At 68.6% G+C, this 56400-nt stretch carries 53 protein-coding genes (2 of these 53 cut by a window edge); 39 read left to right on the forward strand and 14 right to left on the reverse strand.

What is annotated here, in order from left to right:
• The 5 genes from cls to AC5YGJ_RS14035 form a co-directional block, all read left to right on the forward strand.
• Positions 1 to 609 carry the end of a cardiolipin synthase gene (gene cls, locus AC5YGJ_RS14015; protein WP_309338155.1) on the forward strand. 810 nt of this gene lie to the left of the window's left edge, so 609 of the gene's 1419 nt are visible here — the last part of the coding sequence; the start codon falls outside the window, past its left edge; it ends in the stop codon at positions 607 to 609.
• Between the two features lie 45 nt (positions 610 to 654).
• Positions 655 to 2076 (forward strand): FAD/NAD(P)-binding protein, encoded by a 1422-nt coding sequence (locus AC5YGJ_RS14020; protein ID WP_496186875.1) that lies wholly within the window; start codon positions 655 to 657, stop codon positions 2074 to 2076.
• A 9-nt stretch (positions 2077 to 2085) separates the two neighbouring features.
• Positions 2086 to 4278 carry a DNA helicase II gene (gene uvrD, locus AC5YGJ_RS14025; protein WP_309338055.1) on the forward strand — a complete coding sequence of 731 codons (2193 nt, stop codon included), beginning with the start codon at positions 2086 to 2088 and terminating at the stop codon, positions 4276 to 4278.
• A 117-nt stretch (positions 4279 to 4395) separates the two neighbouring features.
• Positions 4396 to 4722 carry a low molecular weight protein tyrosine phosphatase family protein gene (locus AC5YGJ_RS14030; protein WP_496186876.1) on the forward strand — a complete coding sequence of 109 codons (327 nt, stop codon included), beginning with the start codon at positions 4396 to 4398 and terminating at the stop codon, positions 4720 to 4722.
• Positions 4723 to 4829: 107 nt separating this feature from the next.
• Positions 4830 to 5384, forward strand: coding sequence for a hypothetical protein (locus tag AC5YGJ_RS14035; protein WP_496186877.1), 555 nt, complete (start codon positions 4830 to 4832; stop codon positions 5382 to 5384).
• A 50-nt stretch (positions 5385 to 5434) separates the two neighbouring features.
• Here AC5YGJ_RS14035 and AC5YGJ_RS14040 read toward each other — a convergent pair whose 3' ends face one another.
• Entirely contained in the window at positions 5435 to 5767 is a 333-nt protein-coding gene (locus tag AC5YGJ_RS14040; protein WP_496186878.1) for a hypothetical protein, read from the reverse strand.
• On the opposite strand from AC5YGJ_RS14040, the gene AC5YGJ_RS14045 reads away from it, so the two are divergent.
• Positions 5766 to 6212 carry a universal stress protein gene (locus tag AC5YGJ_RS14045; RefSeq protein ID WP_005411629.1) on the forward strand — a complete coding sequence of 149 codons (447 nt, stop codon included), beginning with the start codon at positions 5766 to 5768 and terminating at the stop codon, positions 6210 to 6212. The two genes, AC5YGJ_RS14040 and AC5YGJ_RS14045, sit on opposite strands and share 2 nt — an antisense overlap.
• Before the next feature lie 150 nt (positions 6213 to 6362).
• Here the strand turns inward: AC5YGJ_RS14045 and AC5YGJ_RS14050 are convergent, their stop codons facing one another.
• Positions 6363 to 6647 (reverse strand): DUF2782 domain-containing protein, encoded by a 285-nt coding sequence (locus tag AC5YGJ_RS14050; protein ID WP_025878043.1) that lies wholly within the window; start codon positions 6645 to 6647, stop codon positions 6363 to 6365.
• A 99-nt stretch (positions 6648 to 6746) separates the two neighbouring features.
• On the opposite strand from AC5YGJ_RS14050, the gene polA reads away from it, so the two are divergent.
• Positions 6747 to 9521, forward strand: coding sequence for a DNA polymerase I (gene polA, locus AC5YGJ_RS14055; protein WP_496186879.1), 2775 nt, complete (start codon positions 6747 to 6749; stop codon positions 9519 to 9521).
• A 370-nt stretch (positions 9522 to 9891) separates the two neighbouring features.
• Entirely contained in the window at positions 9892 to 10371 is a 480-nt protein-coding gene (locus tag AC5YGJ_RS14060) for a DUF421 domain-containing protein (RefSeq protein WP_107232630.1), read from the forward strand.
• A 44-nt stretch (positions 10372 to 10415) separates the two neighbouring features.
• On the opposite strand, the gene AC5YGJ_RS14065 is transcribed toward AC5YGJ_RS14060, so the two are convergent.
• The 7 genes from AC5YGJ_RS14065 to AC5YGJ_RS14095 all read right to left on the reverse strand — a co-directional run bounded on the left by AC5YGJ_RS14065 (position 10416) and on the right by AC5YGJ_RS14095 (position 19030).
• The gene (locus AC5YGJ_RS14065; RefSeq protein ID WP_496186880.1) at positions 10416 to 11936 is read right to left on the reverse strand and encodes a hypothetical protein; all 1521 of its coding nucleotides are present in this window, start codon (positions 11934 to 11936) and stop codon (positions 10416 to 10418) included.
• A gap of 97 nt (positions 11937 to 12033) precedes the next feature.
• Entirely contained in the window at positions 12034 to 12930 is an 897-nt protein-coding gene (gene hemF / locus AC5YGJ_RS14070) for an oxygen-dependent coproporphyrinogen oxidase (RefSeq protein WP_496186881.1), read from the reverse strand.
• Positions 12931 to 12984: 54 nt separating this feature from the next.
• A complete protein-coding gene (locus AC5YGJ_RS14075) occupies positions 12985 to 14598 on the reverse strand; it encodes a hypothetical protein (RefSeq protein WP_496186882.1) in 1614 nt (537 codons plus the stop codon).
• Positions 14599 to 14635: 37 nt separating this feature from the next.
• Positions 14636 to 15607: a hypothetical protein gene (locus tag AC5YGJ_RS14080; RefSeq protein WP_496186883.1), complete on the reverse strand. Its 972-nt coding sequence runs from the start codon at positions 15605 to 15607 to the stop codon at positions 14636 to 14638.
• Between the two features lie 32 nt (positions 15608 to 15639).
• Positions 15640 to 16137 carry a hypothetical protein gene (locus AC5YGJ_RS14085; protein WP_496186884.1) on the reverse strand — a complete coding sequence of 166 codons (498 nt, stop codon included), beginning with the start codon at positions 16135 to 16137 and terminating at the stop codon, positions 15640 to 15642.
• Between the two features lie 93 nt (positions 16138 to 16230).
• Positions 16231 to 16650 (reverse strand): NUDIX hydrolase, encoded by a 420-nt coding sequence (locus AC5YGJ_RS14090; RefSeq protein ID WP_409460674.1) that lies wholly within the window; start codon positions 16648 to 16650, stop codon positions 16231 to 16233.
• 10 nt (positions 16651 to 16660) lie between these two features.
• Positions 16661 to 19030 carry a S9 family peptidase gene (locus AC5YGJ_RS14095; RefSeq protein WP_496186885.1) on the reverse strand — a complete coding sequence of 790 codons (2370 nt, stop codon included), beginning with the start codon at positions 19028 to 19030 and terminating at the stop codon, positions 16661 to 16663.
• 166 nt (positions 19031 to 19196) lie between these two features.
• Between AC5YGJ_RS14095 and AC5YGJ_RS14100 the strand changes: the two genes are divergently transcribed.
• From AC5YGJ_RS14100 to AC5YGJ_RS14230, 27 genes are all read left to right on the forward strand, one after another.
• On the forward strand, positions 19197 to 19526 hold the full coding sequence (locus AC5YGJ_RS14100; protein WP_010482336.1) for a hypothetical protein: 330 nt from the start codon (positions 19197 to 19199) through the stop codon (positions 19524 to 19526).
• A gap of 36 nt (positions 19527 to 19562) precedes the next feature.
• A complete protein-coding gene (locus AC5YGJ_RS14105) occupies positions 19563 to 20207 on the forward strand; it encodes an RNA polymerase sigma factor (protein WP_496186886.1) in 645 nt (214 codons plus the stop codon).
• Entirely contained in the window at positions 20204 to 20419 is a 216-nt protein-coding gene (locus AC5YGJ_RS14110) for a hypothetical protein (protein ID WP_496186887.1), read from the forward strand. The genes AC5YGJ_RS14105 and AC5YGJ_RS14110 overlap by 4 nt, the downstream gene beginning before the upstream one ends.
• 141 nt (positions 20420 to 20560) lie before the next feature.
• A complete protein-coding gene (locus tag AC5YGJ_RS14115) occupies positions 20561 to 21958 on the forward strand; it encodes a cytochrome ubiquinol oxidase subunit I (protein ID WP_496186888.1) in 1398 nt (465 codons plus the stop codon).
• Positions 21958 to 22971 carry a cytochrome d ubiquinol oxidase subunit II gene (cydB, locus tag AC5YGJ_RS14120; RefSeq protein ID WP_309340101.1) on the forward strand — a complete coding sequence of 338 codons (1014 nt, stop codon included), beginning with the start codon at positions 21958 to 21960 and terminating at the stop codon, positions 22969 to 22971. The genes AC5YGJ_RS14115 and cydB overlap by 1 nt, the downstream gene beginning before the upstream one ends.
• A gap of 216 nt (positions 22972 to 23187) precedes the next feature.
• The gene (locus AC5YGJ_RS14125; protein WP_409460672.1) at positions 23188 to 23931 is read left to right on the forward strand and encodes a beta-ketoacyl synthase chain length factor; all 744 of its coding nucleotides are present in this window, start codon (positions 23188 to 23190) and stop codon (positions 23929 to 23931) included.
• The gene (locus AC5YGJ_RS14130; protein WP_496186889.1) at positions 23924 to 24721 is read left to right on the forward strand and encodes a lysophospholipid acyltransferase family protein; all 798 of its coding nucleotides are present in this window, start codon (positions 23924 to 23926) and stop codon (positions 24719 to 24721) included. The genes AC5YGJ_RS14125 and AC5YGJ_RS14130 overlap by 8 nt, the downstream gene beginning before the upstream one ends.
• Positions 24708 to 24965: a phosphopantetheine-binding protein gene (locus tag AC5YGJ_RS14135; RefSeq protein WP_005411610.1), complete on the forward strand. Its 258-nt coding sequence runs from the start codon at positions 24708 to 24710 to the stop codon at positions 24963 to 24965. Before AC5YGJ_RS14130 ends, AC5YGJ_RS14135 begins: the two co-directional genes overlap by 14 nt.
• A gap of 17 nt (positions 24966 to 24982) precedes the next feature.
• Positions 24983 to 25240: an acyl carrier protein gene (locus tag AC5YGJ_RS14140; protein ID WP_057497823.1), complete on the forward strand. Its 258-nt coding sequence runs from the start codon at positions 24983 to 24985 to the stop codon at positions 25238 to 25240.
• A 22-nt stretch (positions 25241 to 25262) separates the two neighbouring features.
• On the forward strand, positions 25263 to 25814 hold the full coding sequence (locus tag AC5YGJ_RS14145) for a COG4648 family protein (protein WP_249842469.1): 552 nt from the start codon (positions 25263 to 25265) through the stop codon (positions 25812 to 25814).
• Positions 25807 to 27492, forward strand: coding sequence for an ApeI family dehydratase (locus tag AC5YGJ_RS14150; protein WP_496186890.1), 1686 nt, complete (start codon positions 25807 to 25809; stop codon positions 27490 to 27492). Before AC5YGJ_RS14145 ends, AC5YGJ_RS14150 begins: the two co-directional genes overlap by 8 nt.
• Positions 27482 to 28252, forward strand: a complete 771-nt coding sequence (locus AC5YGJ_RS14155) for a glycosyltransferase family 2 protein (RefSeq protein WP_496186891.1) — start codon at positions 27482 to 27484, stop codon at positions 28250 to 28252. The genes AC5YGJ_RS14150 and AC5YGJ_RS14155 overlap by 11 nt, the downstream gene beginning before the upstream one ends.
• A 1-nt stretch (position 28253) precedes the next feature.
• The gene (locus AC5YGJ_RS14160) at positions 28254 to 29195 is read left to right on the forward strand and encodes a lysophospholipid acyltransferase family protein (protein WP_249842472.1); all 942 of its coding nucleotides are present in this window, start codon (positions 28254 to 28256) and stop codon (positions 29193 to 29195) included.
• Positions 29185 to 30735 (forward strand): HAL/PAL/TAL family ammonia-lyase, encoded by a 1551-nt coding sequence (locus tag AC5YGJ_RS14165; protein WP_309340108.1) that lies wholly within the window; start codon positions 29185 to 29187, stop codon positions 30733 to 30735. The genes AC5YGJ_RS14160 and AC5YGJ_RS14165 overlap by 11 nt, the downstream gene beginning before the upstream one ends.
• Positions 30722 to 31153, forward strand: coding sequence for an acyl-CoA thioesterase (locus AC5YGJ_RS14170; RefSeq protein ID WP_309340110.1), 432 nt, complete (start codon positions 30722 to 30724; stop codon positions 31151 to 31153). Before AC5YGJ_RS14165 ends, AC5YGJ_RS14170 begins: the two co-directional genes overlap by 14 nt.
• Positions 31154 to 31155: 2 nt before the next feature.
• Positions 31156 to 31779 carry an outer membrane lipoprotein carrier protein LolA gene (locus AC5YGJ_RS14175; RefSeq protein ID WP_496186964.1) on the forward strand — a complete coding sequence of 208 codons (624 nt, stop codon included), beginning with the start codon at positions 31156 to 31158 and terminating at the stop codon, positions 31777 to 31779.
• Positions 31772 to 34126 carry an MMPL family transporter gene (locus AC5YGJ_RS14180; protein ID WP_496186892.1) on the forward strand — a complete coding sequence of 785 codons (2355 nt, stop codon included), beginning with the start codon at positions 31772 to 31774 and terminating at the stop codon, positions 34124 to 34126. The genes AC5YGJ_RS14175 and AC5YGJ_RS14180 overlap by 8 nt, the downstream gene beginning before the upstream one ends.
• A 53-nt stretch (positions 34127 to 34179) precedes the next feature.
• Complete coding sequence (locus tag AC5YGJ_RS14185; RefSeq protein WP_249842476.1) at positions 34180 to 35430, forward strand: NAD(P)/FAD-dependent oxidoreductase; 1251 nt, start codon at positions 34180 to 34182, stop codon at positions 35428 to 35430.
• Positions 35418 to 35975 carry a DUF3261 domain-containing protein gene (locus AC5YGJ_RS14190; protein WP_279920145.1) on the forward strand — a complete coding sequence of 186 codons (558 nt, stop codon included), beginning with the start codon at positions 35418 to 35420 and terminating at the stop codon, positions 35973 to 35975. Before AC5YGJ_RS14185 ends, AC5YGJ_RS14190 begins: the two co-directional genes overlap by 13 nt.
• Positions 35972 to 37156, forward strand: a complete 1185-nt coding sequence (locus AC5YGJ_RS14195; RefSeq protein ID WP_496186893.1) for a beta-ketoacyl-[acyl-carrier-protein] synthase family protein — start codon at positions 35972 to 35974, stop codon at positions 37154 to 37156. Before AC5YGJ_RS14190 ends, AC5YGJ_RS14195 begins: the two co-directional genes overlap by 4 nt.
• Positions 37153 to 37608, forward strand: a complete 456-nt coding sequence (locus tag AC5YGJ_RS14200) for a hotdog family protein (RefSeq protein WP_496186894.1) — start codon at positions 37153 to 37155, stop codon at positions 37606 to 37608. The genes AC5YGJ_RS14195 and AC5YGJ_RS14200 overlap by 4 nt, the downstream gene beginning before the upstream one ends.
• A complete protein-coding gene (locus tag AC5YGJ_RS14205; protein WP_107232605.1) occupies positions 37605 to 38336 on the forward strand; it encodes a 3-ketoacyl-ACP reductase FabG2 in 732 nt (243 codons plus the stop codon). The genes AC5YGJ_RS14200 and AC5YGJ_RS14205 overlap by 4 nt, the downstream gene beginning before the upstream one ends.
• A complete protein-coding gene (locus AC5YGJ_RS14210; protein ID WP_309340118.1) occupies positions 38336 to 39574 on the forward strand; it encodes a beta-ketoacyl-ACP synthase in 1239 nt (412 codons plus the stop codon). The genes AC5YGJ_RS14205 and AC5YGJ_RS14210 overlap by 1 nt, the downstream gene beginning before the upstream one ends.
• 58 nt (positions 39575 to 39632) lie before the next feature.
• Positions 39633 to 40073: an excinuclease ATPase subunit gene (locus tag AC5YGJ_RS14215; RefSeq protein WP_496186895.1), complete on the forward strand. Its 441-nt coding sequence runs from the start codon at positions 39633 to 39635 to the stop codon at positions 40071 to 40073.
• 97 nt (positions 40074 to 40170) lie between these two features.
• Positions 40171 to 40629: a hypothetical protein gene (locus AC5YGJ_RS14220; protein ID WP_496186896.1), complete on the forward strand. Its 459-nt coding sequence runs from the start codon at positions 40171 to 40173 to the stop codon at positions 40627 to 40629.
• A 150-nt stretch (positions 40630 to 40779) separates the two neighbouring features.
• Positions 40780 to 41040: a YcgL domain-containing protein gene (locus AC5YGJ_RS14225; RefSeq protein WP_249844935.1), complete on the forward strand. Its 261-nt coding sequence runs from the start codon at positions 40780 to 40782 to the stop codon at positions 41038 to 41040.
• Positions 41033 to 44371: an ankyrin repeat domain-containing protein gene (locus tag AC5YGJ_RS14230; RefSeq protein ID WP_309340122.1), complete on the forward strand. Its 3339-nt coding sequence runs from the start codon at positions 41033 to 41035 to the stop codon at positions 44369 to 44371. Before AC5YGJ_RS14225 ends, AC5YGJ_RS14230 begins: the two co-directional genes overlap by 8 nt.
• 117 nt (positions 44372 to 44488) lie before the next feature.
• Here the strand turns inward: AC5YGJ_RS14230 and AC5YGJ_RS14235 are convergent, their stop codons facing one another.
• On the reverse strand, positions 44489 to 46276 hold the full coding sequence (locus AC5YGJ_RS14235) for a monovalent cation:proton antiporter-2 (CPA2) family protein (protein ID WP_496186897.1): 1788 nt from the start codon (positions 46274 to 46276) through the stop codon (positions 44489 to 44491).
• A 376-nt stretch (positions 46277 to 46652) separates the two neighbouring features.
• Between AC5YGJ_RS14235 and mgtE the strand changes: the two genes are divergently transcribed.
• The gene (mgtE, locus tag AC5YGJ_RS14240) at positions 46653 to 48023 is read left to right on the forward strand and encodes a magnesium transporter (protein ID WP_309338473.1); all 1371 of its coding nucleotides are present in this window, start codon (positions 46653 to 46655) and stop codon (positions 48021 to 48023) included.
• Positions 48024 to 48140: 117 nt separating this feature from the next.
• Entirely contained in the window at positions 48141 to 50867 is a 2727-nt protein-coding gene (locus tag AC5YGJ_RS14245) for a bifunctional acetate--CoA ligase family protein/GNAT family N-acetyltransferase (RefSeq protein WP_496186898.1), read from the forward strand.
• Between the two features lie 42 nt (positions 50868 to 50909).
• On the opposite strand, the gene AC5YGJ_RS14250 is transcribed toward AC5YGJ_RS14245, so the two are convergent.
• Positions 50910 to 51290 (reverse strand): YbjQ family protein, encoded by a 381-nt coding sequence (locus tag AC5YGJ_RS14250; protein WP_107232596.1) that lies wholly within the window; start codon positions 51288 to 51290, stop codon positions 50910 to 50912.
• A gap of 145 nt (positions 51291 to 51435) precedes the next feature.
• Here AC5YGJ_RS14250 and AC5YGJ_RS14255 point away from each other — a divergent pair, with 145 nt between their 5' ends.
• The gene (locus AC5YGJ_RS14255; protein ID WP_496186899.1) at positions 51436 to 52137 is read left to right on the forward strand and encodes an alpha/beta fold hydrolase; all 702 of its coding nucleotides are present in this window, start codon (positions 51436 to 51438) and stop codon (positions 52135 to 52137) included.
• 33 nt (positions 52138 to 52170) lie between these two features.
• Here AC5YGJ_RS14255 and dkgB read toward each other — a convergent pair whose 3' ends face one another.
• Entirely contained in the window at positions 52171 to 52980 is an 810-nt protein-coding gene (gene dkgB / locus AC5YGJ_RS14260) for a 2,5-didehydrogluconate reductase DkgB (protein ID WP_496186900.1), read from the reverse strand.
• 86 nt (positions 52981 to 53066) lie between these two features.
• Positions 53067 to 54281 (reverse strand): MFS transporter, encoded by a 1215-nt coding sequence (locus AC5YGJ_RS14265; protein ID WP_496186901.1) that lies wholly within the window; start codon positions 54279 to 54281, stop codon positions 53067 to 53069.
• Between the two features lie 105 nt (positions 54282 to 54386).
• Here AC5YGJ_RS14265 and AC5YGJ_RS14270 point away from each other — a divergent pair, with 105 nt between their 5' ends.
• Entirely contained in the window at positions 54387 to 55289 is a 903-nt protein-coding gene (locus tag AC5YGJ_RS14270) for a LysR substrate-binding domain-containing protein (RefSeq protein ID WP_496186902.1), read from the forward strand.
• A 160-nt stretch (positions 55290 to 55449) separates the two neighbouring features.
• On the opposite strand, the gene AC5YGJ_RS14275 is transcribed toward AC5YGJ_RS14270, so the two are convergent.
• On the reverse strand, positions 55450 to 56400 hold the end of the coding sequence (locus AC5YGJ_RS14275) for a methyl-accepting chemotaxis protein (RefSeq protein ID WP_496186903.1). Its footprint extends 1170 nt past the window's final position; only the last 951 of its 2121 coding nucleotides appear in the window; the start codon falls outside the window, past its right edge; the stop codon is at positions 55450 to 55452.

The following is a 56400-nucleotide window of genomic DNA, read 5'->3' on the forward strand; positions in this document are numbered from 1 at the left end:
TGGTACATGGAAACCGGCCAGCGCCTGGACGTGATCGCCGATGTGCCCGAGTGCAGCGACGACATCGCCACCCAGCTGCTGCCCAGCGGCCCGGCCTACCCGTACAGCAACGCGCGCGATGCGGTGGCGGCGCTGATCCACCTGGCACGGCGCCGGCTGGTGATGGTCACGCCGTATTTCGTGCCCGACGAAGCCACGCTCAGCGCGCTGCGCATTGCCGCGTTGTCCGGTGTGGAAGTGCAGCTGATCCTGTCGGCCAGCAACAACCAGCGGCTGACCTCGTGGGCACAGGAGGCCTACTACGACGAGCTGCTGCGCTGTGGCGTGCGCATCGCGCTGTACGAGCCGCAGTTCCTGCACGCCAAGCACATGAGCGTGGACGAGGACATCGCCGTGCTCGGCTCGATCAACATGGATATCCGCTCGTTTGCGCTGAATGCCGAAATCGGCCTGATCTGCTACGACCGCGCGCTGGTGCAGCAGCTGTGCGCGATAGAGGATGGCTACCTGCGCGAGTCGCGGCAGCTGGACCTGCAGCAGTGGCGCAGTCGCCCCACGTGGCGGCGCAGCCGCGAAGGCATCGCACGCCTGGCCGATGCGTTGATGTGAGGCGGCGGCAACCGCCCGCTTCGGCAACCCGGCCTGTCATCGCCGATGGCCTACAATCGGCGCATGACTGATTCACCGCGTAATGGCGAACTGGACCTGGCAATCATCGGTGGTGGTGCGGCCGGGGTGCTGGTGGCGATCCAGGTACTGCGCCAGGCCCGGGCGCCGCTGGCGCTGGCCATTTTCGAACCGGCCTCGCAGCTGGCCCAGGGCATTGCCTATGCCACGCCGTGGCCGGAGCACCTGCTGAACGTGCCGGCGGCGAAGATGAGCGCGTTTGCCGACCAGCCCGGCGATTTCCTCGATTACCTGATGGCCGCCAACGCCTACCCGGGGCAGGCGCGCGAGGTGCTGGGCGAGCGCTATGTGTGCCGCCACTTCTTTGCCGCCTACCTGCAGCAGCGCCTGCAGGACGCCGTGGCCGACAGCCCGGCGCAGCTGCAGGTGATCGCGCAGCCGGTGCTGGGCCTGCAACCGGATGACCACGGCTACCAGCTGACACTCGGCGATGGCGGCACGCTGCACGCCACGCAGGCGGTGCTGGCCACCGGCAACAGTATGCGGCCGCTGCCGGTGCCTGGCGCCGATGCGCTGCCCGCCGATGATGTGATCGAGGCCTGGGACTACGACGGCGTGCGGACCCTGGCCGGCGAACAGGCCGTGGCGATCGTCGGCTCCGGCCTGAGCATGGCGGACACGGTGCTGGCGCTGGTCGCCGCCGGTCATACCGGGCCGCTGCATGTGATCTCGCGCCATGGCCTGCTGCCGCTGCCACACGCGCACGGCGGCCTGCCCAGCTTCGATCCGGCGGTGCTGCTGCCAATGAACCTGCGCCAGCGCCTGCACGCGCTGCGTGGCTTCGCACGCCAGGCGCAGGCCGATGGCCTGCCGTGGCAGGGCGTGATGGACCGTATCCGTCCACACGGGCAGGCGCTGTGGTGCAGCCTCGACGCCGCTGATCAGCGCCGTTTCCTGCGCCATGTGGTGCGCTACTGGGATGTGCATCGTCATCGCATTGCCGAAGAGGTGGCTGTTCAGCTGCAGGCGCTGATCGACAGCGGCCAGCTGCGCGTCCACCGCGCCCGCCTGCAACGCGTCTGGCGCGAGGGCGATGCCGTGCAGCTGTCCGGCCGCGATGCCTCGGGCAATGAACAGCAGTGGACGATTGGCGGCGTGATCAACGCCACCGGCGTCGAAACCCGCGCCAGTGCGCTGCGCAATCCGTTGCTGCAGCAGCTGCAGGCCGATGGGCTTGCCCGCCCCGGCCCGCACGGGTTGGGCCTGGACAGCACGGTGCCGGGCGACCGCCTGCGCGCTGCCGGTGGCCAGCCGCAGGCGCGGCTGGGCGTGCTCGGCAGCCTGCGCATCGGCAGCCTGTGGGAAAGCCTGGCGGTGCCTGAACTGCGTCAGCAGGCGCAGGCGCTGGCCACCGAAGTGATCGCAGGAGCCGCGACGGCGATGCCGTAAAATGGGGGCATGGATGTCTCCCACCTGCTTGATGGCCTGAACCCGGCCCAGCGCGAAGCCGTCTCCGCTCCCCCCGGCCACCACCTGGTGCTGGCCGGTGCCGGTTCCGGCAAGACCCGCGTACTCACCCACCGCATCGCCTGGCTGCATGAAGTCGACGGCGTGCCGACCCACGGCATTTTCGCGGTGACCTTCACCAACAAGGCGGCCGGCGAAATGCGCCACCGCATCGACGCCCAGCTGCCCAATGGCAGCCGCGGCATGTGGATCGGCACCTTCCACGGCCTGGCCAACCGCCTGCTGCGCCTGCACTGGCAGGACGCCAAGCTGCCCGAAGGCTTCCAGGTGATGGATTCGGATGACCAGCTGCGGCTGGTCAAGCGCGTGGTGCAGGCGCTGGAACTGGACGACGGCAAGTACCCGGCCAAGCAGATCGCGTGGTGGATCAACGCGCAGAAGGATGAGGGCCGCCGCCCGCAGCACATCCAGCCCGAGCCGAACGATGCGTGGCTGGAAACCATGCGCCAGGCCTACATCGAGTACCAGGCGCGCTGCGACCGCGCCGGCCTGGTCGACTTCGCCGAGCTGCTGCTGCGCGCGCACGAACTGCTGCGCGACAACCCCGCGCTGCTGTCGCACTACCGCGCCCGCTTCCGCGAGATCCTGGTGGACGAGTTCCAGGATACCAATGCCATCCAGTACGCCTTCGTGCGCGTGCTGGCCGGTGATTCCGGCCACGTGTTCGTGGTCGGCGATGATGACCAGGCCATCTACGGCTGGCGCGGCGCCAAGGTCGAGAACGTGCAGGGCTTCCTGCGCGACTTCCCTGGCGCGCAGACCATCCGCCTGGAGCAGAACTACCGCTCCACCGCCAACATCCTCGGCGCCGCCAACGCGGTGATCGCGCACAACCCGGATCGCATCGGCAAGCAGCTGTGGACCGACAGCGGCGACGGCGAGCCGATCGACCTGTACGCGGCGTACAACGAAATGGACGAGGCGCGCTACATCGTCGAGCGTGCGCGCCAGTGGGTGCGTGATGGCGGCAGCTACACCGAAGTGGCCGTGCTCTACCGCAGCAACGCGCAGTCGCGCGCGCTGGAAGAAGCGCTGCTGAGCGAGCAGGTGCCGTACCGTGTGTACGGCGGCATGCGCTTCTTCGAGCGTGCCGAAATCAAGGATGCGCTGGCCTACCTGCGCCTGCTGTCCAACCGCAACGATGACGCCGCCTTCGAGCGCGCGGTCAACACGCCCACCCGTGGCATCGGCGACCGCACGCTGGACGAAGTGCGCCGCGAGGCGCGCGCGCAGGGCATCTCGCTGTGGGAAGCGACCATGCTGGTCACCCAGGGCAGCGCGCTGGCCGCACGTGCGCGCAATGCGCTGGCCGGCTTCCTGGTGCTGGTCAACGAGCTGCAGGCGCAGACCCTGCACATGACCCTGGCCGAGCGCGTGGACCACGTGCTGGCCCGCTCGCAGCTGCGCGAGCACTGGAGCAAGGAAAGCCGCAACGCGTTGGATTCGGAATCGCGCACCGACAACCTCGACGAACTGGTCTCGGTGGCCTCGCGCTTCGTGCGCCGTGCCGATGACATTGAGGAAGTGGGCGAGGACATGGATGAGCTGGTCGCGTTCCTGGCCTATGCCGCGCTGGAGGCCGGTGAAGGCCAGGCGCAGGCGGGCGAGGACGGCGTGCAGCTGATGACCCTGCACTCGGCCAAGGGCCTGGAATTCCCGCTGGTGTTCCTCGCCGGCCTGGAAGAAGGCCTGTTCCCCAGCGCACGTTCGCTGGAGGAAAGCGGGCGCCTGGAAGAAGAGCGCCGCTTGGCCTACGTGGGCATCACCCGCGCACGCCAGAAGCTGGTGCTGAGCTATGCCGAATCGCGCCGCATCCACGGCCAGGACAACTACAGCCTGCCGTCGCGCTTCCTGCGCGAGATCCCGCGCGAGCTGCTGCACGAAGTGCGGCCGAAGGTGCAGGTCTCGCGGCCGGCCTCGATGGGCGCCAGCCGGGTGATGGGCCATGCCTCGATCGAGGCACCGCCGGTCAAGCTGGGTGCGCTGGTCACCCATCCCAAGTTCGGCGAAGGCATGGTGACCGACTACGAAGGCAGCGGCGCGCACGCCCGCGTGCAGGTCGAATTCGCCGACGCCGGCAGCAAGTGGCTGGTGATGGCCTACGCCAACCTGACGGTGATCTGAAAGCCGTCGGGGTCGGATCCCTCCCGCGGGGAGGGCTCTGACCCCAACGCGGAAAACGTGTGGGGTCAGAGCCCCTTTCCGATGGAAAAGGGATCCGACCCCGATTAGGCTGCGGCCATGACCCGCAACGTGCTCTTCCTATGCAGCCAGAACCGCCTGCGCAGCCCCACCGCCGAGCAGATGTTCGCCGATTGGCCGGGCATCGAGACCGCCTCGGCCGGGCTGCTGGCCGACGCCGAGGAAGTACTCAGCCCCGAGCTGCTGCAGTGGGCCGATATCGTGTTCGTGATGGAGAAGGCTCACCGCAACCGGTTGTCCAGCCGCTACAAGGCCTGGTTGAACGGCAAGCGGGTGATCTGCCTGGATATCCCCGACGACTACGACTACATGGACCCGGTGCTGGTGGAACTGCTGAAGCGGAAAGTGCCACCGTTTCTGCGTTGACGGGCTGTTGTAGAGCCGAGCCCATGCTCGGCTGCTCTTGGCGGGAAAAGCAGCCGAGCATGGGCTCGGCTCTACAATAGGCGGCGACATCTTCCAGGAATGCCCCCATGACCGATCCCACGCTGCACGTCACCGTGAAATTGAACGCCCGGCTGCAGCCCGAGCATCGCCACGAGCTGTTCGAGGATCCGCTCGACGCGCTGCTGCAGGCGGCCCAGGTGGGCGAGCTGACTGGCGGCGGCACCGCGATGTCCGACCTCGGTGAGGTCGAATACGGTGATATCGAAGTTGCCCTGGTCGATGCGGCCGGCGTGCCGAAACTGATCGACCTGCTGGAGCAACTGGGTGCGCCGAAGGGCTCGCAGTTGCAGGGCGCGGGCGAGGCCGACCGCAGCTTCGGTGTGACCGAAGGCCTGGGCATCTACCTGGATGGCCTGAACCTGCCGGACGAAGTCTACGAGCAGTGCGATTCCAACCACGTATTCGAGCAGCTGTCGGAGAGCATCGACGGCCTGGGCGAGATCTGCAGCTGGTGGCAGGGCCCGACCGAGACTGCGCTGTACATGTACGGCGAATCGTTCGAGGCGATGCGTGATGCGATTGCCGAATTCGTCGGCAGCTATCCGCTGTGCCAGAACGCGCGCGTGGTGCAGATCGCCTGAGGGCAGGCCTGATGTAGAGCCGAGCCCATGCTCGGCTTTACAGAAGCAGTTTACTTGCCGGCGGCCTGCCGGGCGCTGTCACGCAGCGCCATGTCTTTGCCGATCTGGTAGCCACCCCAAAGCATCGCCAGGGCGACGATCGCGGCGACCAGAATGGACTTCCGGGTGCTCCAGGCGGTGGGCGTGTTGTCCCGCATGTGGGTCATCCATGAACGCAGCAAAGTGCTGCCGTCCCAGCATGCATAGCCGTCGGGGCGTCGCAAGCGGGCGATGCCCACACGCCGCTGCTCTGCGCCGGATTGATCCTGCTCAAGGCGCGGCCTGCACACCGGCTGTGTAATGGTGTTGTTCCCATCTGGCAGACCGCCGCGGAGCCCCACCATGTACAAGCGCATCCTGATTGCCACCGACGGGTCCGAGCTGGCCGACAAGGGCCTGGCCAAGGGCCTGGAGCTGGCCAAGGACCTCAATGCCGAGGTCGATATCGTGACTGTTTCCGAGCCGTGGGCTGTCGGCATGTACGACGCCATGGGCTGGAGCGTGGGCTACATGAACAGCCCCGAGTACAAGGCCGACCGCGAGGAAGGCGCGCAGAAGGTGCTGCAGCCGGCGCTGGCCAAGGCCGCCGAGCAGGGCATTACCGCCAATCCGGTGCATGTGCTGGACCGCTATGCGGCCGACGGCATCATCGAGACCGCGGGCGAGCGCAACAGCGACCTCATCGTGATGACCTCGCACGGCCGCCGTGGCGTGACCCGCGTGCTGCTGGGCAGCCAGACCGCCGAAGTGCTGGCACGCAGCACCCTGCCGGTGCTGGTCATCCGCTGATCCACACCCACTGATTCAAGCGTTCCCGGGGAGGGGACCCGACGCCGGTGCGCAGGATGCGCGCCGGCGTTGTTTTCTGTGGGGGCCGTGCCGATTGCCATGATGGGGTCAGAGCCCCTTCCTTTGGGAAGGGATCCGACCCCGGTCACCTCACCAGCTGTACAGCTTCCAGTACACCGGCGACACGCCGTCCTTGTCGTTGTCGAAGCGGCCGTCGCCGTTCTTGTCGTACATGTAGAACGGCGCGCCACGCGCCGGGGTCACCTTGACCATGCGCAGCTGGCCGGACACCCGGTATTCCTCGATGGTGTCACCGTTGTCCATGGTGCGCTTGGAAACATCGGCACCCTTCACGTCCACCGGGGGAGCCCCGGCGCCACCCATGCTGGCGCAGCCGGCCAGCAGGAGCAGGGAGGCCAGCATCAGAGTCTTCATGGGTGGGGTTCCTTTGCCTGGAATGAGCTTGGATTATGCCCCATCGCCACGTCGGCGCCGTGTCGCCGCGATGCAGGCACGGGCGCGTAGAATCGACCCATGAGCAGATTAGTCCTGATCGACGGGTCCAGTTACCTGTACCGCGCGTTCCACGCGCTGCCGCCCCTGTCCAATGCACAGGGTGAACCCACCGGCGCGCTGTTCGGCGTGGTCAACATGCTGCGTTCCACGCTGAAGGAACGTCCGGCCTACGTGGCGTTCGTGGTGGATGCGCCGGGCAAGACCTTCCGCGACGACCTGTACGAGCAGTACAAGGCCAACCGCCCGCCGATGCCCGACGAGCTGCGCAGCCAGGTCGAGCCGATGTGCCGCATCGTCGAGGCGCTGGGCATCAGCATCCTGCGCGTGCCCGGCGTGGAAGCCGACGATGTGATCGGCACGCTGGCGCTGCAGGGCCTGGCGCAGGACTTGAAGGTGACCATCTCCACCGGCGACAAGGACTTCGCGCAGCTGGTGCGCCCGGGCATCGAACTGGTCAACACCATGACCGGCAGCCGCATGGATTCGGACGCGGCGGTGATGGACAAGTTCGGCGTGCGCGCCGACCAGATCATCGACCTGCTGGCGCTGATGGGCGATACCGTCGACAACGTGCCGGGCGTGGAGAAGTGCGGGCCGAAGACCGCGGCCAAGTGGCTGGCCGAGTACCAGCACCTGGACGGGGTGATGGCCGCTGCGCCGACCATGAAGGGCAAGATCGGCGAGAACCTGCGCGCCGCGCTGGAGCGCCTGCCGCTGAACCGCGAGCTGGTGACCATCCGTACCGATGTGGAGCTGGAGGCCAGCCCGACCACGCTGGCGCTGCGCGAGCAGGACGTGCCGGTGTTGACCGAGTTGTACGCACGCTACGGCTTCACCCAGGCACTGAAGGAACTGGGTGCGCCGCTGCCGGCACCGGCGGCGGCCAGCGAAGCCACGCCGAGCCTGCGCGGTACGGCCGCCGGCTTCGCCCGTGGCAGCGCCGAGGCCCCGGCGGCCGGTACGCTGGACCCGGCGCTGGCCGCACCGGGTGAGTACGAGACCGTGCTCACCGGCGAGCAGCTGCAGGCCTGGGTCGAGCGCCTGCAGCAGGCCGAGCTGATCAGCTTCGATACCGAGACCGACGCACTGGATGCGATGCGCGCGCGCCTGGTCGGCATCAGCCTGGCGGTCGAGCCGGGCAGGGCCGCCTACATTCCGGTCGGCCACGATTACCCCGGGGCGCCGGCGCAGCTGCCGATGCAGCAGGTGCTCGATGCCCTGCGCCCGGTGCTGCAGGACCCGGCGAAGAAGAAGCTGGGCCAGCACGGCAAGTACGACCTGCACGTGCTGCGCCGCCATGGCGTGGACGTACAGGGCTACCACGACGACACGATGCTGGAGAGCTTCGTGCTCAACTCCACCGCCACCCGCCACGACATGGATTCGCTGGCGCTGCGCTACCTGGGCTACAGCACCATCAAGTTCGAGGATGTGGCCGGCAAGGGCGCCAAGCAGATTCCGTTCTCGCAGGTGGGCATCGAAGAAGCCAGCCGCTATGCGGCCGAAGACGCCGACATCACCCTGCGCCTGCACCGCGCGCTGCAGCCGCAGCTGCTGGCCGAGCCGGCGCTGGACAGCGTGTACCGCGACATCGAGATGCCGCTGGTGCCGGTGCTGACCACGATTGAAGCCAACGGCGTGCGGATCGACACCGACGAGCTGCGCCGGCAGAGCCAGGACCTGTCCTCGCGGATGCTGGCCGCGCAGCAGAAGGCCACCGAGCTGGCCGGGCGCAGCTTCAACCTGGATTCGCCCAAGCAGCTGCAGGCGGTGCTGTTCGACGAGCTGAAGCTGCCGGCGGTGGTGAAGACCCCGAAGGGCCAGCCCAGCACCAATGAAGAGGCGCTGGAGGCGATTGTCGACCAGCACGAACTGCCGCGGGTGATCCTGGACTACCGTGGCCTGGCCAAGCTGCGCAGCACCTATACCGACAAGCTGCCGGAGATGGTCAACCCGGACACCGGCCGGGTGCATACCAGCTACCACCAGTCCGGTGCCGCCACCGGCCGCCTGTCCTCGTCGGACCCGAACCTGCAGAACATCCCGATCCGCACCGAAGATGGCCGCCGCATCCGCCGCGCGTTCATCGCACCAGAGGGCTTCCAGCTGCTGGCGGCCGACTATTCGCAGATCGAACTGCGGATCATGGCCCACCTGTCCGAGGACCCGGGTCTGGTGCGTGCCTTCGAGCAGGGCGCCGACGTGCACCGTGCCACCGCTGCCGAGGTGTTCGGGCGCACGCTGGAGGAGGTGACTCCGAACGAGCGCCGCGCCGCCAAGGCGATCAACTTCGGCTTGATGTACGGCATGAGCGCCTTCGGCCTGGCCCGCAACCTGGGCATCGACCGTGGCCAGGCGCAGGACTATGTGGCGCTGTACTTCAGCCGCTACCCGGGCGTGCGCGACTTCATGGAGCGGATGCGCCAGCAGGCCCGCGACCAGGGCTACGTGGAAACCCTGTTCGGCCGCCGCCTGTACCTGAACGACATTCATGCCCGCAACCAGGGCCTGCGCGCCGGTGCCGAGCGTGCCGCGATCAATGCGCCGATGCAGGGCACCGCCGCCGACATCATCAAGCGCGCGATGGTGGACGTGGACCAATGGCTGCGTGACAGCGGCGCACCGGCGCGGATGATCCTGCAGGTGCACGACGAACTGGTGTTCGAAACCGAAAGTAGTTTCGTCGAAGACTTGCGTTTGCAGGTAGTGGAACGCATGTCGCAAGCGGCCCAATTGCGGGTGCCGCTGGTGGTCGATACCGGGATCGGCAACAACTGGGATGAAGCGCACTGAGGGCATTTCGGGCCGAAAACGTCGTGAATTTGTTCATAAGTCAGAGGTTTCTGACTCGACCATGAATGTCGCCCTGATTGACGTTCATTAAATTGGGCCCCTTCACGAACCGTTAGTGTTCGGAGTGCTTCTATAACTCCCGACAGGCGCAACGCCTGTTGTGGATCTCTCCCATCCCCTGGAGCAGATCTCGGAACGGGGACTCCTCCCCAAGTGCCCGTTCCCCGGCCCCGTTGACCTCCCCCTGGTCAGCGGGGCTTTTTATTTGTGCCGCCGGAACCGCAGATGGAGTCAGATCGCTTTGCCCGGTGGGCAAAGGGATCTGACCCCAGGTGCTAGGCTGGGCCACTGTCCAGCAGGGGAACCCGCAATGCCCGATCTGTTCGCACTGGCGATGCCGTGGTGGGAATTCATCCTGCGCGCGGTGGTGGTGTATGTCGTGGTGCTGGGCATGGTCCGGCTCAGCGGCAAGCGCCCGCTGGGGCAGATCACCCCGTTCGACGTGCTGCTGGTGGTGCTGCTGGGCAATGCGGTGCAGAACGCGCTGCTGGGCACCGACACCTCGCTGGGCGGCGGCCTGCTGCTGGCGGCGACGCTGATCCTGCTCAACTACGGGGTGGGCTGGGTGAGCACCCGCAGCCGCCGTATCGAGCGCCTGGTCGAGGGCGAACCGGTGGTGATCGCGCGCGATGGGCGCCTGTTCGACGCCGTTCTGCGCCGTGAGCAGGTCACCCGTGCGGATTTCGAGGCCGCCATGCGCCAGCAGGGCTGCCTGGGCGTGGAGGATGTGGAGCTGGCTCTGCTGGAGATCAACGGGCACATCACCATCATCCCCCGGAAGAACACCTGACCTTGTAGAGCCGAGCGCGGGCTCGGCGCTACAGGTGCCTGGCCTCAGGGCGTGGCTGCGGCCTTCAGCGCCGGCCAGTTGCGCGTGGCGTCCACGTCGCAGGCCACATGGGTGCCCTTGCCGTCTTTGGCGCACAGTGCTGCCATGGCCTGCGGAATCTTCGGGTCCGCTGTCTTCGCGTACACCTCTGCCATGGCCAAGCAGCCTTCGCGGACGCCGGCGCTGCACAGCGTCTCGAAATAGGGCAGCGACGCGGCCCACTTTTCTGCCTTGTACCGTGCTTCGCCGGCAACCTTGCAGCCCAGCAGCTTGCCGTCGCTGCAGCAGGCCTCGGCACCGTTGCTGCGGCCGACGGTCGGGCAGTCCAGCGGCATGGGGATCTCCACGAATGCCAGCGGCGGTGTGCAGCTGCCATCAGCGGCGGCCGGCTTGCGCACGAAGTAGGCATAGCGGTGGTCGCGGTCGATTCCGGCCAGGTTGCCGTTGGCCAACGGCTGCAGTACGAAATCGCTGCCGACGTCACGGCGGATGTGGATCTGCCCGTCCTGCAGGCGCGCGCGCAGGCGGGTGCCCAGCCCGGGCACCTCGACCAGCCCAGTGTCGACAAAGCGCAACTCCGACAGCAGGCCGCTTGTGGCCTCATAGCTGCCGCACGGCAATGCGCTGGCAGGCACCGCCGCCAGCGATGCCGCGCCCAGCCCGGACAGCGGCGCCAGCGCCTTGGCCGGAGTGCAGGCATACGCTTCGGCGCGCTGCGCACAGGAGCGCTGCAATGCGTCCAGCGACGGCTGCAGGCGTCCGCTGGTCCACAGGGCATCGGCCACCTTGTCGCAGAACGTCTCGCCCTGCTGCTGCCGGCACAGGGCGGTCAGCTCATCCAGCTGCGCGGCCGTCAGCGGCGCCCTGCGCGACTTGTCCAGGCCCATGATCGAGCGCCCGATCAACTCGCCGGCCATGACCTTGACCATGGCCATGCAGCTGTCCGCCTCGTAGGCCGGTGATTCTTCGCGGCAGATGTCGGGCATTACCGGTTCGGTGCCGGTCAGCTGCGGGCGCTCGCGGTCGGCCTCCATCTGGTAGTGGTCATACAGGGTGTTGCAGGCGACCTCGATGCCCTCGCTGCACCATGCGTGCAGCTGCGCCGGCTCGGCGCGGGGCAGGGCTTCCAGACAATCGCTGGTGTTGGCCATGCAGCTGCCTTCCACCATGTCCGGCACCGGTTTGCAGGCTGCGGCGCGTTCCAGGTGGAAATCGTGGTAACCGCCGGTGATGGTGCGGTCGTCGTCGATGAACTCGCGGTTCTCCAGCGCGCCAGTGGAGAGGTTTCCCATCGCCAGAATGTTGTCCTGGCGCGCCAACCGCAGCTGCTCGGTGGCCTGGTAGGGGCCGGCAATGAAGCCGTGTGCTTCGCTCACGATGGTCAGCGTGGCATGGCCATCGTCCTGCGTGTAGGTGCCGCAGGCCATCGACTGCGCGGCGGCCGGCAGGCTGGCCGAGGCCAGTGCGAGCAACAGCAGGGCGCGCCAGCCCGCAGCGCGGGGGCGAAGGGATACCGCAGGGAACATCGGTTCGTCCTTGAAGGAAGTGGAACGGGGGGACGTACGGCGCACAGCGCAGCGCAGGCGGGGAAGGGCACCACGCGTCAGGCGTGGCGCCGGAAGCTCAGAGCCAGTCGCGCGGCACCAGGTAATCGGCCAGGCATGCCTCGGCGCTGCCGGGCTCCGGTGCGAAGCCGTACTCCCAGCGCACCCGTGGCGGCAGGCTCATCAGGATGCTCTCGCTGCGGCCGCCACTCTGCAGGCCGAACAGCGTGCCGCGGTCGTAGACCAGGTTGAACTCCACGTAGCGACCGCGACGGTACAGCTGGAACTCGCGCTCGCGTTCGCCATGGGGCGTGTCCTTGCGCTGCCGCACGATCGGCAGGTAGGCATCGAGGAAGCCATCACCGACCGCACGCAGATAGTCGAAATCGCGCTCGAAATCGCCGTGCAGGTCATCGAAGAACAGCCCGCCGACACCGCGCGTCTCGTTGCGGTGGCGCAGGAAGAAATATTCGTCGCACCAACGCTTGTGCGCGGCGTAGCGTTCGTCGCCGAACGGCGCGCACAGGTCGCGTGCGACGCGGTGCCAGTGCTGCACGTCCTCATCGAACGGGTAGAACGGGGTCAAGTCGAAGCCGCCGCCGAACCAGCTGGCCACCACCTCGCCGTCGCGCTGCGCCTGGAAGAAGCGCACGTTGGCGTGGGTGGTGGGCACGTAGGGGTTGAGCGGGTGGAACACCAGCGACACGCCGGTGGCGCGCCAGGAGGCGCCGGCCAGTTCCGGGCGGTTGGCCGAGGCCGACGGCGGCAGGCGGCTGCCGGCCACGTCGGAGAAGCCGATGCCGGCCTGTTCAAACACCGCGCCGTCGCGCAGCACGCGGGTGCGCCCGCCACCGCCCTCGGCACGCTGCCACAGGTCCTCCTGGAAGCGGGCCTGGCCGTCGGCGGCCTCGATCGCCGCACAGATGCGGTCCTGCAGGTCGGTGAGGTAGGCGCGCACGCGCTCGAAATCGTTCATGGCGCGTACTTTACCGCAGGGCCTGCCGGAAGCTGCGGGCAGGCCGTGATGGGTTCAGCGCTTGTGGTTGGAGGTGCGTGGCGCCGGGGCCTCATCCAGGGCAGCCTCCTGCATCGCCTTCTGCAGGGCGCGGCCCAGCTCCAGTGCGCTCCAGTTGCCGGTCTCCAGCACGTCGCAGGCCACATGGCGCCCGCTGCCGTCGGCTTCGCACAGCTGCTCCAGTGCGGCATGCGCATCCACCTGGGCACTGTGTTCGTGGGCGCTCACCAGGTTCTCGCACCCCTCGCGCACGCCGGCGCGGCATACCGTCACGTAGTGGTCGGCCGCCTGCTGCCACTTCCCGGACATCGCCAATCGATTGCCAAGCACATTGCAGCCCTGCAGCCTGCCCTGCGCGCAGCAGAGCTCGGCACCGCCGTCGGCCCGTGCCTGCGGGCAGTCCTGCGGCAGTGGCAGCACCGTGTACTGCTTCGGCGCGCTGCAACTGGCCGGGCCCTCGCCGGTGCTGCTGAACACCTGGTAGCGGGTCCATGTATCCATGCCCAGGAGTTGCCCGCCCGGCAGCGGGCGCAGCACGAAGTCGTCGCCCTTGTCATGACGGATGCGGATGTCGCCGTCTTCAACACGGGCGCGCAGCTGGCTGTTCCAGCCGACGCCGACGAGGCCGGCATCGCCGAATTCCAGCGTGTCCATCAGGCCGCCATCGGCATGGAAGCTGCCGCAGGGCAGCGCGACCGCCGGTTGTGGTTGCAGCGAAGGGCCCAGTGCCTGCAGCGCCGGCAGATGTGCACAGGCGGCGCCTTCACCGCCTGTTGCGCAGGACAGCGCCAGTGCCTGCACCGCCTGCAGGTGGTCGCCCGATTCCCAGGCCAGCTCGGCCACACGTGCGCAGAAGCGCTCATGCGGAACCTGCTGGCACAACTGCAGTAGCTGCTGACGCTGCCCGGACGGAATCACGATCGGCGCGGATGGGGCTGCCAGCGACATGATCGCTTCGTCCAGCATCGCGCTCATTGCGGTCTTGATCAGCCGCTCCTGCAACGCCGGATCTGCTTCCAGCGCTGCTGCACAGTCAGGCGTCTGGTCCTGGAAGCCCCCCTCGCGGCACGGGGCCGGCAGCTCGATGCCGGCCAGGGCGGCATCGAGGAGCGCCTTATGCGCCGCACCGTCCGGAACGACCGAAGGCGTGGCGTCTTCGCGCCAACGCTCGGCCAGCTGCAGGCACATGCCGGGTACGCCTTCGCGGCAGGCCGCTTCCAGCGCGATCGGCGTCGCGTCGCGGCGATTGTCCAGGCAGGCTGCCGCATCGGCCAGGCAGCTGCGCGCTGCCGGCGTAGCCGCAGCGGCGCACGTTGCCGGCGCCTGCAGGGTGTAGCGTGTGCCATCCACCTTGACGCTGCGGCCACGATCACGCACCTGCAGTTCGCTGGGCAGGCCGTACTCGAGGTTCACCAGCTGCAGCTTTCCCTCGATCTGCTGGAAAACGACGGGCGATGGCGCGCTGCCGTAGTGCTTCTGCTCGCCCCGGTTGGGCGAAATGACGCGCAGCGTGGTGCTGCCTTCATCGGCCTTGAACAGGCCGCACTGGGGTGATTGGGCAGCGGCCAGAGGCGTGGCCAGCAGCAACGCCCAGGCCAGCCAGCGGTGGCGCGATCGCAGTAAGCGCATGTCGTCTCCTTGACGATCGAACAGGAAGCTCCAGGCGCTACGGCAGATCACGAGCCTCGCGCGGGGGCGTGCATTGTGCCGTGCCAGGCACGCGCCGGTAGCGCTGGTAGCCGGTCTGCGCATCCATGCCGAGCAGGTCGCCGTTGCCGAGCGGGCGCAGCACAAGGGTTTCACCGTTCTGCTGCAGATGAACGGCACCTTCGTGCAGACGCGCCTGCGTGCCATCACCGAAGTCGAGCGTGTCGATCACGCCACCTTCAGCCCGGTAGAGGCCACATGGAAGCCGCCGGGCCGGCACCAGGCGCAGGTCGGCGCCGAGTTCAAGCAGGGGCGCAGTGCGCTCGCAGGCACTGACGCGGCCTGCATCGCAGACGACCCGCAGGGCCTGCACCGCCAGCGCCGGTTCCCGTGCGATCAACTGCTGTTCGGCCACCTCGGTGCAGAAGCGACCACCGCGCTGTTGCAGGCAGAGCCGCTGCAGCGTGGCGCGCTGCGCGGCCGGCAATGGCGCGTCCTGCTGCCCGGCCTCGGTGGTCGGCGTAGCGAGAAAGTGGCGCAGCAGCGCCGAGCAGCCGGCGCCGACGCCTTCCTCGCACGCGCGCTTGGCCTGTTCCGGAGGCGCCTCAGCGAGCCGCGCAATGCACAGCGCAGGGCGGGCCAGGCAGCCGTCGGCGCGGGGCGCAGGGGCGCGTTGGCAGGGCTGGGTTCGATGCAGCGTGTAGTCGGCCACACCGTCGTCGATATGCGTCCCGTCAGCAGCCACGCCGAGGGCGGTGGATACGCCGTCGTCGAGAAACACCAGAAGCAGATCGCCGGCGCTGCGGTCGATGCGCAGCGGCGCGCGTTCCTGGCCGTCCAGCGCCTGATAACCGGCGGTGGATGATTCGAACACCAGGGCCACGCCGCCATCGGTGCTGCGGTACTCGCCGCAGCGCAGTGCATCGGCGGCGGCGGTGGCAGGCAGCGCGGCCAACAACAGCAGCGCGGGGAGCAGGGTCAGCAGGCGCATGCGACGGTCCTTGTCGTGCGGAAGTGGGGCGTCTAGTGGAACCGCGCGCGGATGTCCGGGCGCAGCAGGCGCCAGGCCACGCCGCCCTGCAGCAGCGCCAGCGCCAACGACGCGGCGTACATCGTGGCGGTGAACAGCCGTCGCTGGATCTGCAGGGAGCGCAGCGCCTCGGGCGAATCGCCGAGCAGGTGGATCAGCGGTGCGGCCACGCCGTCCAACCAACCGGTCACGATGAAGTTGGCCAGGGCGGTGAGCAGCAGCAGGGCGATGAAGCTCCACAGGCCCCACTGCTTCAGGCGCAGCAGGCCCCAGCTGGCGGCGGTCGAGAGGGCACAGGCCAGGGCGGTCAGCAGCAAAGCCGCTACCGGGTGGCCGAGCAACCACAACACGATGCGATCCATGCCGATGTGCCAGGCGTCCAGCGCCAGTGATTGCCAGATTTCGCTGTGGACCAGCGGCCAGGCCAGCAGCGTGACCAGCAGCAGGGCGACGGTGCAGGCGGCCGACACCCAGAGGCAGGACAGGGCCACCGGGCGTACCCAGTCATTGACAGGGGCTGCCGCGCGGAGGGAGACGGGTGGGGGGACTGGCATCCGGCGTCCTTGCAGTCGATGCCCGCGCGGTCAGCGGGCCGTCACCCGGGTGGCGACCGCCGGCAGGATATGGTGTTCGCTCAAGGGTGCCAAGGGCAGGCCATGCGGCGGCTGCAGCGGCACCCAGGCCAGTTCGGCGATCTCGGCGCGCGCCTGCGGCGTGCCATCCAGCTGCACCCACCACGCCTGCGCCTGGACGCGGTGGCCGGGCTCATTCACTGCCCAGTCTTCGAACACACCGAGCGCGATGGCAGCATCGGTGCGCAACGTTATGCCCAGCTCCTCGTCCAGCTCGCGGGCCAGCGCCTGCAGCGGCGCTTCGCCGGGTTCAGGCTTTCCGCCGGGCTGGATGAAGCGGGTGGCGCCGTGCTTGCGCACCACCAGCGCCCGGCCGCGGTCATCCAGGATGACCGCAGCCACGATCCGGATCGTGGCTGCGGCGCGGCTCATGCCAGCCTGCTCACTTCAGGTTCTGCTCGAACAGCTTGAGGATGCGCTTGTACTGGTCCAGCCACGAATCGGCACGCACGTAGCCATGGCGTTCCAGCGGGTACGGTGCGATGGACCAGTTGTCCTTGTGCAGCTCGATCAGGCGCTGGGTCAGGTTCACCGAATCCTGGAAGAACACGTTGTCATCCATCATGCCGTGGGCGATCAGAAGGTTGTCCTGCAGGTTCTGCGCGTACTCGATCGGCGAGGACACGCGGTACGCCTCCGGGTCGATGTCCGGGGTGTTGAGGATGTTGCTGGTGTAGCCGTGGTTGTAGTTGTGCCAGTCCACCACCGGGCGCAGCGCGGCGCCGGCCTTGAAGGTGCCCGGTGCACGGAACAGCGCCATGAAGGTCATGAAGCCGCCGTAGGAACCGCCGTAGATGCCGGCGTGGTCGCGGTCACCCTGCTGGGTGTCGACCAGCCAGTCCAGGCCGTCCTTGTAGTCTTCCAGTTCCGGGTGGCCCATGTTGCGGTAGATCGCCGTGCGCCAGTCGCGGCCGTAGCCCTCGCTGCCGCGGTAATCCATGTCCAGCACGATGTAGCCCTTCTGCACCAGCAGGTTGTGGAACATCTGCTCGCGGAAGTAGGCCGGGTAGCGCTGGTGCACGTTCTGCAGGTAGCCGGCGCCGTGCACGAACATCACGATCGGGTACTTCTTGCCGGGCTCCTTGGTTTCCGGCTCGTAGTACTTGGCCCAGACCACGCCCGCACCGTGCTTGGACGGCACCGCCACCAGCTTCGGCTGGATCCACTGGCGCGCCTTGTAGTCGGCGGTGCGGGTGTCGGTCAGCACGCGGGTCTGGCCACCGGCGCTGGGCAGCACGGCCAGCTGCGGCGGCAGGTAGGCGCCGGAGTAACGCACCAGCAGCTGCTGTCCATCCGGCGACAGCGAGAAGTCTTCCACGCCGTTGAGGCTGGTCAGCTCGCGCACCTGGCGGCTGCCGGTGTCGACCGAGCAGACTTCGTAGTCATGCGGCGCCTGCTGGTTGCACAGGAAGTAGAACCCCTTGCCATCGGCCGACGGCACCGGCGCCGAGGTTTCCCACTTGCCGCTGGTCAGCGCCTGCGGCTTGGCGCTGCCGGCCTGGGTGTACAGGTGCGAGAAGCCCGATTCCTCGGACAGCAGCCACAGCGTGCGGCCGTCGGCCATCCAGCCGAAATCGTTGAAGCCCCAGTTGATCCAGGCGTTGTCGGTCAGGCGATGGCGGTTCTGCACGCGGCCATCGGCTGCGTTGACGCTGATGATCCAGCGGTCCTTGTTGTCGTTGGCACGCAGCATCACCGCGGCCTGCTGGCCATCGGCGCTCCAGCGGATCCCACCGCCCATGAAGTCGCTCATCACCTGCACGCTGCGCTCGCCCTTCAGCGCATCCTTGCCGGCCTTGCGGCGCAGCTCGGCCAGCGGGTCGGTGCCGATGCCTGGCAGGCTGGCCAGCGAGACCTTCTCGGCCTTGCCGGTGCGCACGTCCACGTACCACAGGGTGTGCGGTTCGAAGCCGTTGCGGCCGACGCGGGTGCGGGTGTCCTCGGTTTCCTCGTAGCCCGATTCGGTCACGTACAGCGGCATCTTGCTGGTGCGGCCGTCGTCGAAGTCCTTCGGCTTGGTCACCACGATCAGGTGGGTCAGGTCCGGCGACAGCACGCTGTCACCGATCTCCACGTCGGCGCCCAGGTACACCGGGCCCGGCGCGCGGGTCGGGTCAGCCTGGCGCCAGCGCTGGTCCTGGTCCTTCAGCGCTTCGCGCTGGTCACGGTCGCGGCGCAGGGTTTCCAGGGTGCGCAGCTGCTGATCGCGCAGCACGTCGGCCTTCGGCGCCGTGCGCGGGTCCTTCTCGGCCTTCAGGCTGGCCACCTGCTGCACGCCGCTGGCGGCGGTCCAGTGGAACCAGTTCTGGCCGACACGCCAGATCACGCCGTTGTCGGCGGCGAAGTTCACGTTGCCCGCGCGCTCGTTGCTGCGGGTCAGCTGGGTCAGTGCGCCGCTGCGCAGGTCGCGCACGAACACATCGCCATTGCGCACGAAGGCGCTGCGGCTGCGGCTGCGGTCGTAGACCGGCTCGGCCACGTCCAGGGTGCCGCGCTGGTCATCGGCCACCTGCGCGGCCACGCCACCGGCCAGCGGCTGGCGGAAGGTGTCGCGCACCGGGCTGCCGTTGCGCTTGAGCTGGTATTCCACCTGCTGGCTGTTCCACGACCACCAGGCCTTTTCGACCGGCGGACCGATCCAGTCCGGGTCGGCCATGGCCTGTTCGATGGTGATCGGCGTCGGCGCGGCATGCGCGGCCGGTGCGGCCAGTACGGCCGACAACAGGAGGGACAGGGGCAGCACTCGGGACATGGGCGGACGCACCAGATGAGGAAACCGGGCAAGGGTAGCAGCCGCCTGCGCCGGGGGAGGGGGCCACAGGTCATGGCAGCGGAATCGGCAAAATGCTGCAACCGGTCGCCGTGGCCGCGCATCCATTCTCCTGAACCCGCATCATCCACCGAACAGGAGCCCGACCATGCAGGAACTGATCCCGATCACCCTCTTCATCTGCATCGCCTATGCGATCCATGCCATCGCCGATGCCCGTGCCCGCAGCAAGCTGGTGGCGCCACACGTGCCGGAGGAAGTGATCCGCTCGCTGGCGGTGCTGGAAGAAGAACGCCGCCGCCAGGGCGCGCTGCGCTGGGGCATCAGCCTGGTGAGCCTGGCCGTGGCGATGGGCCTGCTGGAGGCAATCGGCGCACGCGAGCTGACCTTCGGCGCCGCTGCGGCGATGGTCGGCAGTGCCGGCCTCGGCCAGCTGCTGGCCTGGCACTTCACCCGCCCCGCCGCACGCAAGGGCTGAGGCTGGCATGCCACGGGCACAGGGGGCGCCCTGCGCATGAGCCTGCTGGGCGGAGCACTGGCGGCATTGCGGGGGCGTCACCGCGACGTCCCCGTCGAACCGGCACCGGCCGCGGACGACGAGCGCGCGCTGGTCAGCGCCATCATCGATGGCTCGCAAGCGGCCTTCGCGCAGCTGGTGCAGGCCCATCAACGCACCTGCGCGCATGTGATCGGGCGCATGGTCGGTGACCGCGACCAGGTGGCCGACCTGCTGCAGGAGACCTTCCTGGCGGTGTTCCGCCAGCTGCACCGGTTCCGCTTTGAATCCTCGTTGCGCACCTGGGTCTCGCGGGTGGCCTACACCACGGCGCTGCAGTACCTGCGGCGGCGGCGGCTGGAAGCGCAATGGATGGTGGCCGTTGAGGTGCCCGAGGAACTGGGCGCCGGTGATGAAGGCCCTGGGCCGGCGGAGCTGAGCGAGGCGTTGCAGGCCGGGCGCCAGCTGGGCGCGGCACTGGAACGGCTGAGCCCGCCACAGCGCCTGATCGTCGGGCTTCATTATCTGGAAGATTTCGATCTGGCCGAGATCGAACAGGTGACCGGGCTGGCACGCGGTACCATCAAGAGCCACCTGTTCCGCGCGCGCCATGTCCTGAAACAGGAACTGACGCGGCACGCCACCGCCGGAGAACTGCTGTGAACCCACCGACCGACCCCCGCGAGGCGGAAGCTCGCGCGCTGGCACAGGCGTTGCGTGAGCAGGCGCAGCAGGAAGAAACGCCGGATGTGAGTGAGGCGCTGCAGCAGCGCATTACCGCCGAGTCGCGCGACAGTGGTGTGGGCTATGTGGTGGTGCAGGTGCTGCTGGTGGCCACGCTGCTGGCGGCGGGCGCCTGGTATTTCTGGCACTGAGGCTGCCGCCGGGCCACGCCCAGCGATCGTCACGCCCACCTGCGACAAAGTGAAGCAGCGCGTCACCCGGTCGCATCCCACGTTAACTAAATCCTCCTAAAGTGGTCCGGTATCCCACCGGTCGCAGGCAGGAGGCGTCCCTTGGACGCGTTGTTGTTGTCCCGGATCCAGTTCGGATTCGTCATCAGTTTCCACGTGCTGTTCCCCGCCTTCACCATCGGCACCGCCAGCTGGCTGGCCTTCATCGAATGGCGCTGGCTGCGCACCAGGCTGCCGGTGTGGCGCGAGCTGTATTTCTTCTGGCAGAAGATCTTCGCGGTGTCGTTCGGCATGGGCGTGGTCAGCGGCATTGTCATGGCGTTCCAGTTCGGCACCAACTGGCCGCGGCTGAGTGAGGTGGCCGGCACCGTGATCGGTCCGCTGCTGACCTATGAAGTGCTGACCGCGTTCTTCCTGGAGGCCAGCTTCCTGGGCGTGATGATGTTCGGCTGGGGCCGGGTCTCGCCGCGCCTGCATTTCCTGTCCACCTGCATGGTGGCGCTGGGCACGCTGTTCTCCACGTTCTGGATCCTCTCGTCCAACAGCTGGCTGCATACGCCGGCCGGCTACGAGATGGTCAACGGCATCGTGCATCCGGTGGACTGGTGGCAGGTGGTGTTCAACCCCTCGTTCCCGTACCGCCTGGCGCACATGGCGCTGGGCTCGTTCATCACTACCTGTTTCGTGATTGGTGGTGTGGGTGCGTGGTACCTGCGCAAGGGCACGCACGTGGAAGCGGGCCGGCGCATGCTGGTGGCGGCGGTGGCGTTCGCGGCGCTGACCGTGCCGGTGCAGATCTTCGTCGGCGACATGCACGGCCTGAACACGCTCAAGCACCAGCCGATGAAGATCGCGGCGATGGAAGCGCACTGGCATGAAACCCGGGAAGGCGAGGGCGTGCCGCTGGTGGTGTTCGCGCTGCCCAACGAAAGGGAAGAGCGCAACGATTTCGAAGTGGCCATCCCCAAGCTGGGCAGCGTGATCCTCACCCATTCGCTGGACGGTACCTTCGATCCGCTCACCTCGGTGCCGGCCAGCGAGCGGCCGCCGGTGACGCCGGTGTTCTTCGCCTTCCGCATCATGGTCGGGCTGGGCACATTGATGTTGCTGCTGGCCTGGGTCTCGGCTTTCCAGTTGTGGCGCAACAAACTGCTGGATTCACCGTGGCTGCTGCGCAGCTGGAACTGGATGCTGCCCAGCGGCTTCATCGCGCTGCTGTCGGGCTGGTTCGTGACCGAGATGGGGCGCCAGCCGTGGGTGGTGTACGGCGTGCTGCGCACCGCCGATGCGGTCGGCCCGCAGAGTGCGTGGATGACCGCGCTGTCGCTGGGTGTCTACGTGGTCGGTTACGCGTTCGTGTTCGGCTGGGGCATCTGGTACCTGGTGAAGATCCTGCGCCATGGGCCGCAGCCCTTCGCCGAAGGGCCGTCGCTGGATCATGGCAGCCACACCCCGGCGCGCCCGCTGTCGGCTGCCGACGAGCCGCTGGAGGAGCGCTGATGGACCTGATGACCTGGCTGCCGGTGGCGTGGTTCGCGGTGATCGGCTTCGGCGTGCTGATGTACGTGGTGCTGGACGGCTTCGTGCTCGGTATCGGCATCCTCGCCCCGTTCGCCGAGGACGAGGACCAGCTGGACCTGATGATGAACACCGCCGCGCCGATCTGGGACGGCAACGAGACCTGGCTGGTACTGGGCGGCGCCGGCCTGCTGGCGGCATTCCCGAAGGCCTATGCGGTGCTGCTGTCGGCGCTGTACCTGCCGGTGCTGCTGCTGGTGGTGGCGTTGGTGTTCCGTGGCGTGGCGTTCGAGTTCCGCTTCAAGGCGCATCGTTCGCGCCGGCTGTGGAGCGTGGCGTTCGGCCTCGGTTCGCTGCTGGCGACGTTCGCCCAGGGCGTGATCCTGGGCACCCTGGTGCAGGGCATTCCGCTGGTGGACGGTGTCTACCAGGGCGGTGCGTTTGCCTGGTTCAGCCCGTTCGCGATGCTGACCGGTGCCGCGCTGGTGGCCGGCTATGCGCTGCTGGGCAGCACCTGGCTGATCCTGAAGACCGAAGGGCGCGTGCAGGCGCTCGCACGGCAGCTGACCCGGCCGCTGGTGGTGGCGGTGATCGCGGCGATGGGCCTGGTCAGCAGCTGGCTGCCGTTCCTCGACTCGCGGTTGATGGCGCGTTGGTTCAGCGACGGCAACTTCTGGTGGCTGTCGCCGGTACCGCTGCTGACCCTGGCAGTGGCGGCCGCGCTGTGGCGCAGCGCCACCCATCCACGCCGTGACCTGCCGCCGTTCCTGCTCAGCCTGGCGCTGTTCGTGCTCGGCTTCCTCGGCCTGGTGCTGGGCATGTGGCCGTACCTGCTGCCGCCGTCGATGACGCTGTGGCAGGCGGCCGCGCCGGCCTCCTCGCTGGGCTTCACCCTGGTCGGGCTGGTCGTTCTGCTGCCGGTCATCCTCGGCTATACGGCATGGTCCTACCGGGTATTCCGCGGCAAGGTGCACGCCGATACCGGTTACCACTGATCGATCCAAACGCGGACCCGAGGGTGGCGGGCCCGCGTTGGGGAATGTGAAACCTGCACACCCCGTGCCGGACGTGCTAGCGTGCGCTCCTTTCCGGCGGCCAGGGGGGCAGCCGGCGACGTCCTGGACGGACGCACGGCCGCAGGAATGGGGGGCCGCCGCGCGTCGCCGTAATGGCTCGTGCCTATCGTTCTCCCATTGAAGCACCACCGCTAAATGATCGAATTCTCCATCGTCGACTGGGCCGCCTGGGCGCCCGGCCTGAGCGAGCGCAGCCAGTGGCTGCGCTGGGCCGAGGCACCGTACCTGCCGCAGGGCGAGGACACCCCGGCGCTGGCCGAGGTGCCGGCGATGCAGCGCCGCCGTATCGAGCGGCTGGGCCGGATGGCGATCCAGGCCGCGTGCTGGTGCGAGGACGGGCAGGGCGCTGACAGCCAGGTACCGCTGGTGTTCGCCAGCCGCCATGGCGACGTCGCCCGGTCCATGGACCTGCTGTCCGCATTGATCGGCGAACAACCGTTGTCGCCGACCGGGTTCGGCCTGTCGGTGCACAACGCGATCGCCGCGCTGTACTCGATCGCCCGTGGCCACCGCGGCAACTACCTGGCGCTGGCCGCCGGGCAGTCCACCGTGGAAGCCGCCTGTCTGGAGGCCGCGGGCCTGCTGGCCGATGGCGCCCGCGAAGTGCGGGTGGTGGTCTATGAATCGCCGTTGCCGCGTATTTACGCGACGTTCGCCGACGAACCCGACCCGTTCTTCGCCTGGTGCTGGCGATTGACCGCGCCCGCCGAGGGCCATCCGACCCTGTCGTTGCAGTGGCACCCGGCCGAAGGCCAGGCCAGCACCGCGCCGGGCACGCTGCCGCACGCGTTGGACCTGCACCGCTTCCTGCTGTCGGCGGCGCCGGCGCTGGAGCATGTGAGCCAGGGCCAACGCTGGCGCTGGGGGCGCCGTGGCTGAGCTGCGGCGCCGCCTGGACCATGCCTGGCGGGTGTTCGGCACCGGCCTGAGCTTTGCCGCGTTCGGCGTGGGCGGGCTGCTGCTGGGCCTGCTGGTGATGCCGGTGTTGATGCTGATGCGTGACCCGATGGCCCGCCGCCGCCGGGCCCGCCGGGTGGTGCAGGCGGCCTTCGCCAGCCATGTCCGGCTGATGTGCCGGCTGGGGGTGATGACCCTGCAGATCGAGGGCCGCGAGCGCCTGCAGCGCGATGGCCTGCTGGTTCTGGCCAATCATCCGACCCTGATCGACGTGGTCTGCCTGATCGCGCTGCTGCCCAACGCCGACTGCGTGGTCAAGCGGGCCGTGGCCTGCAACCCGTTCATGCGCGGCCCGGTACGGGCGGCCGGCTACATCTCCAACGACGACGGCGCCGGGCTGGTGGACGACTGCGTCGCCGCCGTGCAGGCCGGCGGCACCCTGGTCATCTTCCCCGAAGGCACCCGCAGTGTGCCCGGTCAGCCGCCCCGGCTGCAGCGGGGCGCGGCCAACATCGCCGTGCGCGGCCGGCTGGACATCACCCCGGTGCGGATCACCTGTACCCCCCCGACCCTGACCAAGGGACAGAAGTGGTATCGTGTACCCTCACGTCGCTTTCACGTTCGGCTGCAGATCGGCGAAGATATCCCGATCGCGCCTTTCCTGGCCGAAGACGACTCGCCAAGGGGGGATGCCTTGGCGGCACGCCGCGTTACCGAGCACCTTTCTCGTTATTTCGACCTGTCTGGAGAGCCGCCCCGTGCAAGCACTTGAGCACGAGATCAAGGAATTGATCATTTCCTCCCTTTCGCTGGAGGACATCACGCCGGAGGACATCGATCCGACCGCGCCGTTGTTCGTTGAAGGCCTCGGTCTGGATTCGATCGATGCGCTGGAGCTGGGCCTGGCGCTGCAGAAGAAGTACGGTGTCAGCCTCTCGGCCGATTCGGAAGAAACCCGTCGCCATTTCTCCAGCGTGCGCGCGCTCGGCGAGTTCGTCGCCGCCCGCCAGTCGTAACGGCGCCAGGAACTGCCATGACCAAGAATGAACTGTTTGAACGCATCGTCAGCATCCTGACCGACAGCTTCGAGATCGAGCCTGCGCGGATCACCCCCGAGGCGCGCCTGTACGACGACCTGGACATCGACAGCATCGATGCGGTGGACCTGATCGTGCAGCTCAAGCCGCTGCTCGGCCGCAACCTGCAGCCGGAAGCGTTCAAGGCCGTGCGCACCGTGCAGGACATCGTCGATGTCGTGCATGGGCTGTTGCCGGACCAGGCAGCCGCCTGACCGCAGCGCCGGCGGCTTCGCCATGGCACGCGCACGCACCGTCGTGGTGGCCGCGATTTCGCTGGCCTACCCGCTGCTGGTGTACCTGGCGATGGGCCGTTTCGAGCCGCGCTGGCTGTCGCTGCTGCTGTTTGCCCTGGCGGTGCTGCGGGCGTTGAGCACGCGCCAGCCGCTGTGGTGGGCCGCCGCCGCCGGTACCGGCCTGCTGGCCGTGCTGGCCACCGTACTCAACCAGGCCCTGCCGCTGAAGCTGTACCCGGCGCTGGTCAACGCGGTGATGCTGGCGGTGTTCGGCACCAGCCTGCGTTTCGGCCCGCCGCTGGTGGAGCGCCTGGCGCGGCTGCAGGAGCCGGACCTGCCACCGTTTGCGGTGGCCTATACCCGCCGCGTCACCCAGGTCTGGTGCGGCTTCTTCGTTCTCAACGGCAGCCTGGCCCTGCTGACCGCGCTGTACGCGTCGGACCGGGTCTGGATGCTCTACAACGGATTGTTGGCGTACGTGATGATGGGCGTGTTGTTTGCAGGTGAGTGGCTGGTGCGGCGGCGGGTCAAGGCGGCGCACGCGCATGGCTGAGTGGATCGCCCTGGACCGACTGCTGGTGGACCCGCAGCCGCAGCGCCGCATCGGCCTCTGCGAGGGCGAGGTGATCGATCACCCCCGCTTCCGGCAGCGGGTGCTGGCCTGGCGCGCGGCCTTTGCCGCCGCCGATGGTCGCGACTGGGCGCTGTACTTCGATGACGCGGTGGCCTTCGCGGCAGCGCTGTTCGGTGCCTGGCATGCCGGCAAGCGGGTGTTCCTGGCCGCCGACAACCTGCCGGCCACGCTGCAGGCGCTGCAACCGCAGGTGAGTGGTTTCGCTGGCGATGTGTCCGCCGATTACCGGCCGCTGGTGGCCTCGGCCATCGGCGGGGACGCTGCGCTGCAGGCGCTGGACGAGCGCGCCTGCGAGCTGTGTGTGTTCACCTCCGGCAGCACCGGCCAGCCCAGTGCGATCAGCAAGCGCATGGACCAGCTGACGCGCGAAGTGGACGCGCTGCAGGCCGCCTTCGGCGCGCAGCTGGAGGGCGCGCAGGTGCATGGCACGGTGTCCCACCAGCACATCTACGGCCTGCTGTTCCGCGTGCTGTGGCCGCTGGCCGCCGGCCGCCTGATTCATCCGCGCCGGTTCTTCCACGAAGACCTGGTGGGCGCGCTGGCCGGTACCGATACGGTGCTGGTGGCAACTCCGGCCCACCTCAAGCGCCTGCCCGAACAGCTCGACTGGGCCAGCCTGCATGGCCGCCTGCGCGCGGTGTTCTCCTCCGGCGGCCCGCTGCCGGAAGAGGCGGCGCGGCAGGTGCGGCAGTGGTTGGGCGTGGCCCCCACCGAGGTGTACGGCAGCAGCGAGACCGGCGGCATCGCCTGGCGCCGCTGGGACACCGACCTGCCGCCGTGGCAGCCGCTACCGGGCGTGCAGTGGCGGATCGACGACGGCTGCCTGGCGGTGGCCTCCGCGCACCTGGAGAACGCCGACTGGTGGCGCACCCAGGATCGGGTGGAAGCGCTGGCCGATGGCCGTTTCCGCCTGCTGGGCCGCGCCGACCGCATCGTCAAGATTGAAGAGCGCCGCGTCTCGCTGGATGCGTTGGAGCGCGCGCTGCGCGAAGACGCCGAGGTGGATGACGTGCGCGTGCTGGTCCTGCCAGGACAGCGTGAGCAGCTGGCAGCGGTGGTGGTACCGGCCGATCCGGCGCTGCTGGAGGGGGGCGACGCCGCGCGCCGCGCGCTCGGCCAGCGCCTTGGCGCACGCCTGGCCTCTGCCCACGACGCGGTTACCCGGCCGCGCCGCTGGCGTCTGGTGCAGGCGTTGCCGATCAACGCGCAGGGCAAGGTGACCCAGGCCGCCCTGGCAACGCTGTTCCAGCCATTGATGCCCGAACCGGTGTGGGACCAGCGCAGCGCGGACAGCGCCACCCTGCGCATGACCCTGGACCCGGCGCTGCGGCCCTTCCAGGGCCACTTCCCGCAGGCGGCGATCCTGCCCGGCGTGGCCCAGCTGGACTGGGCGGTGCGCTTCGGCCGCCAGGCGTTCGCGATGCCGGCGGGCTTCCTGCGCATGGACGCGGTGAAGTTCCAGCACGTAGCACGCCCGGGGGATGAGCTGACCCTGCAGCTGGACTGGGATGCCGCGCGCGGAGTGCTCACGTTCCGCTATACCTCCCGCCACGGCGTGCATGCCAGCGGCAAGGTGGTGTTCGCCGATGTGGACTGACCCGGCCGTTGCCGGTGCCGCGTTCGCGCCACTGGTGGTGATTCCCGTCTACGACCACGAGCACGCCATCGCGGCGGTGGTCGATGGCGTGCAGGCCGCCGGCCTGCCCTGCCTGCTGGTCGATGACGGCTCGCACGCGTCCTGCGCGGCGGTGCTGCGTGCACTGGCACAGCGCCAGGGCGTCGACCTGCTACGCCTGGACGTCAACCAGGGCAAGGGTGGGGCGATGCTGGCCGGCTTTGCTGAAGCCGGCGCGCGTGGCTACAGCCACGTGCTGCAGATCGATGCCGACGGCCAGCACGATACCGCCGATCTGGCACGCTTCATCGTGGCTGCGCGTGCGCGGCCCGAGGCGGTGATCTGCGGCATTCCGGCCTACGACGCCAGCGTGCCGAAGGCGCGCCTGTACGGTCGCTACGCCACCCACATCTGGGTCTGGATCAACACGCTGTCGCTGCACCTGCGCGACACCATGTGCGGCTTCCGCGTGTATCCGCTGCCACCGGTGCTGCGCCTGATCGGCGAAGAGACCATCGGCCGGCGCATGGATTTCGACACCGAGATCATGGTGCGCCTCTACTGGCGGCAGCTGCCGGTCGAACACCTGGCCACGCGCGTGACCTATCCGTCCGATGGGGTGTCGCACTTCGATGTGTGGCGCGACAACGTGCGCATCAGCCGCATGCACACCCGCCTGTTCTTCGGCATGCTCTGGCGCGCGCCGCGCCTGCTGTGGCGCCGCCTGCGTGGGCAGGGTTGAGATGGCGACCACGCACGACGCCCCGCACTGGGCCGACATCGGCGAGTCCACCTCGGTGGCCGGCGTGCTGTTCCTGTGCTGGGTGCACCGCTGGTTCGGGCGCTGGCCATTCCGCCTGTGCGTGTGGCCGGTGGTGACCTGCCACTGGCTCGGCAACCGTGTCGGCCGCCAGGCCTCGATGCAGTACCTGCAGCGCCTGCAGGCGCACAGCGGCGTGCTCGGCCGCGCACCTACGCGGCGCGACAGCCTGCGCCACTTTTTCGCCTTCGCCGACACGATGCTGGACAAGATCCTCGGCCTGGGCGGGCGCTACCCGCCCGAACGCATCCACCTGCACCGCGATCTGGTGCTGGACAAGATCGCGCGCCGCGAAGGCGGGTTGATCCTGACCGCGCATATCGGCTGCCTGGAACTGTGCCAGGTGCTGGCCGAGCAGGTGCCGGGGTTCCGCATCACCGTGCTGGTGCACACCGCGCATGCGCAGCGCTTCAACCGCCTGCTGCAGCGGCTGGACCCGCTGGCAGCGGTGGAGCTGGTGCAGGTCACCGAAATGGGACCGGCCACCGCGGTGATGCTGGCCGAGCGGGTGGCGGCCGGTGGCTTCGTCGCCATCGTCGGCGACCGCACGCCGGTGCAGGGCGGCCGCAGTGTCACCGCCGATTTCCTCGGTCATCGTGCGCCGTTCCCGATCGGCGCCTATGTGCTGGCCGCCGCGCTGGGCTGCCCGGTCTACACCATGGCCTGCCTGCATCAGGGCGAGGGCTATCGGGTGGCGTTTGAACAGTTCGCCGAACGCATCGTGCTGCCGCGCGGTTCGCGCGATGCCGCACTGGCCGAACAGGCCCAGCACTTCGCGCGCTGGCTCGAACTCCAGGTCATCCAGTCGCCGTTGGACTGGTTCAATTTCTTCCCCTTCTGGGATCAGGCTCCGCATGACGACTGACGCCGTACCCGTGTGCCGCTTTGGCGATGCACCGTTGACCATCGAAGACGTGGTGGCCCTGGCCCAGCGCCAGTGCGAGGCCGCACTGAGCGACGCCCCGGCGTTCCGCGCGCATATCCAGCGCGGCGCCGATTTCCTCGACCGCCTGCTGCGCGAGGATGGCGTGATCTACGGCGTGACCACCGGCTACGGCGACTCGTGCACGGTGAACATCCCGCCGGCGCTGGTGGCCGAACTGCCGCACCATCTGTACACCTATCACGGCTGCGGCCTGGGCCGTTACCTGGACCCGGTCGAGACCCGCGCGGTGCTGGCCGCGCGCCTGGCGTCGCTGGTGCGCGGCATGTCCGGTGTCAGCGTGCCGCTGCTGGAAGGCCTGGCCACGCTGCTGCAGCACGACGTGCTGCCGATGATTCCGGCCGAGGGTTCGGTTGGTGCCAGTGGCGACCTGACCCCGCTGTCGTACGTGGCGGCGGTGCTGTGTGGCGAGCGCGAGGTGCTGTTCGAAGGCCAGGTGCAGCCGGCTGGCCCGGTGCTGGCGAAGATCGGCATGACCCCGCTGAAGCTGCGGCCGAAGGAAGGCCTGGCGATCATGAACGGCACCGCGGTGATGACCGGCCTGGCCTGCCTGGCCTGGCAGCGCGCCGATTACCTGGCGCGCATGGCCACGCGCCTGACCGCGTTCAACGTGCTGGCCAGCGACGGCAATGCGCACCACTTCGACCAGACCCTGTTCGCGGCCAAGCCGCACCCGGGCCAGGGCCGCATCGCTGCACGCCTGCGCAGTGACCTGCACAGCGAACGTCCGCCGCGCAACGAACAGCGCCTGCAGGACCGCTACTCGCTGCGCTGCGCACCGCACGTGATCGGCGTGCTGGAAGACAGCCTGCCGTTCCTGCGCCAGCTGATCGAAACCGAGCTCAACAGCGCCAACGACAATCCGCTGATCGACGCCGACGGCGAGCGCATCCTGCACGGTGGCCACTTCTACGGCGGCCACATCGCGCTGGCGATGGATACCCTGAAGAACACCGTGGCCAATGTCGCCGACCTGCTCGACCGCCAGCTGGCGCTGGTGGTCGATGCCCGCTACAACCACGGCCTGCCGGCCAACCTGTCGGCGGCCACCGGCCCGCGCGCGGCGATCAACCATGGCCTGAAGGCGCTGCAGATCAGCGTGTCGGCCTGGACCGCCGAAGCGCTGAAGCAGACCATGCCGGCCTCGGTATTCTCGCGTTCCACCGAATGCCACAACCAGGACAAGGTCAGCATGGGCACCATCGCCGCGCGCGACTGCCTGCGCGTGATCGAGCTGACCGAGCAGGTGGTGGCCGCGATGCTGATTGCCGCGCGCCAGGGCCTGGCCCTGCGCGAGCGGGTTGGCCTGAATGCGCAGCTGCATGGCAGTCTGGCCGACATGTACGCCGAACTGGGGCAGCGCATCGCCCTGGTCGAAGAAGACCGCGCGCTGGATCGCGAACTGCGGGAACTGCTGGTGGAGATCCGCGCGCAACGCTGGGAACTGTATGCCGGTGAATGAACACACGGAACTGGTCGGGGAAATCACCCTGACCCCCGCCTTCCATGACTGCGATCCGATGAACGTGGTCTGGCATGGCAACTACTTCAAGTACTTCGAGATCGCGCGCTGCGCACTGCTCGGCCGCTACGACTACGACTACCCGCAGATGCTCGAATCGGGCTACCTGTGGCCGGTGGTCGATGCGCGGGTGAAGTACGTGCGCCCGCTGTTGTTCAACCAGGCGCTGCGCGTGGTCGCGCGCATCGTGGAATGGGAGAACCGGCTGAAGATCGAGTACGAGATTCTCGATGCGGAAAGCGGCCAGGTGCTGACCCGCGCGATGACCATCCAGGTCGCGTTGGACGCGGCCAGCAAGGAAATGTTGTACCAGTGCCCGCCGGTACTGTGGGAACGCCTGGGAGTGCCTGCGCCGTGACGATGCTTGCCCGTGTTTCGAGCGTGCTGCTGTGCGCGCTGCTGCTGGTGGCCGTACCGCGTGTACAGGCGGCCGACCCCGCCGTCGATGCGATCACCCAGGCGGTGGCGCGGCCCGACGTGCTGCGTGGCCAGTTCAGCCAGGAAAAACAGGTCAGCGGCTTCAAGAACCCGCTGCGCTCGCAGGGCCGGTTCGTGGTCGCGCGCCAGCACGGCGTGATCTGGACCACGCTCAAGCCGTTCCCTTCTGAAGTGGTGGTCACTGCCGACCGCATCCTCAGCCGCCAGCGCGATGGCAGCACCCGTGTCGAGCTCGACGCGCGGCAGCAGCCGGCGATGCGCTCGGTCAACGCGATCATGTTCGCGCTGATGAGCGGCGACGTGCAGGCGCTGTCCAGCCAGTTCAATGTTGCTGCCAGCCGCGAAGGGCAGGGCTGGCGACTGCGCCTGACACCGAAGTCGGCAATGCTGGCCAAGGCCTTCGAATCGCTGACCTTGCAGGGTGACCGCTATGTGCGCCAGGTGGAGATCGTCGAGGCCAACAAGGACCGCACGCAGATCCAGTTCAGCGCGTTGAGCGAGGCCCCGGCCACGCTGGACCCCAATGAGGCACGCCGCTTTGAGTGACGCTGTGGCGTTGAACGCACCGGACCGGTTGCGGCGCTGGTGGCACTGGCTGGGCATCGCCTGGCTGGTGCTGCTGCTGGCGCTGGGCGCGCAGCAGTGGCACCTGTGGAGCCAGCAGTCGCGGATCGACACCGACATCCTCGCGTTGCTGCCGCAGGATGCGCATGACCGCCTGTTGAGCGATGTCACCCGGCGCATCGCCGATGGCAGTTCGCGGCAGGTGGTGGTGCTGCTCGGCAGCCAGGATGGCACCGCCGCCAAGCGCGCGCAGGCGGCGTTCGCCGCGGCGATGGCTGCCGATGCCGACAGCGCGTTGCTGGTGCCCAGCGGTTCGATCGAAGGCTGGTTCGATGAGGCGCGCGCGTTCTACGCGCCGTACCGCGATCGCCTGCTGACTCCCAGCCAGCGCAACCAGCTGCAGAACAGCGAAACCGGGGCACTGGCCGAGCAGGCACTGGCCGCGCTGTACGGCCCGATGGGCGCGCCGCGCCTGACTGACTGGCGGCAGGACCCGCTGTCGCTGTGGCCGCAGTGGTGGCAGCAGCAGGCGCAGGGCTCAGGCCTGCGCCTGGGCGATGACGGCCTGCTCGAAGCCGAAGGCAAGCATTGGGCGGCATTGCAGTTCGATACGCCGGGCTCGGCGTTCCAGCTCGATGGCGAGCGCCATCTTGATGGGCTGCTGGAACGTGCCGGGAAGGCGGCCAAGGCGGCCGCGCCGGAGCTGGAAATCCTGCATGCCGGTGTGCCGTTGCACGCCGAAGCCGCTGCCGTACAGGCCAACCGGGAGATCAACACCATCGGCTGGGGCTCGCTGGCGGCAGTGCTGCTGCTGGTGTGGCTGGCCTTCCGCTCGCTGCGCCCGATCCTGCTGGTGGCCGCCTCGCTGCTGATCGGCTGTGGTGTGGCGCTGGCGGTCACCGTGCTGGTGTTCGGCAAGGTGCACGTGCTGACCCTGGTGTTTGGTGCGTCGCTGGTGGGCGTGGCCGAGGACTACGGCATCCACTGGTTCGCCTCGCGCCAGGCCGAGCCGGCCGATCGCCGCTGGAAGCTGCTGCGGCACCTGCTGCCCGGCCTGTGGCTGGCCCTGCTGACCAGCGCGCTGGCCTATCTGGCGCTGGGCCTGGCGCCGTTCCCGGGCCTTCGCCAGATGGCGCTGTTCTCGGTGGTCGGCCTGGCTGCCGCGTTCCTCACGGTCATCTTCTGGTTCCCGTGGCTGGATGGTGGCGAGATCCGCCAGACCCGTTTCTCGCAGTGGCTGGGCAACACGCTGGAGCGCTTCCCGCGACTGCATGGCAGTCGCCCAGTGACGGTGTTCGTGGTGGCCGCGCTGGCGCTGTCCGCGCTCGGCATCGCGCGCCTGCACAGCAACGACGACCTGCGCAGCCTGCAGTCTTCGCCGCCGGCGTTGATGGCCCAGCAGATCCGCCTGAGCCAGCTGCTGGGCATGCCCAGCCCGGCGCAGTTCTACCTGGTGCAGGGCGCCGATGCGGCGCAGCTGCTGCAACGCGAAGAGGCACTGACGACGCGCCTGCGTGCGCTGGCCGATGACAAGCGCATCGGCGGCTACCGCGCGATCAGCGACTGGTTGCCGTCGCCCGCGCGCCAGCAGGCCGATGCAGCGCTGACCGCGAAGGTGGAACCGGGCGTGCTGTCGGCGGTGTCCGAGGCGGTGGGCGAACCGCTGCAACGACCGGACTTCGCCAGCGCACCGCTGACCGCCGAAGCCTTCCTGGCCTCGCCGGCGTCGCAGCCGTTCCGCCATCTGTGGGTGGGTGCGGTGGGCGGTCAGATGATCAGCGTGGTGATGGTCGATGACCTGTCACGCGCCGATGCACTGACGACCCTGCATGGTGCGGCCGAGGGCCTGCAGGGCGTGCGCTGGGTGGATCGCACCGCCGATTTCTCGCAGCTGCTCGGCCACTACCGCAAGCTGATGGGTGGGCTGCTGCTGGTCGGCATCGTGCTGGTGTTCGGCGCGCTGTGGCTGCGCTACCGCCGCCAGGCCTGGCGCGTGTTCGCGCCGACCCTGATCGCCGGTGCGCTGACCCTGGGCCTGCTGGGCCTGTTCGGCCAGCCGCTGCAGTTGTTCAACGTGCTGGCGCTGATGCTGCTGCTGGGCATGGGCATCGACTACGGCATCTTCCTGATCGAGCACCGCGGTGATGCCAGCGCGTGGCTGGCGGTGTGCGTGGGTGCGGCCAGTACCTGGCTGTCGTTCGGCCTGCTGGGCCTGTCGCAGACTCCGGCGCTGCGCGCCTTCGGCCTGACCCTGCTGTTCGGCATCGGCCTGGTCTGGCTGATCTCGCCGCTGTTCCGTCCACCGCCGCACGACATGCCGCCGGCCTGAGCCCGCCCTCCGGTTTTCTTCTCTTCCTCTGATCGAGCAACAAGGACGCCCCGATGAGTACTGCTGTGGATGCTGTCGAACGCACTGAAATCCTGATCATCGGCGCGGGCCCGGCCGGCTCCGTCGCCGCGGCGATGCTGCGCCAGCAGGGCCGCCAGGTGCTGATGCTGGAGCGCCAGCAGTTCCCGCGCTTCTCCATCGGCGAAAGCCTGCTGCCGCAGAGCATGGAGTACATCGAAGCGGCCGGGCTGCTGCAGGACGTGGTCGAGGCCGGTTTCCAGTACAAGAACGGTGCCGCCTTCGTGCACGGCGAGGCACGCACCGCGTTCGATTTCAGGAAGAAGTTCTCGCCCGGCTGGGGCACCACTTACCAGGTGCAGCGCGCCGACTTCGACAACGTACTGGCACGTGGTGCCGAGCGCATGGGCGCCACGCTGCGCTTCGGCGATGAAGTGCTGTCGGTCGAACCCGGTGAACAGCCGGCGGTGAACGTGCGCCGACCGGATGGCAGCGAGTACCGCATCGAAGCCGACTTCATCCTCGATGCCTCCGGCTTCGCACGCCTGCTGCCGCGCCTGCTGCAGCTGGAGTCGCCGTCCAACTTCCCGGTGCGCGGCGCGATCTTCTGCCACGTGCGCGACAACATTCCGGCCGAAGCGGACTTCGACCGCAACAAGATCCTGATCACCACCCACCCCGAGCACATCGACGTCTGGTACTGGACGATCCCGTTCTCCAACGGCTGCTGCTCGCTGGGCGTGGTCGCCGAGCCGTCGTTCTTCGAACGCTACGAAGGCGACGATCTGCAGAAGCTGCAGGCCATCGTCGGCGAGGACCCGAACCTGACCGGGCTGCTGGCCAATGCCGAATGGGCGGTGCTGCCGGTGCGCCGCATCACCGGCTACTCGGCCAATGTCAGCTCGCTGTGGGGCCCGGGCTATGCGCTGCTGGGCAACGCCGGCGAGTTCCTCGATCCGGTGTTCTCCTCCGGCGTCACCATCGCCTTCAAGTCTGCGCAGCTGGCCAGCGACTGCCTCAAGCGCCGCTACGCCGGTGAAACCGTGGACTGGGAGGCGGAGTTCTCCAGGCCGCTGCGCGCGGGCGTGAAGACCTTCCGCCGCTTCGTGGAAAGCTGGTACCAGGGCGGCTTCCAGAAGATCATCTACCACCCGCAGCAGCAGCCGGAAGTGCGCAACATGATCAGTTCCATCCTGGCCGGATACGCCTGGGACACCAACAACCCGTATGTGGCCGACGAAAGTGGCCGCCGCATGCGCGTGCTGGAGCAACTGTGCAGCGCGTGATCGTCCGCACCGTGGCCCTGCTGCTGTGCCTGCTGCTGGCCGCCTGTGCTGGCCGCATGCCCAAGCCGCAGGTGGAACTGCCGCCGCTGCGCCTGTCGCCGGCCAGCCTGCCGGCGCCGCTGGCGTTGCAGCAGCAGCTGCATTTCCGTTTCGGCAGCCATGAACGCGACCTCGATGCGCTGCTGGAAGCCGATGCACAGCAGGTGCAGCTGGCCGTGCAGGCGATGGGCCAGACCGGCGTGCGCCTGCAGTGGGATGGCCAGCGGCTGACCCAGCAGCGCGCGCCGTGGCTGCCGCCGCAGGTGCGCGCCGAGCGTGTGCTGGACGACCTGCAGTTCGCGCTGTGGCCGACCGCCGCCATCGCCGCCGCGATACCGGCCGGCTGGCAGGTCAGCGATGACGGCCAGCAGCGCAGCCTGTCGCGCGATGGCGTGGTGTGGTTGCAGCTGCAGCGCCTGGACGATGGCAGCGTACAGCTCGACAACCGCGCCGAAGGCTATGCGCTGCGCATCGAATCGATCGACATGGCCGGGCAGGACCGATGAGTGCACCGATCTACCTGAACGACCTGGGCGTGGTCTGCGCGATTGGCGAAGGCCGTGCCGCGGTGGCGTCGGCGCTGTTCGCCGATGCACCGGGCGGGCTCAGCGACAACGACCACCTGCTGCCGGGGCGCACCCTGGCACTGGGCGAAGTACGCACGCCGCTGCCGGCGCTGGAGGATCTGCCGGTCGCCCTGCGCGGGCGCAACAACGCGCTGCTGGAGGTGGCACTGGCGCAGATCGCGCCGGCGGTGAGCGCCGCCATCGCCCGCCACGGTGCCGAGCGTGTGGCAGTGGTGCTGGGCACCAGCACTTCGGGCATCGGTGAATCCGAGCAGGCCCTGCGCACCCACGCCGAACAGGGACTGTGGCCGCAGGGCTTCGACTACGCCCAGCAGGAAATGGGCACCGCCGCGCAGTTCGTGCGCCAGCGTAGTGGCGCCCAAGGCCCAGCCTGGACCCTGTCCACCGCCTGCTCTTCCAGTGCCAAGGCGCTGATGTCGGCTGCGCGCATGCTGCGCGCCGGCATCGTCGATGCGGTCATCGCCGGCGGTGCCGACTCGTTGTGCCGCTTCACCGTGGCCGGCTTCAGCGCGCTGGAATCGGTGTCGGCGTCGCGCTGCAATCCGTTCTCGCAGCACCGCGCCGGCATCAATATTGGCGAAGGCGCGGCACTGTTCCTGCTCACCCGCGAGCCGGGCCCGGTGTGCCTGGCCGGGTGGGGCGAATCGGCCGACGCCCACCACATGTCCGCGCCCGACCCGCAAGGGCTGGGTGCCATCGACGCCCTGCAGCAGGCGCTGCAGCGCGCCGGCTGGGCGGCTGGTGAGGTGGACTACGTGAACCTGCATGGCACCGCCACCGGCCACAACGATGCGATGGAAAGCCTGGCGTTCTCGCAGGTACTTGGCACGGGTGTGCCGGCCAGCTCGACCAAGCCGCTGACCGGGCACACGCTGGGTGCCTCGGGTGCGATCGAAGCCGCGCTGTGCTGGATTCTGCTGGCCGAGAATCCGCAGCAGCAGTTGCCGCCGCACTGGTGGGACGGCGTGGCCGATCCGGCGCTGCCGGTGCTGACGCTGGTCGCGCCCGATACCCGCCTGGCGCAGCCGCCGCGAAGGGTGCTGAGCAATTCGTTCGCCTTCGGCGGCAGCAATGCCGTGCTGGCGCTGGAGCGTCGATGAACACGCTGTACGCAATCGAAGAAGTGGTGCCGCACCGCCAGGACATGTGCCTGCTGGAGCGCATCACCCAGTGGGACCAGGACGCCGTCGAGGCCGAACTGGTGGTGCCCGAGGCCGGCCTGTTCGTCGAGGACGGCCAGGTGCCGGCGTGGGTTGGCATCGAATACATGGCGCAGGCCATCGCGGCCTGGGCCGGCTGCCGTGCGCGCGCGGCCGGCAAGCCGCCGCAGCTCGGTTTCCTGCTCGGCAGCCGCCGCTACAGCAGCCCGCGCAGTGGCTTCCCCAGTGGCACCCGCCTGCGCGTACAGGCGCGCTGCGAGCTGTTGGGTGACAATGGATTGGGGATGTTCGCCTGCCGCATCCTGGCAGGCGAGGACGAATGGGCGACAGCCAACGTGTCGGTGTTCGAACCGGCCGACGCGATGGCCTATCTGGAGAGTGGACAGGCATGACAGGGAATCGAAGCGTGCTGGTGACCGGCGCCAGCCGGGGCATCGGCCGGGCCATCGCGCTGCGCATCGCGCGTGATGGCTTCGACGTGGTGGTGCATTGCCGCAGTCGCGTGGACGAGGCACAGGCCGTGGTGGCCGAGATCCAGGCACTGGGCCCGCAGGCCCGCGTGCTGGTCTTCGACGTGGCCGACCGCGAGGCCGCACGCGCCGCGCTGGAGGCCGATGTGGAAGCGCACGGCGCGTACTACGGCGTGGTCTGCAATGCCGGCATCGCCCGCGATGGCGCCTTCCCGGCACTGTCGGCCGACGATTGGGACCAGGTCATCCACACCAATCTGGATGGCTTCTACAACGTGCTGCACCCGTTGATCATGCCGATGGTGCGGCGGCGCAAGCCGGGCCGCATCGTCACCCTGTCGTCGGTGTCCGGCCTGGCCGGCAACCGCGGGCAGGTCAACTACAGCGCCGCCAAGGCCGGCATCATCGGTGCCACCAAGGCGCTGGCGCTGGAACTGGCCAGCCGCCAGATCACCGTCAACTGCGTGGCCCCGGGCCTGATCGAGACCGAAATGCTCAACGACGAAGTGGTTGAACACGCGCTCAAGCTGATTCCCGCCGGCCGCGTCGGCCGTCCCGACGAAGTGGCGGCCACGGTGGCGTTCCTGCTGTCCGAACCGGCCGGCTACATCACCCGCCAGGTGATCTCGGTGAATGGAGGCATGCTCTGATGGCCGCCGATCGTCGTGTGGTGGTGACCGGTGCGTCCGCGATCAGTCCGCTTGGCCATGACTGGCCGACCATCGAGGCGCACCTGCGCAGCTGCCGCAACGCGGTGCGCGCGATGCCCGAATGGGACGTCTATGCCGGGCTGAACACCAAGCTGGCCGCACCGGCACAGGACTTTGAACTGCCGCCCAACTACAACCGCAAGACCACCCGTTCGATGGGCAAGGTCGCGATCATGTCGGTGCGCGCCACCGAAGTGGCGTTGCGCGAGGCCGGCCTGCACGAACATCCGGTGCTGCGCAGTGGTCGTACCGGCGTGGCCTACGGTTCCTCATCCGGCAGCCACGAGGCCACCGGCGAATTCGGGCGCATGCTCAACGAGTTCACCACCGAGGGCATCAGCGCCACCACCTACCTGAAGATGATGAGCCATACCGCGCCGGTCAACATCGGCGTGTTCTTCGGCCTGTCCGGGCGTGTCTACACCACCTCCAGCGCCTGCACCTCGGGCAGCCAGGGCGTGGGTGCGGCCTATGAAGCGATCCGCAGCGGCAAGCAGACGGTGATGGTGGCCGGTGGCGCCGAGCAGCTCGATGCCACCGCTGCGGCGGTGTTCGACACCCTGTTCGCCACCAGCGTGCGCAACGATGCACCGCAGAGCACGCCGCGCCCGTTCGATGCCGGCCGCGATGGCCTGGTGCTGGGCGAAGGCGCCTGCACGCTGATCCTGGAAGACCTGGAACATGCACAGGCGCGCGGCGCCACCATTCTCGCCGAGGTGGTCGGCTACGGCACCAACAGCGATGGCCAGCACGTCACCCAGCCCAGCGCCGACACCATGGCCCAGGCGATGCGCCTGGCGCTGGAAGATGCCGGCCTGGATGCGGCGCAGATCGACTACGTCAACGCCCACGGTACGGCCACCGACCACGGCGACATCGCCGAGACCCAGGCCACCGCGCAGGTGTTCGGCAGCCGCGTGCCGATCAGCTCGCTGAAGAGCTATGTCGGCCACATGCTCGGCGCCTGTGGTGCGTTCGAGGCCTGGCTGAGCATCGAGATGATGCGTGCCGGCTGGTTTGCGCCGACCCTGAACCTGGCCGAGGTCGACCCGCGCTGCGGCCAGCTGGACTTCATCACCGGCCCGGGCCGCGAACTGCAGGCCGAGTACGTGATGAGCAACAATTTCGCCTTCGGCGGCATCAACACCTCGCTGGTGTTCCGCCGCTGGCGCGAATGATCCACCGCGTCACCTCACCGTTCCCGTTACCCCGCACCCTCGACAAGGAGATGTTTCGATGCGCCGTACCCTGATGATCGCCGCTGCCACCGCGCTGCTGGCCCTGAGCTCCACCGCCTCCGCACGCGATACCCGCCTCGAGCAGTCCCTGCAGGAACTGGTCAGTTCGCAGGCCGCCAAGGACGCCGGCATCGACGGCAGCGTGCGCTTCTATCTGGCCGGCCAGCCGGTCAGCGTGCAGCAGCGCCTGGGCGAAGACGTGACCAACAAGAAGACCAACGCCGCCAACAAGAGCGATGCCGAGGCCTGCCGCTGGGTCGCGCTGTCGGCGCTGCGCGCGCTGCAGGATGGCGCCAGGTCGCGCGGCGCCAACGCCGTGGTCGACATTGTCAGCTACTACAAGAAGAACGAGTTCAAGAGCAGCACCAACTATGAGTGCTGGGCCGGCACCTTTGTCGCCGGTGTGGCGCTGAAGGGCACCTACGCCAAGGTCAAGTAAGCCATCGCCATCCCCGACCGCCGGTCGGGGATGCCGTCCACAGGGGGACACCATGAAATCGATGCTCGTCGCGGCCCTTGCCGCGGCTTTCTGCTGCGTGCCTGCACGGTCCGCGCACGCCGCCGATGCAACACCCATCCGCATTGCCGCCGAGGTACCGTACCGGGCCGAGGTCGGCGGCGAGCTGATCCGCCAGGAATGCGAATTCGGCCGCGACCTGAGCAGCAGCATCGTGCGCCATGCCGGTGGCCGGGTGGTGGTTGCCGCACCCGGCGAAGACGCTGGACGCCGCCTGGACATCGTCGTGACCAAGGCGCACGCCGCCGGCGGGGGCGCCATTTCAGGGCCGAAGTGGGGGCGCATCTATGGCGAACTGAAGGAAGATGGCCGCGTGGTCGGCAATTTCAGTTTCAAGCGCACTACCAGCCGGCCCTTCACCTTCCGCGCCTGCACCACCCTGAAGCGGGTGGCCGAGGCACTGGGCGGCGATGTGGCGCGCTGGCTGGAAAACCCCACGCTCGATCCGCTGATGAGCGAAGAGATCGCGGCCAACTGAGCGCGTGGCGTTGCATGAACGCCGCCGCCACATTGCTGAACCCTGCCGGGGAAACACCGTCGATCGCGCCGCCATCGTCGGCTGACGGCTTTCCCCGGTGTCGGCTTTCCGACACAATCACGGCTCTTCCCGGGTTATCGTCCCGTGGACATGCACGCCTACGTCTATAAAAGCCAACTCAAGCCGGACACCTACGTCTACGTTCCCCGACGCGATGATTTCAGCGCGCTGCCTTCGCCGCTGCTCCGCTCGCTGGGCACGCTCACCTTCGTCCTGGATGTGGCCCTGGATGCCCAGCGCCGCCTGGCCCAGGCTGACCCGGACAAGGTGCGCAGCGAAATGAGCGAGCGTGGCTTCTATCTGCAGGTGCCGCCGTCGGTGGCCAGCCTGATGCCGCGCCACTATGACTGACCTCTCCCGTCCGCGCGCCCTGTCGATCGCCTTCGCCGTGGGCGCCGTGCTGGCGCTGGGTGCCGCCGTGGGCGGCATTGCCGGGGCGATCCTGGCCGCGTTGTCACAGCCGGCGTTCGCGCTGGGCGTGTCGTGGTGGCGGCGCAGCCGCGCGCTGCTGCCGCTGAAGGTGGTGGCACGCCAGGACCTGCCGGCGCTGCTGGCGCTGTGGTCGGCCGCGCCGGTGTTGCTGGCACTGTTGCTGGCCTGGCCGCTGGCGGCGCTGCGTGACAGCGGCAGCCTGGCCGCCGTGCTGGGCCTGAGCGTGCTGGTCAGTGCCGGCCTGCTGGCGGCCTGGCGCACCTGGCCGCTGTGGAACGATGTCGAACGCCTGGATGGCAGCCTGGCCCAGCATTGGCAGGCGCTGGCCGGGCGCGACCTGACCGCCTGGCGCGGCCTCGGTGTGGCGGCGCTGGTGATCGCACTGGCCGCGCTGGTGGTGTTGCCGGCATGGCCGGGCCTGCTGCCGGAAGGCGCACGTTGGCCGGCCGCGCTGGCGGTGGTGCTGCTGTCGCCGCTGCTGCATCTGCTGTTGCAGCGGGTCGCGCCTGCGCCGTTGGTCTCGCTGCGTCCGGGCGCGCTGGCCACGTCCAGCAACGAGCACGAACCGCTGTTCTCCGCAGCGGCCGAAACCGCGCCGCTGGAAGCACTGGCACCGCAGGAACTGACGCCGGCGCTGTATGAGGCCGCCCGCCATGGCCGCATTGATCGCGGCCTGCAGTTGCTGCAGGCCGGTGCCGATCCCTATGCGTTGCCCGACCCGAACTGGCGCGACCAGCGCAGCCTGGCGGTGTTGGCGGCCGTGCTGCCGGACCTGCGCCTGCTGCGCGAACTGATCGCCCGCGGCGTCGATGTGAATGCGCCGCACCGTGGCATGACACCGCTGCTGGCAGCCACCCGTGACAGCTGGCATGGCCGCCCCGAGGCGGTGATGACCCTGCTCGCCAACGGCGCCGATTCGCGCGCCGTCGACAGTGATGGCAACACCCCGTTGCACCATGCCGCACGCAGTTCCGACCCGGGCGTGGCCGCGCTGCTGCGCGATGCCGCTGCCGAAGTCGATGCACTGAACCACGATGGCTGGTCGCCGTTGGCGGTGGCCTGCCAGGTCGGCAACTGGCGCCTGGCGCGCTTCCTGCTTGAACGTGGTGCCCGCAGCGAGCCGGCCGACGGTACCCCGGTACTGCTGGCTGCCGCGGCCACCGAAGACGACGATCCGGCCGGTGTACAGCTGCTGCTCAAGCACAAGGCACGCGCCGATGCCCGCGACCGCCAGCGCCGCAGCGCGCTGCACGAGGCAGCATTGGCCGGCCACGTTGAAATCATCGGCGTGCTGCTCGGCGCCGGCGCCAATCTGGAAGCGCGCGATGCGCTGGGCCGCACGCCGTGGCTGGAAGCCGCCCGCGCCGGCCGCGCCGCCGTGGTCGAACACCTGCTGCCCCACAAGCCCGACCTGGTCGCGGTCGATGGGGAGGGCCGCAATGCCGTGCAGCTGGCCGCGATGGCCGAGGATGTTTCGCCGTTGCTGATCAAGCGCCTGGTGGAACTGGGCATCGCCGCCGACGCCGCCGATCCGGTCGGCCGCCGGGCGGTGGACTACGCCGCCGAAGCGGGCCGCTGGGCGATCGTCGCGTTGCTGGATCCGTCCTATCCGTTGCCGGCTGCGGTCAGCGACGGCCTGGCCGAGCGCGGCGACGCGGCCGCTGCCAGTGGCCTGTTGCCGGACCGCCCGCCGCTGACGCTGCTGCGCGAAGCGCTGGGCTTCGGCAACACCGACGGCATGGCCGCACTGGCCAAGCTGTGCCAGCCGGAAGAACTGGGCGGGCTGCTGCTCGATCCGGAACTGGCGCTGGAGCCGCGCGCGGTCGACTGGCTGCTGGCCCACGGTGCCGATCCCTACGTACGTGATGCCTGCTCGGACACGCCGATGTTCGCGCTGCTCTCGCGCGGTATCGATGCCGTGCCGGCGCTGCAGGTGATGCTGCAGCGTGGCCTGTCGCCGGCCGGTCGCGGTGGCCTTGCGCGCTTCCTCGCCGCCTGCGCGCAGCATGATCAGGCGGCGCGTGGCCTGGAACAGCTGGCGCTGGAATTGCTGGAACGCGGCGCCGACCCGTTCGCGGCCTCGCCGGCCGGTGATCCGCCGCTGTCGCTGGCGGTGCGCCTGGGGTGGCTGCGCCTGCAGCAGGCACTGCTCAAGGCCGGTGTCGATCGCGAGGCGCGCGACAGCCACGGCATGACCGCGCTACATCTGGCCACCGCGCTGGCCCGCGAAGGCGCGCTGAAGCTGCTGGTGCAGCACGGTGCCTCGCCGGAAGCCCGCGCCGCCGATGGCCAGACGCCACTGGGTGTGGCGCTGTCGATTGGCCGCCGCGATCTGGCCGACTGGCTGGACTGGCGGGTGTGGCCGTTGCCGCGCCGCACCCTGCGCGAGGCCGATCTGCCGGCTGCCGCAATGGCCGGTGACGTCGATGCAGTGCGCCGCCTGATCGATCTGGGCTTCGCCGTCGATGCCGTCGATGCGCAGGGCTGCACCGCACTGCTGCGCGCGGCCGGCGGTGGCCATCTGGCGGTGACCGACCTGCTGCTGGCACGCGGTGCCGATCCGCAGCACGCGGCGGCCAGTGGTGCCACGCCGCTGTCGGCGGCGGTCAGCATGCGCCAGGTGGATATCGTCTCGGCCCTGCTCGACGCCGGCGCCAAACTGGAACACCGCCTGCCGGGTGGGGTGACCGTGCTGATGCTGGCCTCGGCGCTGGGCCTGCCGGACATCGTTGCGCGCCTGCTGACCGCCGGTGCCGACGTGCATGCCGGCGATGCGCAGCAGCTGGGCCCGTTGCACTGCGCCGCGCTGTACGGCTTCAGTGCCCGTGACCGCTCGCGCCTGCTCGCCTTGCTCGACACCCTGTTGCTGGCCGGTGCCGAACCGGACCAGGCCGCCGCCGGTTCGGTCACGCCGTTGCTGCTGCTGCTGGGCGCGCGCGCCGAACCGGGCACCGCCTGCGATGAGCAGGTGGTGATGGCGGCGGTGGAGCGCCTGCTCGATGAAGAGGTGAGCCTGGAGGTACGTGATCCGCGTGGCTTCGGCCCACTGCACCTGGCCGCCCTGCATGGCCTGCCGCTGCTGGTGCAGCGCCTGCTGCGCGCCGGTGCCGATCCGGAAGTGCGCGACAGCCTCAACCGCAGCCCGCGCGAGATCGCGGTGATGCGTGGTTTCATCGATGTGGCCGGCGAGTTTGAACCGCGTGTGCCGGGCGTCTCGTCGATGGCCCGGTTCCTGCGCGACAACGGCTGATCTCTGGACGAGGGTAGTGCCGGCCGTTGGCCGGCAACTTCACGAAACCTGCGCAATCCCCAGGTTGCCGGCCAGCGGCCGGCACTACCGGGTCCGTCATCCATCGGATGGGTGCCGTCAGCGCTCCTTGTTGTCGTCGCTTTCCGCGTCGGCCTCGAACAGGTGCATCAGGTCGTTGCGTGCATCACGCGAGGTCTGGATCACCGCCGCCTCGTCGTCGTAGACCAGGTACTGGTCGCGCAGCAGCTGTTCGTCGTGCTCGCGGAAGCGCTGCACGTGGCGTTCGGCCACGTTCGGCGCCACACCCAGTGCAGTCAGCACGCGCCCGCTCATCTCCAGGCTGGTGCCGAACACTTCGCGGAACGGCTCGGCCGACATGTCCATCAACCGCCACGCATGCTGGCGGTTGCGCGCACGCGCCAGCACCGTCGCGTCCGGGTACAGCCGGCGCACCATGCGTACCGCACGCAGGTTGGTTTCCGGGTCATCGACGGTGATCACGAACACATCGATGTGCTCGCCGCCGGCCGCACGCAGCATCTCCGGCCGGGTCGGGTCGCCGTAGTACAGCTGGTTGCCGAAGCGACGCAGGTCGGCCACGGTGTCCGGGTTCGCCTCCAGCGCCACGAATGGCACCTTCTGCGCGGTCAGCAGGCGCGCGATCACCTGGCCGAAGCGGCCCATGCCGGCGATCAGCACCTTGGGCCGGTTGTCCGGCGCCACCTTGTCGGCGTCGGCCGGGTCTCGCGGCGCGGCCTTCTCCTGGCCGAGCAGTTTCAGCAGCGCGATCATCAACAGCGGCGTGATCGCCATCGACAGGCCGACGATGGCCGCCAGCCGGTCGTGGTTGGCGTTGCCCAGCAGGTGCGCGCGCTGCGCCTCGTTGAACACCACGAACGCGAACTCACCGCCCAGCCACAGCACGCTGCCCAGCAGCAGCGACTGCCGCGAACTGAGCCGGGCGACGCGGCCGACCGCGTACAGCAGGCCGAACTTGACCACCAGCAGGATGCCGACGCCTCCGGCGATCATCCACGGTTCGGCGGCGATGCGGTCCAGGTCGATGCCCATCCCCACCGCGATGAAGAACAGGCCCAGCAGCAGGCCCTTGAACGGCTCGATCTGCGATTCCAGCTCGTGCCGGAACTCCGAGTCGGACAGCAGCACGCCGGCCAGGAACGCGCCGAGGCTGGGGCTGAGGCCGGCCTCCTGCATGAACCAGGCGGTGCCCAGCACCACCAGCAGCGCGGTGGCGGTGAACACCTCGGGGCTGCGGGTACGCGCGATGGTGCTGAACACTCGGCGCAGCACCGGCCGCCCGCACAGGATCACCACCGCCAGCGCGCCCAGCGCCACTGCCGCGTCTTCCCAGCGCAGGGTCTCGTTCTTCACCCCGCCCAGCAGCGGGATGGCGGCCAGCAGCGGAATCGCAATCAGGTCCTGGAACAGCAGGATGGCGAAGCCGAGGCGGCCATGGTCGCTGTTGATCGCCTTGTGTTCGGACAGCAGCTGCAGGCCGACCGCGGTGGACGACAGGGCCAGCGCTACGCCTACCACAAGCGCGCTCTTCCATTGGAAATGGTCGAGCAGCAGCAGGCCGCCCAGCACCAGCCCGGACAGCGCCACCTGCGCCGCACCGGCACCAAATACCGAGCGCCGCATCACCTTCAGGCGTGCCGGCGATAGTTCCAGGCCGATCACGAACAGCAGCATCACCACGCCGATTTCGGCCGCGCCGAGGATGCGGTCGGCGTCCTGCACGAAGCCCAGCCCGTCCGGCCCCAGCACCACGCCAGCGGCCAGATAGCCCAGCACCGCGCCGAAGCCGAATTTCTTGAACACCGGCACGGCGATCACCGCCGCCAGCAGCAGCACCAGGGCCAGTTCCAGACCACCGCTATGCATGGGAATACCTGGTCATCGCGGGGGCCTGTGCTGCGTTCGTCCGGGGGAGCGCGGCCGTGCAGGCCGCCCCTTCATTATGCGCGCATGCCGGGGGTCGCATCCCCTCGCGCAGCAAGCGGCCCTGACCCCAGGGGCGCCTGGCCGGCCGCCCGGGCCAGGGTTGACCGGGCGTGCCGGCAGGTCCAGACTGCCCGCCGCTGCCGGCCCCGCCGTTGTCGAGCGTGTCAGGCAGTACACCCATCCCGGAGTCCCCAACCCATGTCCAGCGACAGTAGAGGTCGACCTCGTTCGACGCCAGCGATGGCCACCGCCTGACATCGGGACGGTTTGCCTGCGTTGGCGTTGCGCGAGGTCGCACCCCCACAAGGCACAACCGATGAACCAGAAGCAATTGCTGCGCCCGGTGGCCGATGCCGCTGCCCTGGCCGCACCGCTGGCGGACTACAACACCGCCGACGCGGTGGAGTTTCTCAATACGCTGGAGCTGACCCGCGCCGCCGACACGCTGGCGGCGCTGCCGTTGCCGCGTGCGGTGAAGATGCTGGAAGCCCCCGAGCTGCAGCGCAGCGGCGAGCTGGTGGCGGTGCTGCCGCCGGCCCGCGCCGCTGCCCTGCTCGGGCTGATGGCTGACGACCGCGCCACCGACATCGTCCACGAGCTGGACGAGGACGAGCGCGCGCGGCTGATCCCGCTGCTCGGCACCGACGCCCGCCAGGCCATCCAGAAGCTGCTCAGCTACCCGCCCAACACCGCCGGTGCGCTGATGACCACCGAGTACGTGGCGGTGCCCGCCAGCTGGACCGTGGCGCAGACCCTGCAGCACATCCGCCAGGTCGAGCGCACCCGTGAGACGGTGTACGCGATCTACGTGCTGGACCCGGCTACCCAGCAGCTGCAGCAGGTGGTGACCATGCGCCGGTTGATCACCGGCCTGCCGGAGGAGTCGATCCTGGACGTGGCCCAAGTCAATCCGCCGGTGACGGTGGACGCGCTGATGGACCAGGAAGAAGTGGCGCGACTGATCCGCCGCCACGACCTGCTGGCGATTCCGGTGGTCGATGCGCAGCAGCAGATGCTCGGCATCGTCACCGTCGATGACGTACTGGATGCGCTGATCGAGGAATCCACCGAGGACGCACACAAGTTCGGCGGCATGGAAGCGCTGGACAAGCCCTACATGCAGATCGGCTTCTTCGAGATGCTGCGCAAGCGTGCCGGCTGGCTGAGCGTGCTGTTCCTGGGCGAGATGCTGACCGCCAGCGCGATGCAGCACTACGAAGACGAACTGGCCCGCGCGGTGGTGCTGACCCTGTTCATTCCGTTGATCATGAGTTCGGGTGGCAACTCCGGCTCGCAGGCCACCTCGCTGCTGATCCGCAGCCTGGCGCTGCGCGAACTGCGCCTGCGCGACTGGTGGAAGGTCGCCATCCGCGAGATCCCGACCGGCATGGTGCTGGGTGCGATTCTCGGCTGCCTGGCGATCGTGCGCATCGTGATCTGGCAGCTCGGTGGCCTGCATGACTACGGTGAACACTGGATCCTGCTGGCGATCACCATCGGTGCGGCACTGGTCGGCATCGTTACCTTCGGCTCGCTGTCCGGCTCGATGCTGCCGTTCATCCTCAAGCGCCTCGGCTTCGACCCGGCCAGCGCCTCGGCCCCGTTCGTGGCCACCCTGGTGGACGTGACCGGACTGGTGATCTATTTCAGCATCGCCGCGCTGATCCTGCACGGCACCCTGCTGTAACTGCTCTGGTAGGTGCCCACCTTGGTGGGCACGCGCCACGGTCACGCGGGGGTCAGAGCCCTTTCCTGAGGAAAGGGCTCTGACCCCATCGCCATGGAATTTGGTTACCGTAGGCGCATGAGTACCTACCACCTGCAGTCCGTGTTCCGTCCGCAGTCGGTCGCGGTGATCGGCGGCAGCCCGCGTGAGCGCTCGGCCGGCCGCGCGGTGATGCGCAACCTGCGCGGCACCGGCTTCCCCGGCAAGGTGGCGTGGATCAACCCGCGGCACGCCGAGATTGATGGCATCCGCACGGTCAAGCGGCTGAAGGACCTGGACTGGGTGCCGGACCTGGTGGTGATCACCGCACCGGCGGCGATCGTGCCGCAGGTGGTGCGTACCGCCGCCGAGCGTGGCGTGCAGGCCGCGATTATCCTCACCGCGCACCTGGGTGAAGGCCCGGACTCGCTGTCGGCGCAGGTGGAGGCGGTGGCGCGCAAGCACGGCCTGCGCATCCTCGGCCCGCACTGCCTGGGCGTGATCGCGCCACACGCACGCCTCAACGCCAGCATCGCCGCGCATTTCCCGCAGGCCGGCGACCTCGCGTTGATCTCCGAATCCTCGGCCATTGCCGCTGCGCTGGTGGAGTGGGGTGTGGCGCGCTCGGTCGGTTTTTCTGCCGTGGTGTCGCTGGGTGACACGCTGGACGTCGACTTCGGCGACCTGCTCGACTACTTCGCCACCGACTACCGCACGCGCGCCATCCTGCTGTACGTCGAGCAGATCAAGGACGCACGCAAGTTCATGTCGGCCGCACGTGCCGCCGCGCGCGCCAAGCCGGTGGTGGTGGTGAAATCCGGTCGCGCCGAGCGCGTGCAGCCGGGCAGCCGCGATACCCATGTGCAGGCACTGGCGCGCGCCGATGATGTGTACGGCGCCGCGTTCAACCGCGCCGGCCTGCTGCGCGTGGGCGCGCTGGACGAACTGTTCACCGCCGCCGAATCGCTGGGCCGGCTGGGCACGTTCCCCGGCCGCCGCCTGGCCATTCTCAGCAACGGCGGCGGTGTCGGCCGGCTCGCCGTCGACCAGCTGGTGGCGCTGCGCGGTACCCTGGCACAGCTTTCCGACAGCACCGTGGAAACCCTGGACAAGGTGCTGCCACAGGGCTGGTCGCGCAGCAATCCGGTCGACATCGTGGTCGATGCCGACGGTGAGCGTTACGCCGCGGCGATCGAGGCGCTGCTGGCCGACAACGAGAACGATGCGGTGATGGTGGTCAACGTGCCGACCGCGTTCACCTCATCGGCCGACGCCGCACAGGCACTGACCCGCACGCTCGGCCTGCGCCCGCGTCACCACCGCGACAAGCCGGTGTTCGCGGTGTGGCTGGGCAACGATGACCAGGCCACCGCCACGCTCAACGCGGCGCGGGTGCCGACCTATCCCACCGAGGCCGAGGCCGTACGTGGCTTCCAGCATCTGGTGCGTTACCGCGAGGCGCAGAACGCGCTGATGGAAACGCCGCCCAGCCTGCCGCAGGACTTCAGTGTCGACGCGGCGGCGGCACGCGCGCTGGTCGATGCGGCGCTGGCCAACGGCCAGCAGTGGCTGGACCCGCTGGCCACCCACGAACTGCTCAAGGCCTACGGCATTCCGTCGGCGCCGGTGATGCACGCGCGCGATGCGCACGAGGCCATGGATCTGGCGCAACCGCTGCTGGAGCGTGGTGCCAGCGTGGCGCTGAAGATCCTGTCACCAGACATTCCGCACAAGTCGCAGGTCGATGGCGTGCGCCTGAACCTGGCCACGCTGCCGGCGGTGCAGAGCGCGGCCAACGCGATCCTGTCGCGCGCGCGACAGCTGCGGCCGGACGCGCGCATCGATGGCCTGCTGGTGCAGCCAACCATCGTCCGACCCAAGGCGCGCGAGATCATCGTCGGCATCGCCGATGACGCCACGTTCGGCCCGGTGATTGTGGTCGGCCGTGGCGGCACGGCGGTGGAAGTGATCAACGACAAGGCACTGGCGCTGCCGCCGCTGGATCTGCGCCTGGCCCATGAGCTGATCGGTCAGACCCGCGCCTCGCGCATCCTCAAGGCGTATGGCGATGTGCCGGCTGCCGACGAGCGCGCGCTGGCCCTGGCGCTGGTGAAGCTGGCACAGCTGGCCGCCGATATTCCCGAAGTGCGCACGCTGGACATCAACCCACTGCTGGTCGACAGCAAGGGCATCCTCGCCCTTGACGCGCGTGTAGCGGTGGCACCCTCGCGCATCCTGCACAAGGGCCGCGGCCATCCGCGCTTCTCGGTGTTCCCGTACCCGAAGGAGTGGGAGCGCACCATCGAACTGTCCGATGGCGGCCGTGCCTTCGTGCGCCCGGTGCGGCCTGAAGACGATGCACTGTTCCGCGCATTCTTCGCCCGGGTCAGCGATGAGGATCTGCGCCTGCGCTTCTTCCAATCGGTGAAGCACTTCAGTCACGAGTTCATCGCACGCCTGACCCAGCTCGACTATGCGCGCTCGATCGCGCTGGTGGCGATCGAACCACGCAGCGGCGAAATGCTCGGCGCGGTGCGCCTGCACGCCGACGCCGATTACCACCGTGGCGAGTACGGCATCCTGATCCGCTCGGACCTGAAGGGCCACGGCATCGGCTGGCGGCTGATGGCGATCATGATCGAGTATGCCAAGTGGCTGGGCCTGGATGTGGTCGAAGGCCAGGTGCTGCGCGAGAACAGCACCATGCTGGCGATGTGCCAGAGCCTGGGCTTCAAGACCCGACTCGACCCGGACGACCCGACGGTGATGGTGGTGACCCTGCCGGTGCAGCAGGTCGAAGTGCCCGATGTCCCCCCGGTGGCGTGATCGCCGCCCATCGGTAGCGCCGGGCCATGCCCGGCGATCACCTCAACGCAGCGGCTCCACCACCACCGCCGTGCCGTAGCACAGCACCTCGGTCAGCCCGGTCATCACATCGGTGGCGTCGTAGCGCATGCCGATGATCGCGTTGGCGCCCAGCTGCCGCGCGTGCTTGACCATGTCGCGGTAGGTTTCCTCGCGCGCCTGCTCGCACAGCTCGGTGTAGATGGTGATGTTGCCGCCGAACAGGGTCTGGATGCCGCCCAGGAAATTGCCGACGATCGAGCGCGAACGCACGGTGATGCCGCGCACCACGCCCAGGTTGCGCACCACCCGATGGCCGGGCAGCTCGAAGGCGGTGGTGACCAGCGCGTCGTCGAAACGCAGCGCGGGCGGGGAGGTGGGGCTGCTGTTGTAGGGATCTGCCATGGTCGCGTCCGTGTGGGTGCCTTCTGCAGAGTCGAGCCGTGCTCGACTGCTCTGGGCTTTTCGTAGCGTCGAGCAAGCTCGACTCTACCTTGCAATCACCCGTTGCGGCATGGTTCCGTCACCCCGCTGGCGCGACAATAGCGCCATGACCGACCGCATCCCTCTGTTGCTGCTCCCCGGCCTGCTCAACGATGCCGAGCTGTGGCGTGCGCAGCTGGCCGACCTGGCCGATATCGCCGACTGCACGGTGGGCGACCAGACCCGTGGCGAGACCCTGCAGGCGGTGGCCGAGGATGTGCTGGCACAGGCGCCGCAACGCTTCGCGCTGGCGGGCTTCTCGCTGGGTGGTTTCGTCGCCCAGCAGATCCTGCGCATTGCACCGGAACGGGTGATGCAGCTGGCGTTGATCGATACCTCGATCCATGCCGATTCACCGGAGCGCGCCGCACAGCGCCGCAGCCAGCGCACCAGCGTGCGCCTGCCGGGCAGGTTCCATGGCTTCGGCGATGCGCTGATGCGCAGCTACATCGATGCCTCGCGGCTGGACGACTACGTGCTGGTGCAGCGCGTGCGCGACATGACTGCCCGCCTGGGCGCGGAGGTGTTCCTGCGCCAGAGTGCGTTGGAGCGGCGCGATGGCCATGACGTGCTGGCCGGTTACCGCGATCGGCTGCTGATTGTGTGCGGTGCCAACGACCGCATCACGCCGCTGGCGGTGAGCGAGGAAATGCACGCGCTGGTGCCACATTCGCAGCTGGTGGTGGTGCCCGATTGCGGGCACCTGGCGCCGATGGAGAAGCCTGAGGAAGTCAGCGCGGCAATGCGTGGATGGTTGCTGCAGGCCTGATGGATCCGCCGGGCCATGCCCGGCGGCCGCTCTTCAATCCCAGGCCGGCGCAATGCCTTCCGGGTTGGCCAGCCGGTGCCCTCGATCAAGCTTGGCGATCTGCGCCATGTCTTCGTCGGTCAGGCGGATCGCGGCCGCTTCCAGGTTGCTGGCCAGGTTCTCGCGCTTGGTCGAAGACGGAATGACCGAGTAACCCTGCTGCACTGCCCAGGCCAGCGCGATCTGTGCCGGCGTGGCCTGGTGGCGGCCGGCGATGGCCTGGATCACCGGGTCCTTGATCACCTCGCCATAGGCCAGGCTCATGTAGGCGGTGATGTGGATGCCGTTGTCCTGCAGGAACTTCACCAACAAGCGGTTCTGCAGGTACGGATGGATCTCGATCTGGTTGGTGGTGATCGCCTCGGCACCGAGGATCTCGATCGCCTTGCGGGTCTGGGCGATGGTGAAGTTGGAAATGCCGATCGCGCGGGTCAGGCCCTGCGCTTTGGCTTCGGCCAGTGCCGGCAGGTACTCCTCCATCGGCACGTCGACCTTGTCGTTCGGCGACGGCCAATGGATCAGCGCCAGATCGACGCGGTCAGTGCGCAGCTTTTCCAGGCTGGTACGCAGGCTGGCCAGCAGCGCATCGCGCTTGAACTCGGTGATCCACACCTTGGTGGTCAGGTACAGATCATCACGCGGCACGCCGGACTCGGCGATGGCCTGGCCGACTTCGGCTTCGTTGCCGTAGATCTGTGCGGTATCAATGGCGCGGTAGCCGACGTCCAGCGCATTGCGCACCGAGTCGATCACGGTCTGGTCCTTCAGGCGGAAGGTGCCGAGACCAAAAGCGGGGACAGTCATGTGAAGCTCCAAAGGGGGAGGGCGTCGCAGAAGGAAGAGGGTAGGGCAGGTGCCGTATGCATGCCGGCAACGCTGCATTGCATGAATCAATGTGCGGCCACGGCAATGCCCTCGGCACGGTCATCGATACCGTCGCGACGGTCCAGGCGGCCGCTCAGCACGGTCAGTGCATACGCGCCCACCACCACCAGCGCGCCCAGCCACGGCGTATGCATCAGGCCGATATGCTCCACCACCAGGCCACCCAGCGAGGCGCCCAGCGCGATGCCGATGTTGAACGCGGCGATGTTCAGGCCCGAGGCCACGTCGCTGGCCTGTGGTGCGTAGCGCTGCGCCTGCTTGACCACGTAGACCTGCAGGCCTGGCACGTTGCCGAATGCCACCGCGCCCAGCGCCAGCACCGTCAGCAGCATCAGCCAGGTGTTGTAGGCGGTGAAGGTGAGCACGAACAGCACCATCGCCAGCAGCGCGAAGATGCGCTTCAGCGCCGGCACCGGGCCCATGCGATCGGCTAGGCGGCCGCCCCACAGGTTGCCGATCGCCACCGACACGCCGTACACCAGCAGCACCAGGCTGACCGCATTGGCCGACAAGCCGGTGACGTCCTGCAGGATCGGCGCCAGGTAGGTGAAGGCCAGGAAGGTACCGCCGTAACCCAGCGCGGTCATCGCATAGACCAGCAACAGGCGCGGCTGCGCCAGCACCGCCAGCTGCTGGCGGAAACTGGCCGGCACGCTCTGCGGGAGGTTGCGCGGCACGAACAGCAGCGCGCCCAGCAGGGCGATCACGCCCAGCGCGGCTACAGCCAGGAAGGTGGCGCGCCAGCCCAGGTGCTGGCCGATGAAGGTGCCCAGCGGCACGCCGGTCACCAGGGCCACGGTCAGGCCGGTGAACATGATGGCGATCGCACTGGCCGCCTTTTCCTTCGGCACCACCGCAGTGGCGATGATCGAGCCGATCGAGAAGAACACGCCATGGGCCAGGCCGGTGAGGATGCGCGCAGCGATCAGCGAGGTGTAGCCCGGCGCCAGGAAGGCGATGACGTTGCCGACGGTGAACAGCACCATCAGCGCCACCAGGAGCTGCTTGCGCGGCACGCGGCCGGTCAGTGCAGTCAGCACCGGTGCGCCGATGGCCACGCCCAGTGCGTACAGCGAGACCAGCAGGCCGGCCGAAGGCAGGCTGACCTGCAGGTCGGCGGCGATGGTAGGGATCAGGCCGACGATGACGAACTCGGTGGTGCCGATGGCGAAGGCACCGAGGGTCAAGGCCAGCAGGGCGAGGGGAATGCCACGGATCATGGCAGGCTCCAGAGAGAGGGAAGGCGCGCAGTGTGCGCGGCCCACCTTTGCGGAAAAACCGGTCTTCACGCCAATCACTCTTGCCTGTCGGTCAATAATGGCGGCATGAAGACCACCCTCGACGAAATGCAGGCCTTCCTCGCCGTGATCGACAGTGGCTCGATCAGTGCCGCTGCCGAGCAGCTGGGGCAGACCCCTTCCGGCGTGAGCCGTGCGCTGGGACGGTTGGAGGACAAGCTGGGCACCACCCTGCTGACCCGCACCACGCGCCGCCTGCACCTGACCGCCGAGGGCGAGGCCTACCTGCGCCATGCGCGGGCCATCATCGACGCGGTGGAGTCGGCCGAGGAACAGATGGCCGCACGCCGCGAGCGTCCGGCCGGACGCCTGCGCGTGGATGCGGCGATGCCGTTCGTGCTGCACGTGATCGCGCCGCTGGTGTCCGGCTACCGCGCGCGCTACCCCGAGGTGCAGCTGGAGCTGAACAGCTCCGAGCGCTATATCGACCTGCTGGAACGGCGCACGGACCTGGCCATCCGCATCGGCCCGCTGACCGATTCCACCCTGCATGCGCGTTCGCTGGGGCGATGCCGCCTGCAGCTGGTCGCCAGCCCGGCCTATCTGGCCACGCACGGTGAGCCGGCCAGTGTGGCGGCGCTGGGTCAGCACACCCTGTTGGGCTTCAATGAACCGGAGTCGCTGAACCGCTGGCCGTTGACCGGTGATGCCGACGGTCAGTTGCTGGTACGCCCGGATATCGCGGTATCCAGCGGCGAAACCCTGCGCCGGCTGGCGCTGGAAGGGGTGGGCATCAGCTGCCTATCCGATTTCGTCACCGATCGCGACCGTGCCGCCGGCACGCTGGTGCCGGTGCTGGCCGCGCAGACGCTGGCTGTGTATCAGCCGATCCACGCGGTGTACTACCGCAACACCGCGGTGTCGGCGCGGATCAGCTCGTTCCTGGATTACCTGGGTGAGGCGATGGCCAGGAGCGATTACCTGCGCTGAGGGTTGCGGCCGGGTCGTTGGGTTGCCGGCCAGCGGCCGGCACTACCGCAGGTTTCGGTGGGTGCGGACCGTTGGTCCGCACTGATCCTGCCGTCGCCCGACCAACGGTCGGGCGCTACCCCGTCTGGTCGTGCCGGCCGCTGGCCAGCAACCGGATCCCTCAGGCCGCGCGCGCCAGCGCGTCCTTCGCTGCGGCGGTGCTCGACAGGTCGAACACATCCACCGCATCGATCAGGCGGTTCGCCTGTTGCTCCAGGCTGCGCGCGGCGGCACTGGCTTCTTCCACCAGCGCGGCGTTCTGCTGGGTGGTGCCATCCATCTGGATCACCGTCTGGCTGACCTGCTCGATGCCCGCGCTCTGCTCCTGCGAGGCGGCGGAAATCTCGGCCATGATGTCGGTCACGCGCTGCACCGACGCCACAATCTCAGCCATGGTGTCGCCCGCTTCGCGCACGCGCTGCGCGCCGTGGCCGACCTGTTCCACCGAGGCTTCGATCAGCGCCTTGATCTCCTTCGCGGCACCGGCCGAGCGCTGCGCCAGCGTGCGCACTTCGCTGGCCACCACGGCAAAGCCACGGCCCTGCTCGCCCGCGCGTGCCGCTTCCACTGCGGCATTCAAGGCCAGGATGTTGGTCTGGAACGCAATGCCATCGATCACGCTGATGATCTCGGCGATCTGCCGCGATGAAGTCTCGATCGCGCCCATCGTCGCCACCACCTGGCCGACGACGCTGCCGCCCTGCGAGGCGACGCTGTGCGCACCGATTGCCAGCTGGTTGGCCTGGCGTGCGTGCTCGGCGTTCTGGCGCACGGTGGAGGTCAGTTCCTCCATCGAAGCGGCGGTTTCTTCCAGATTGGCCGCCTGCTGTTCGGTACGGCGCGACAGGTCGTTGTTGCCGGCGGCGATTTCCGCAGCAGCGGTGTGGATGTTGCCGGAGGCGTGCTTGATGTCGGTGACGATGGTCGCCAGCTGTGCGGCGGTGGTGTTGGCGTCGCCGGCAATGCGTGCGAACACGCCCTGGAAATCGCCCTGCATGCGCGCGCCGAGGCGACCATCGGCAATCGCGCGCAGCATGCTGGAGACCTCGCCCAGGTTCAGCTCGGTGGTCTG

This window comes from Stenotrophomonas sp. CS3K5 (genome assembly GCF_059515225.1).

Coding starts and splice junctions, on each gene's coding strand:
- AC5YGJ_RS14100 (WP_010482336.1), top strand. CDS start 19,197: ATGCAGGAACTGATCCCGATCACCCTCTTCATCTGCATCGCCTATGCG.
- AC5YGJ_RS14050 (WP_025878043.1), bottom strand. CDS start 6,647: ATGAAGACTCTGATGCTGGCCTCCCTGCTCCTGCTGGCCGGCTGCGCC.
- AC5YGJ_RS14230 (WP_309340122.1), top strand. CDS start 41,033: ATGACTGACCTCTCCCGTCCGCGCGCCCTGTCGATCGCCTTCGCCGTG.
- AC5YGJ_RS14235 (WP_496186897.1), bottom strand. CDS start 46,276: ATGCATAGCGGTGGTCTGGAACTGGCCCTGGTGCTGCTGCTGGCGGCG.
- AC5YGJ_RS14165 (WP_309340108.1), top strand. CDS start 29,185: ATGACGACTGACGCCGTACCCGTGTGCCGCTTTGGCGATGCACCGTTG.
- AC5YGJ_RS14200 (WP_496186894.1), top strand. CDS start 37,153: ATGAACACGCTGTACGCAATCGAAGAAGTGGTGCCGCACCGCCAGGAC.
- AC5YGJ_RS14250 (WP_107232596.1), bottom strand. CDS start 51,290: ATGGCAGATCCCTACAACAGCAGCCCCACCTCCCCGCCCGCGCTGCGT.
- AC5YGJ_RS14045 (WP_005411629.1), top strand. CDS start 5,766: ATGTACAAGCGCATCCTGATTGCCACCGACGGGTCCGAGCTGGCCGAC.
- AC5YGJ_RS14040 (WP_496186878.1), bottom strand. CDS start 5,767: ATGGTGGGGCTCCGCGGCGGTCTGCCAGATGGGAACAACACCATTACA.
- dkgB (WP_496186900.1), bottom strand. CDS start 52,980: ATGACTGTCCCCGCTTTTGGTCTCGGCACCTTCCGCCTGAAGGACCAG.
- AC5YGJ_RS14170 (WP_309340110.1), top strand. CDS start 30,722: ATGCCGGTGAATGAACACACGGAACTGGTCGGGGAAATCACCCTGACC.
- AC5YGJ_RS14270 (WP_496186902.1), top strand. CDS start 54,387: ATGAAGACCACCCTCGACGAAATGCAGGCCTTCCTCGCCGTGATCGAC.
- AC5YGJ_RS14245 (WP_496186898.1), top strand. CDS start 48,141: ATGAGTACCTACCACCTGCAGTCCGTGTTCCGTCCGCAGTCGGTCGCG.
- AC5YGJ_RS14090 (WP_409460674.1), bottom strand. CDS start 16,650: ATGAGCCGCGCCGCAGCCACGATCCGGATCGTGGCTGCGGTCATCCTG.
- AC5YGJ_RS14210 (WP_309340118.1), top strand. CDS start 38,336: ATGGCCGCCGATCGTCGTGTGGTGGTGACCGGTGCGTCCGCGATCAGT.
- AC5YGJ_RS14215 (WP_496186895.1), top strand. CDS start 39,633: ATGCGCCGTACCCTGATGATCGCCGCTGCCACCGCGCTGCTGGCCCTG.
- hemF (WP_496186881.1), bottom strand. CDS start 12,930: ATGAACGATTTCGAGCGCGTGCGCGCCTACCTCACCGACCTGCAGGAC.
- AC5YGJ_RS14145 (WP_249842469.1), top strand. CDS start 25,263: ATGGCACGCGCACGCACCGTCGTGGTGGCCGCGATTTCGCTGGCCTAC.
- cydB (WP_309340101.1), top strand. CDS start 21,958: ATGGACCTGATGACCTGGCTGCCGGTGGCGTGGTTCGCGGTGATCGGC.
- AC5YGJ_RS14095 (WP_496186885.1), bottom strand. CDS start 19,030: ATGTCCCGAGTGCTGCCCCTGTCCCTCCTGTTGTCGGCCGTACTGGCC.
- AC5YGJ_RS14225 (WP_249844935.1), top strand. CDS start 40,780: ATGCACGCCTACGTCTATAAAAGCCAACTCAAGCCGGACACCTACGTC.
- AC5YGJ_RS14060 (WP_107232630.1), top strand. CDS start 9,892: ATGCCCGATCTGTTCGCACTGGCGATGCCGTGGTGGGAATTCATCCTG.
- AC5YGJ_RS14205 (WP_107232605.1), top strand. CDS start 37,605: ATGACAGGGAATCGAAGCGTGCTGGTGACCGGCGCCAGCCGGGGCATC.
- AC5YGJ_RS14105 (WP_496186886.1), top strand. CDS start 19,563: ATGAGCCTGCTGGGCGGAGCACTGGCGGCATTGCGGGGGCGTCACCGC.
- mgtE (WP_309338473.1), top strand. CDS start 46,653: ATGAACCAGAAGCAATTGCTGCGCCCGGTGGCCGATGCCGCTGCCCTG.
- AC5YGJ_RS14035 (WP_496186877.1), top strand. CDS start 4,830: ATGACCGATCCCACGCTGCACGTCACCGTGAAATTGAACGCCCGGCTG.
- polA (WP_496186879.1), top strand. CDS start 6,747: ATGAGCAGATTAGTCCTGATCGACGGGTCCAGTTACCTGTACCGCGCG.
- AC5YGJ_RS14030 (WP_496186876.1), top strand. CDS start 4,396: ATGACCCGCAACGTGCTCTTCCTATGCAGCCAGAACCGCCTGCGCAGC.
- AC5YGJ_RS14185 (WP_249842476.1), top strand. CDS start 34,180: ATGAGTACTGCTGTGGATGCTGTCGAACGCACTGAAATCCTGATCATC.
- AC5YGJ_RS14195 (WP_496186893.1), top strand. CDS start 35,972: ATGAGTGCACCGATCTACCTGAACGACCTGGGCGTGGTCTGCGCGATT.
- AC5YGJ_RS14125 (WP_409460672.1), top strand. CDS start 23,188: ATGATCGAATTCTCCATCGTCGACTGGGCCGCCTGGGCGCCCGGCCTG.
- AC5YGJ_RS14075 (WP_496186882.1), bottom strand. CDS start 14,598: ATGCGCTTACTGCGATCGCGCCACCGCTGGCTGGCCTGGGCGTTGCTG.
- AC5YGJ_RS14020 (WP_496186875.1), top strand. CDS start 655: ATGGCCTACAATCGGCGCATGACTGATTCACCGCGTAATGGCGAACTG.
- AC5YGJ_RS14265 (WP_496186901.1), bottom strand. CDS start 54,281: ATGATCCGTGGCATTCCCCTCGCCCTGCTGGCCTTGACCCTCGGTGCC.
- AC5YGJ_RS14255 (WP_496186899.1), top strand. CDS start 51,436: ATGACCGACCGCATCCCTCTGTTGCTGCTCCCCGGCCTGCTCAACGAT.
- AC5YGJ_RS14080 (WP_496186883.1), bottom strand. CDS start 15,607: ATGCGCCTGCTGACCCTGCTCCCCGCGCTGCTGTTGTTGGCCGCGCTG.
- AC5YGJ_RS14140 (WP_057497823.1), top strand. CDS start 24,983: ATGACCAAGAATGAACTGTTTGAACGCATCGTCAGCATCCTGACCGAC.
- AC5YGJ_RS14065 (WP_496186880.1), bottom strand. CDS start 11,936: ATGTTCCCTGCGGTATCCCTTCGCCCCCGCGCTGCGGGCTGGCGCGCC.
- AC5YGJ_RS14155 (WP_496186891.1), top strand. CDS start 27,482: ATGTGGACTGACCCGGCCGTTGCCGGTGCCGCGTTCGCGCCACTGGTG.
- AC5YGJ_RS14175 (WP_496186964.1), top strand. CDS start 31,156: ATGCTTGCCCGTGTTTCGAGCGTGCTGCTGTGCGCGCTGCTGCTGGTG.
- AC5YGJ_RS14160 (WP_249842472.1), top strand. CDS start 28,254: ATGGCGACCACGCACGACGCCCCGCACTGGGCCGACATCGGCGAGTCC.
- uvrD (WP_309338055.1), top strand. CDS start 2,086: ATGGATGTCTCCCACCTGCTTGATGGCCTGAACCCGGCCCAGCGCGAA.
- AC5YGJ_RS14150 (WP_496186890.1), top strand. CDS start 25,807: ATGGCTGAGTGGATCGCCCTGGACCGACTGCTGGTGGACCCGCAGCCG.